Here is a 57,671-nt window from a genome sequence, read left to right as displayed (position 1 = left end):
ACAATCGCTAAAACAGAAAGTCCTCCAAGAACGGATCCTTCACCAATAATTTGGAAAGCGATCCACGCAACAATAACTGAAGCTCCAACTTTTCCGATAAGAAGGGCTCCTCCTCTTTTTAAGATTGTAGGAGTTGCTTTTACATCAATTGTTGATCCCACACAGACAAAAAAGATAGCAAGCATTGGTAGTACTCCATTAAAGAGTGCTCCTGTATAAGAACCAAAGAAATCTCCCATTGAAGGTATAAAGGTATGAAGAGTGACTCCTAACAAAAGCGGTACGAGCATCATGCCACCTGGTACTTTTTCTATAGTCTTTATAATTTGCATATTACTTCTCCCCTTTACGATTTATGGAATTAACATACTGTTCAATCCGGTTCATTCCTTCTTCTAATAATTTCATATCATTTGCAAAGGAGATTCGTATATATCCTTCACCAGCTTTTGAGAAAACGTCTCCCGGCACGACTGCTACTCCAGCATTTTCAAGTAGTTCTAAGGCAAATTCAGCTGACAATTTATTCGTGTGTTTTATTGATGGAAATATATAAAATGCTCCTTGTGGTTTACTAACTTCCATACCTATAGAAAGTAAACGTTTATAGACGAAATCTCTTCTTTTTAGGTATTCTTCTTTCATGGATATCGGATCATCTTTTCCATGGATAAGCGCCTCAATCGCTGCATATTGGCTAATGGAGCTTGCACATGTTGCATTATAAAGGTGAATTTTTAGCATTTCTTCGACAATATATGAGGGTGCAAAGACGAAACCGATTCTCCAACCTGTCATCGAATGGGATTTAGAAAGCCCATTTATAACAATAGTTTTGTTTCTCATTTCGGGAATAGAGGCCATAGACGTATGTTTTTTTTCATAGGTTAATTCACTGTAAATTTCATCAGAAACGATAAAAATTTCTTTATCTAACAGTAATTTAGAGATTTCATCTAGTTCTTTTTGATCTAACGTACTTCCTATTGGATTGGATGGATATGGTAGAATGATACACTTTGTTTTGTCAGACAACTTTTTATGAAGCAATTCAGTGCTTAACTTAAAATTATTTGTTGATGTATCTACATACACTGGAATAGCGCCACATAATTCTATAATCGGTGCATAACCAGGGTAAATAGGTGAGGGAAGGATCACTTCATCTCCTTCTTCTAGAATAGTTCTGAAAGTGATGTCAAGTGCTTCACTTGCACCCACCGTAACGATGACTTCGTCAACGGGCTGATAAAGTAGCTTATACTTTTGGAACATATAATCACATGCAGCTTCTCGAAGTTCTATTAATCCGGCGTTATGAGTATACGTTGTTCGATCCTCTTCAATCGCTGTTTTTCCAACAGTTTTTATATGATTAGGAGTTGAAAAATCCGGTTGACCAATTGTAAGGTTGATAACATTTGGATACTGAGCCACTATATTAGCAATTTTCCTTATCCCAGAAAATTGTATTTGCCTAACTCTCTTATTTAATAAGTACTTCATTGGTCGCTCCCTCCTTACGGGTAAAAAATAATTGAATATTCTGTTTTTTAAAGAGGTTGTAAGGGTATTTCAGCCACTTTCACCATAACTTTTATTACTCGTAAGATTCTACTTTAATAAATGGCTAATAACTTCATTTGTTAATGCTGGTACAATTTCTGTTGAAAATGCAAGCTCCATTCTCTCATATTTCTTATGTGCGTCATATCCATATGGTCCAATGTTAATAGCAGGTACATTAATATCTCGGATATCTTGATAATTAACAAAATGTTTCGTACCCCAGCCTGGATTGTTATTACACACTGCCTCTATTCCTTCTTCATCATCACTTAGTGCGACACAGCTCATATCACATACATAAGGAAAGAAGTTTCTCGTTACAATCGAATGAGGATAGGTTGGCTGAACTTGCTCAATCGCTTTCTGTAATGCATCCAGTAGGTGCTGTTCTTTCTCATTTTTTCCTGTAACATCTACGCGTGGTGAATAAAGAGACGAATAGAAAATAATAATGGCTGGGCTTTTATCTGTCATCCAGTTCCATTCTTCTTCAACAACACGAGCTGCAAACATCCGAGTGTCTAAGCTCTTATCTAGCATTAGTTGTTCCTTAAAGGCTTTCATATGTTGGATAAATCGGTCGCCATGTTCTTTTTCTAGTAATTGCTTCATTTCTTCGTAAATAATCACTCTTGTTTTCCATGGAAGTTCGTTATACGTTTCACCACTTCGAGCACAAAACGTTTGGTACCGTTCTGTTAGTGTTTGTAATGCTCTATCAAAAGCGATTTCTGCTTGTTCTTTCAGTTTAATCATGACATCTTTTGGAGACCATGACTGGATAAAGAAATTATAATAAACATACGCTGAAAGAGCCGTTTGGATGGTGTAAGTCGGTTTTAAATCTGTTTGCTTTAATGAGACTGGTGGTGCCGGAAATTCACCTAATGAGTCATCAACTAAATCTGGATTATAGCTGATTTGACGCGTTAACTCAGCAGCTATATAGTTCGGATCTAGCCCTTCAAAGGAAGAACCAGCGTGTGTTTCAGCTCCCGTAATGAAAAAAGAAGGGAGGAGTTTTCCGATGGAACCTTTGTAAATATAGCGATTTTCATCTCCTTCATAGCGAGGGGCAACGAAATCGGAGTTAATAAGCGCAACATAATCAAAATGATGTTCTTCACGTAATTTCTTTAAATCTTTTAATCCTGATAAAACGCCATGCGAGCTATCTTCTTCGTCACATTCAGCAAATAATAATAGATTTCCAGATAGTTCTTCAGGATGTTCAGAGTAGTATTTCAGTAAATAGAGATGACTTGCGACACCGCCTTTCATATCGACGGTACCTCTACCAAAATGCCAGTCACCCGATTCTAATTGATTCCTTACCAAGTCAGGCAATGGTTCATCGTGTAAGACTTTCATTAATTCTTCAGGGAAACATGCCTTATCTTTTAAATGACTGTAGTCATCGATACCAACCGTATCTGTATGACCCATTAGAATAACTGTTTTATCGCTTTTCGTTTTCGTTCCTTTTACAAAAGCCAATACATTATAACGTTCTACCTCATCATTTTCTGTTTGAGAAAGCATTAGATAGGAAGGATTTTGTTTGAAATAAGGAAAAGAAGCTATTTTGTTATATAAAAAGTTTGAAATAGCAATTTCCCCTGTGGTGTTAACAATACTTTCTACGGCTACTAATTCATTTGTAAACTTTAATACTTCTTCACGACATGTAAATGACGAAATCATTTCCCAGCACCCCTTTGAAAAAATTCATTCTCTTAAAAGTCTTTTGTTCTTCGATAAATAACGCCCAAACTACTAAGCTAGTTCTCCTCCATCAATTGGAATATGTTGACCCGTTATATAGGCTGCCTCTTGAGATGCGAGAAAGGCATATAAGTTAGCTACTTCTTCAGGCTGTGCATGCCGTTTTAATGGGATTTTTTCATCGGTTTGTTTCAGCATTTCAGGTGTATATTCCGCCATTTGCATAGGTGTAAGTACATAACCTGGACAAATGGTGTTCACGCGAATCGTTGGAGCAAGTTCAAGTGCCATTGTTCGAGCTAATAGATTAACTCCAGCTTTAGAGGCGTTGTAGTCAGCATAATAGGGATGACCTACTAGCCCATTGGTTGACGCTGTCATAAGAATGACGCCTTCTCCTTGGGCTAGCATACGCTTCGCAGCTTCTTGAGCTGTATAAAAAATACCATCTAGATTAATACCAAGTACCTTTCTCCATTGCTCTGGGGTAATATCGATAAAATTAGCTCTGACACTGATGCCAGCGTTAGCAATCAAAATATCTACTCCATTGGTCAATGAATCAATCTCTTCAAATGCTTGTTTAACTTCAATCGGGTTACTCACATCGACGATGACACCATGTGCGATAGATGGAAATTCTTGTAGCGAGTTATAAAGTTGCTCTTCATTCCGGTCTAAAATGGTAACGATAGATCCCTCTTGAGCAAATCGTTTGGCAGTAGCTAATCCAATACCACTTGCTCCGCCAGTAATGACTACTCGTTTTTCGCGTAGACTGTCTGAATATCTCCCATTATTCAACACATTACCCCCCTTATCTATATCATTTTGGAATCAAAACGTAGAATGAATCTCTCATTAGAAAGTAAGAGAAGGAGGCAATCAAACCGAAGCTTGCTTGCCCTACTCACTTTCTAAATAATTCAGATACCATAGATTTTTTGATATAGGATCGCCATGTAATACACCATTCTTCTGGATTATCTAGATAATCTTGTTCATCTAATTTGTGAATGGTGCTGTTATATGGAGCATTTTGAACGATTTCAGGATTTTCATATGCTTCATTTGAAATTTGTTCAAGTGCCGCAATATACTCATCTAAATCTGCCTTTGAATAAGATTCAGTTGGCTCAAGTGTAAATGGCTGCGGTACAATGTATGGGTGGTGGCTGGTCCAATAATGAAGACCAAAGTCTGTCATTCGTCTTTGGACGTCTTCTGTTGTGACTCCTGTTTCTTTTGTCATCTGTTCCCAACTATAGCGAACCTGTTCAAGGCGCTGACCTTTTACATATGGTGCACTCGCACCACGAATCTTTTGAATCTTGTGGTACAGATAGTTATTATTAAGCACTGCTGTTTGAGCTACTTCTTTTAAGCCTTCTGAACCTAATGCACGAATCCAAGCATAGGAGCGTAGAATCGTTTGAGCTACACCATGAAATGCACGTACTTTTCCAATCGAGTGAGTCAGATTATCATTCAAATGATATTGCTCTCCATCAAACTCAACAATTGGTCCAGGCAAGAATTCTTTGAGTTCATCCACGACTCCAAGTGCACCCGTTGCAGGGCCACCGCACATATGTGGAGCAGCGAAGGTTTTGTGGAGATTAAAGAAGCACATATCGAATCCGGCTTCTTTAGCTCGAGTAATACCTAGTAGACCATTGGCATTTGCTTGATCGTAATAACAAACACCACCTGCTTCATGAACAATTTTGGTAAATTCTTTAATTTTAGGATTGAAGATGCCTGTGTCTTCTGGATTTGCAACAACAAAACCAGCTGTTCTTTCAGATACGACAGCTTTTAATTTTTCGATATCAGGGAATCCATCTTCACCGGGATGTAGTGTAATAATCTTATAGCCTTTTACGGCTGCTGTGGCAGCTTGTGAAGGATGGGAGAATATAGTTGTGATGATTTCATCACGTTGCTGATCTTCTCCTCTAGATTCATGATATTTTCTAACAATGGAAGCCATTGCAAACAAGGCTTGAGTTCCAGAGCTTGGCTGAAAAGAGAAGTAGTCCATTCCAGATATTTCTCTCATACAAACATCCAATTTATAAATGATTTCTAGCATACCCTGAGCCGTGCTTTCATTTTGAAGAGGATGTAATGCCATCATTTTAGGATTTCGTATTAATAGCTCATTAATTTTCGGGATATATTTCATCGTACAAGTACCTTGACCAATTTCTACATTGAAATCTGAACCTAACGTTTCTTGAGAAAGCCGAACATAATGTCTTAATACACGTGCTTGACTTATTTCTGGAAGATTAGGTTTTTCCGGTCTACACATTGTAGCTGGAATTGCAGAAACACCATCTCCAACTTCCGAAACAATCGTTTGATTAGCTGATGGAACTTCAACACCTACTTCTCCTGGTTGATGAAGCTCGAAAATAATTGGTTCATTCCATTTCGCTTGATGAAAATCACGAACTTTATTGTTTCTCTGTATTTTTTTCATGTGATAGAATCCCCTCTCCTCAATATGCGTTTTAGTTTTTCACTATTTCTTCTAGAGAAGCAATTAGTTGATCAAGGTCTTCTTGACTATGAATTTCTGTTACACAGTAAAGTGCGGCTTGACCATACTCAGGAAACTCTTTAGAAAGATCCTTACCTCCGAAAATTTTTCTTTCTAGCAATCTTTCATTAATCGTTTCAACTGAAAGATTTGTTCCATTAAAATCAACGATAAATTCTTTAAAGAAAGGTGAATTTAATCTTGAACCTTTTATTCCAGGAATTTTATTCAGCTTTTTGACTGCATATTGGCTATTTTGCATAATGATTTGCCCTACCTCATACATGCCATTTGGGCCTAATAAAGATAAATAAACACCTGCTGTAATGCCCCATAAAGCTGTTTGTGTACCAACTGATTCTTTTCCTTTTTCCCTTAAAGCGAAAGATGTTCGGTCATATGCTACGTCACCGAATCCATACTCTCCTTCTTTCACTGTTGGCACGATGCCAAATAGACGAGAAGGAAATTCATTAACGAATTTTTCTTCGTTTCTTGTTGCGATGAATCCAGCCTGCCCCCCACTATAGTTCATGTGCATGCCAAGTGGTTGTAAATCACCACAAACTATATCTGCTCCATAACGACTTGGCGGAGTTAGTACCCCTAATGAAATAGGATCGACACCCACGACCATTAGTACGCCATGTTGTTTAGCAATCTCTGAGATTTCAATTCCTTGCGATTCAATAAAGCCTAAATAGGAAGGGTTTTCAAAATAGATGGCTGCAATGTCATTGGAAATATATTTCTTTAAATCATCTAATTGTAGAAGTCCCGTATCTTGGTCATGACCAATAAAATCAAATTCAAGTTCAGGAGTACCATAATTGATGATAATTTTCGCTCTTTCAGGAGAGATTGTTTTTGCTAAAAGAACTTTCTTTCTTCCTGTTATACGTCCCGCCATTCTTAGAGATGTAGCTGCAGCTTGCCCCCAGTCAAATGTAGGAACATTTACGACATCCATATCTACAAGTTCTGCTAATAAGCTTTGATATTCAAATAATGCTTGATATCGACCATGGTCTTCATATGGTTCTCCAGCATATGCCGTTAAAAATTCGGATCTTTGATTGATTTCATCACATACAGCAGGTACAAAATGCTGCCAGCAGCCAGCTCCTAAGAAGTTTAAATACTCATTAGCACTAACATTTTTATTTAATAATCCATCAATATGACGGCGAAGTTCATGTTCTGTTAAGGCTTTCGGTATATTCATTTCTCCTTGGAAGAGAAGTTCTTCAGGAATACATGAATACAATTCCATTGTCGATTCAACGCTAATCTCTTTTAACATTTCCTCTTTTACCTCTGGCACCATATTAGGTATGTAAGGATGGACCTTCTTTGTCATAACAATACCTCCTAATAAATTTAAATAATTAAGCTAAACCGCCACCATCAATAACTAGCTCTGTACCTGTCATCCAACTGGATAAATCGCTCGCCAAGAACAAGACGCCTTTTGCAATATCACGCGGAGTTCCTAGTCTTGCAAGTGGGCGATCTATTGCAGAATCTTTTAGAAATACGCTTTCCTCTACTTGTAATTGTTTTGCCTCATCTCGTAATAATGGTGTATCTGTATCTCCTGGGCATATGCAATTGACACGAATATTTTGTGGACCATGGTCGATTGCCATTGCTTTTGTCAGATTAACTACACCAGCTTTTGCAGCACAATATGCTGCGGCTTTATCTCCACCTTTTAATCCCCAACCTGAACCTGTATTGATAATACTTCCACCATCATGAGAAGCCATAATAGGAATAATGTATTTAGATAAGAGGTACACACCTTTTAATGAAACATTTAGAACTGCATCCCATTCATTTTCTTCTAAATCAACTACGGTTTTGCGTTTTATGATGCCAGCATTATTAAAAAGCACGTTAACGTTCCCGTATTTACGATTAATTTGTTCACTTACATGCTGGCAATCTCGAGCGTTTGTTACATCACATTTTAAGAAGTTCACGTTAAAGCCTTTGTCTCTCAGATTTTGTGCAGCTAGGTTTCCCTTCTCTTTATCAATATCTAAAAGAATAACGTTAGATCCTACTTCTGCTAAAAGCTCTGCTGTGGCATAGCCTATCCCAGATGCTGCCCCAGTAATTACTGAGACTTTATCTTTTAATTGAATATAGTCTTTTTCCATACAATAACCTCCTAAGGTGTGTTGATACTTTGTAATGCAATTAATATGCCAACTTAATAGAGCTGATAAATCAACAAACTTTAGTAAATGAAAGTATTTGATTTGACATTTTTGTCAAAAATTTAGAAAATTGACAAAAAATAATTTATTTACTTATACTTGTATAAATACAAGTAGCTATCAGGTAATTTCTTTTTTTATAACTTGAACTTTAGGAAACTACTATATTTTTTATAAAAGGGAGGATTTTCTATTGTCTTCAATCACTGTGGTTAGTAAAACGATACAAACTTTTGCAGACCTTTTACAAATTGAAATCGCTTACTTTGATCCAAAAGGTGTATTAACGGTATCAACAGAAGAGTATAAGCTTAAAAAAGGAAAACGTGTTCATTTACCTTTTTTTCAAAAACAATATGAGTATCCCGTTAACTTTGTAAAAAAACCAGGCCATATGAGTATTTGTCATGGTTGTCATTTTCAGAAAAAGTGCCCTTCAACAGCTGAAATTGTGATTAGCATATTGCAGCATGGCAAGCATTACGGCTATCTATCTTTTGTGAGCTTTTCTCAAGATGGTCAAGAGAAACTGATAGATCGACAAAAGGAGTATAGCTATTGGATGTCACAATTAAGCGATATTATTGTGGGGATTCTACAAGACATAGATTATTTCGAGAGCATATTCCCGCCAAAAAAAGAAAAAACAGAGTACATACTTGGTAATAGCTATATGTTGGAAAAATTAAAGGAAAATATTAAAAATATCAAAAATAGTTCTTCTTCCATTTTTATAACAGGGGAAACGGGAACAGGAAAAAGCTTATTAGCAAAGCTTATTCATGAACAGAGTATGTTTCGAAAAGGTTATTTTGTTGAAATAAATTGTTCTAGCATTCCTGAAACATTATTTGAAAGTGAATTGTTTGGTTATGAAGAAGGAGCGTTTACAGGGGCAAGAAAAAAAGGCAAGCCAGGATTTTTTGAGTTGGCTGATAGAGGCACTCTTTTTTTAGACGAAATTGGAGACCTTCCAATTCATCTGCAACCAAAGCTTTTAAATGTGCTGCAAGATGGAATGGTACGTAGAATTGGTGGAACTCATTCGAAGAAAGTCAATGTACGAATCATTGCAGCAACGAATCAGCCGTTAGATAAATTAATAGATTCTAAACAGTTCCGTTCAGATCTTTATTATAGGCTCAATGTTATTCCATTCCATATACCACCATTACGGGAACGAAAAGAGGATTTAGAGGATTTACTTAAAATCTTAATGGACAAATTACAAATGCGAACTGGGAAATTCATTCAAACGTACAATAAGGACTTTTTGAAGAGACTAAAACAATATCATTGGCCTGGAAATATACGCGAGTTAGAAAACGTTATTGAATATAGCATGAATATGGAGAGGAGCATGGAACTGACTGCATCATCATTGCCTGATTTTTTATGTGATTTAAATGAAAATATTCAACCTATTCAAAGAGAACAAGCTGTTTTAAAGGAATCAGAAAAAGATGTTATTATGCAAAAGCTAGCTCAATATGGTTATGATTATGTAGGGAAGATGCAAGTAGCTAAAGATTTAGGGCTTAGTGTTAGAACCTTATATCGAAAAATAGAAAAATTAGAAATAGCTATTCCGGCTAAATAAGGCCTACAAAGAATCAAAAGTTCTCTTTGCGGATGAACCAACTGCAAGTTTAGATTCAAAAAGGTCTAAAGATGTTATGATGTTAATCCGAAATTTAACTAAAACGCTAAACATTACTACCTTAATGGTTACACATGATGAAGAAATGCTTTCTTATGTTGACTCTATCATTAAAATGAGCGATGGACAGGTTCTGCAAAATGTAGTTTAAATTTTATCAGTCATATCAGCAATTTTTTACGAAAAGATTCAATCATTACAGCAGAAAAAATTGGCTTTGAACAATTGCCAATGTACCCTGGTCATTTCATTCCATTTGAAGAATTTTAAATAATAAAAGAAGGACGTTTTAAGACCTATTGTCTTATGAACGTCCTTTTTTCGGCAATATACTATCGAATGATGTCCCTTTAGAAGGTTCACTCTCAAATACGTTGCATGAATTTATGATCAAGTTCAACGTTTATAACAGGCGTCTCCGTTTTAAAGTGCAGTTTATTGACCAACCCCAGTCACTTGCTTGTAGCTGAGGGTTTAAGTAAGCAGAGTTACTTTCTTTGCACTTTCCGCATCAGAGATTCGAGTATAATAATAAGAAAAACTAAAGAAGTCTGCCGTGTACTCAATATCCATTATTTCTAATTTCATCAATTAGACTATCATAGAATTTAAGACCTTCTTCATTCGGTTCCGTTTCATCACCCTTAGGGAAAATTCTCGCCCAGGGTTCCTGGGGTTTTCTTTAATACTCCCCGTCGAATGGGGTAAATGGAATCTGTAATCGGTTTTCCACTGCACGAAGCCGCTGATTTACTCGTTGGAGACGGCGTTGAAGTTGGTTAATTTCTCTTTCTTGCCGCTCATTTTGCCTTTCAAGCTGATTAACTCTGCGTACAAGCTGTTGCCATTGGGGTAGTTGCAGGAATTGCGATAGTTGTCTGTTGGGGTCATATTGATTTTGCTGTACATATGGAGTGTAGTCGAACTGAATTTGTGGAATTTGATAATTTTCATACGGATACATCTGGGCATCTCTCCTTTTGGATTAATATCTATAGATTATGTAGGTATTTTTGGTATGAAACGGCGAATGCCCAGAGACTGCCCTTTAAAAAAATGTCCAGATGTTTGAATGCCCATAAAAAAGCAGGGACCTTAGGTGGTCCCCGCATCACCATAATAAACTATTTTAACAACCGCCTCACAGTGGCTTGAGTGGTGATCGCAGAGATAAAGGTGTAGTAGTGTTTACCTTAATAGTCCTAATAGCTGTTCACATAAGTAATTACATATACTCTTCAACAATCGCTCCCGATTGTTGAAGAGCCACCGATTCTTGCTTGTCAGCAACCTTCGAATGATGTATGGAGCTCTCGTTGCAGTTAGTGTAGTTACATTACACTACAAGCGATGCTAACACCTGACATATTTGCGTTTGAAACCAAGCTTCCCTCTATCTATTTCCTTTTGGATATTTTCGGAAGCAAACAGAATACTGCTTTTTTTCTTGTCCCGCCTGATTTCGACTGGTCCTACTGCCTTTGCGGTTTCAACCGCCTTATCATGGAGCGGCAAATAGGAAATCCCGACTGTGTAAATAAAATTATTCATAGCGGATTTTGTTCGAACAGGAGAATCGTGTATCGTATTTTCTACCTGATCAAGCATACTGGCAATCTTGCTTGCACTAAATTCGCTGTCCGGGCGATTACCCAAAAGCCAGCAGTAACAGCTCCAGCCTGCCGACATTCTAAGTTCTTCCCCGCTTGCGATCCATTTATCGGCAACAGCTTGCGCAATAGTGGTTTCAGCCAAAGTTACTGCAACCACATAATCAGACAGCATATAAAAATACGCCGCATCTATCCAACGCTCAAAATCCGCCTCCGTCATTGTCATTGGGTCCGCAATGATGCCGGCAAAATACATGGCATCATAGTTCCCGGTGGCGTAAAGCTGCTCGGCTAAAGGCTGATTTTTCTTGATTTTCTTTGCGAGTGGCTTCATTGCGCCTGTAGCCACCCCAAAAAGCGGCTCGTGTGCACCATTGCTTAAGTAAGTCTTTTTAATTCGTTCCTTGCCTAGCGCTTCTAGTTCCTGCATAACCATTTCGAAATCCATCGTTTTGCACTTCCTTCCTTTATTATCATACCCACTCCATTGTAACCATCTAGCTTTTATTCTTTATTAAGCAAAGCTTTAACTTGATGGAAAAGATCAAAGATCAAAAGTAGCTTGCCATTCCATAGAAGCTAAATCAAATACTTTCTCCCTACGTACTCTTGGTACAATTAAACCTGAACATAATAAGACTTCTTGAGTTCTTTGAACGAATAAACAATATTCATTACTGAGAACGACTCTTTGTTCTGTATCTATTCCCGGAAAACAGAAAGGTCAACCCATATTTTTACTCCATCTTTTCAGCATTCCATCTTCATAAATTCTTGAACTTAATTCCGTTATCCTGCCCGTTTATTAAAAAAAAGAGCTTTATAAACAGCTCGGCGATCTTCAACAAAAGCCCTGTTACTTTAAGTGAATTGATTCACAATCTTACTGGGAATTTACCTAAAAAAGCTGAATTAGCTTAAAAAAAAAGGACTCCCTTTTTGGGAATCCATTTCATTCAGTGCCACTTTGGTTAAAGTTTAATCTTCTCGGTTCGTAACACTGTCATTAGCCTCATTGGCGCCTTCGCCGACTTTGTTACCCATCGCTCCTCCTGCAACAGCTCCTGCAACGGTACCAAGTGGACCAAGAACAGAACCCAAAGCAGCTCCAGCGACAGCACCGACACCAGTTCCTACCGCTTCGCCAGCATCATTATCGACACGGTTACGTTCGTTTTTATCAGCCACTCATCTCACTCCTTATTTAGAATAGGCAAGTGCTTGCCAACACAATACCGTTACATATTTTGCCCTATAAGAACAGATTTACGCGAATTTTAAATTTGTCCTTAAAACTTTGCAATTTTCACTATCCTTCACGTTGTACAATAAGAAGCTGCCATAATGACAGCTAGATCTTAAACTATTGCCCCCGTTAGCTCAAGAAGCAAATCCACAAGGATTTATCCAGTAGTTAACTAAAATACCACTCATCTAATGCTTTAATGAATCGGAATTCCTTATATCCTTGTGACAAACTTTCTTGATGAAGGAATGTTAAATACAAAGGTTTTTTTACAAAGATGGCAACTTCGTAGCAATCTATTATGACAAACATTAGAATGCATTTACTTTCTAAAAACTCTTGAAGATTTGTAACTGGATTATTACGTATTTCTTGTATGGTTAGTTCATTAGGATATGCTCGGAGATTTAAAAATATTGGGTATAAATCCTTACCCTGTAACTCTTCTTTTAGCTTAGGACCTGAAACAAACTCCTCATCTTCCAAAAAAGTATGATTCCATTCATCGTTTCTTACCATTACATCATTTGTGGTAATGTGCCATTTGTAATCTTCAATGTTGATAAACTTTAATAAGGATTCTATCTTTAAATTGTAATAATCCTGTGGAATTTCAAAAAAGACACCAATTCTATCCATATTAAAACTCCCTTTGCTTTTAGTCATATTTTACAATAAAAATCCATTTGGTTCTTCAACTATCCTGCCAGTTAGTGAAACAAGAAAAGCCGCTAATGGCAGCTGGATCTTGATCTCTTGCAATCGTTAGAAGAGTTTTTATTGTTGATATGGATTTTTAAGTACCTTTTGCATAAATAGTTCTGGATTAACAATCTGTTCAAAACCGTATTGGTTATATAATGAATGTGCATCATTAGTAGCTAACATAAATCTACGAACTCCCTGTAATTCGGAATGGTTTGTGATAATACCCATTAACCATTTTGATAACCCTAATTTCCGATAATCTGGCAATATAAACACATCACATAGATAGGCATAAGTTGCTAAATCAGAAATTACCCTTGCAAAACCAACTTGTTCAATAACGTCTTTACCTACTTCACCTTTATAAACTCCAAAACATAACGGAGAATTTTCAATTGCCTTTTTTACTATTTGCTTGGGTATCCCCTTTGACCAGTAGGCTTCTTGACTCAAGAAGGTATGTATTAATGTTAAATCTAAATACTCTTTATTTGTAGAAATTGAAAATCCTTTATTAATCCACATTTCCAAATTAAGTCCCCCCTATTTTTTTGAATGTTCTGCAATAAATTAAACAACAGATTTAAATTTTGTTCAACTAAACTGACCGTTAGTCGAATAATAAAAAAAGATCGCTGCAGCGATTCCATCTTGAACATAAGCACCCGTTACTTTAAGTGTATAACTTCACAATCTAGCTTTTATCATTATTTAGATATCATATTGACTTTTAAATTCGAAAATATCATCAACAGCTTGGTAATACCCACCCGATTTTTGAAAGGATTCCCTAATATTTGCAACAGCTTTATGGAAAGATGGGTCGTTTAGCACATGATCTACGGCTTCACGTAGTTGATTTGCAGTCAAGCTTTGCATATGTAATTTAATGCCGGCTCCAATATTGGTAACTTGCCCGGCAATTATCGGCTGATCCGCGCTTTGTGGGATTACAATTAGCGGAACCCCGTAATAGAGACCTTCATGGGTACTGTTCATTCCTCCATGTGTAATAAATAATTTAGTGTATTTCAGCACCTCAGTTTGTGGAACATAATTTTTTACAATGAAGTTTTTAGGAATCTCCCCTAAATCAGATATTTGAGCTTTTTCCCCAATAGACATAACAACGGTATGATCAGTGTTCCCAAATGCCTTAAAACAAAGCTTATAGAAATCAATTGCTTGGTTAAAGACAGTACCCAGTGAAATGTAAATGGGGCTTTTCCCCTTGATTGAAGTAAGGTCGAAGTGTTCTTGCGTTAATCGTGAAAAGATGGATGGACCTACAAATTTGTAAGTTTGGTCAAATGCTTCTCCAAAAGGTTGAAACTCGCTAGTTGTATAAACAATTGTAAGTGGTGCAGGATTACAAAAAACTTCGTAAGGAGAATGAATCTCCACATCATATTTTTCCTTCACCATTACCGTCAGGCTTTGAAATTCATCGTTTATAGGTTTAACTATTTCTGGAGGAATGTTTTTAGAAAGCTGTTCGACCATTTTATCGAATGATTCTTTTGTCTGCGCAAAAGAAGTACAAGAATTAATTGCTGGAAGTTTAAGTATTTGTGCAAGTATATACCCACAACCAAACATAGAATCGTGGATGATATAATCAAAATGTTCTCCTTCGATTTGCTCCAGAACACTAGGTATCACGATATCTGCAGTACGCAAAAGACCGTTGATTCTTTCGAGTAAATAATTTCTTCCACCTGAGATAAAGGCTTTTACAAATTTTTGAACATCAAAGGTTCTTACAATTGCCCCCGTCTTCTCAATACGCTCTCGAAAATCTTCTATCGTAAAGTACACTACCTCTTCTCCACGCGAAATAAGCTCTTGCACAACTCCAATAGTTGGATTGACATGTCCTTCTGATCCACCATTAATAAATAAAACCCGTGCCACTACAACCACTCCTTAGTTAAAATGTTCTCTAGAATGTGTAAGAGTATGGGTCACTGTCCCATACCATTGCTCGACTCAAGTAATTGAAATTAATTCATCATAGTACAATACTTGAAAATCTCAAATTTTTAATCACTCATTTTTGAGCTAACCTGACCCTTTAGTTTAAATACATTCTTTCACAATTTTATCTATTTTTTAACATTAATATCCAATTTACTTTAAAATTGTTGTTCCACAATCTGGCCCTATAATGAAAAAAAGCACTGTTCCTTATTACAGGAAAGCGACCGATTGCTGAAGATAGTATTGTTTATTAATCTCAATATTAATTAGGAAATTTACACATGAAAATATCATTAGCATACTCACATTATGAGAATCTTTTAATGTCGTTTTGATTTACATTATGTTTTTAAGAAGTGATTAATTTAATGCTAATAACTTATATTTGTATTCGATACCTACATTGAATTATCATATAGGAAAATATTTTTTAAAACTGAAAGGGAATCATAAATGACACATTTAAACAATCTGGAGCCCGGTATTCGAAAATTGGTTGCACAGTTTATAGAAGCTGGGCGTCCATCAGCAAGACAGCAAAGCATTCAGGAGCGTCGACAAGGATATTTGAACACAATCGACCTTGCCGGAGATGCTGTCCCTGTATTGGATATATTTGACCAAACGATTGATGGCTTACCACTCCGTATTTACAAATCGTCGGATCAAATTAACCTTCCTATTTTAATTTATTATCATGGAGGCTGCTTTGTAAGCGGTGATTTCGACACTCACGATCGTCAATTGAGAATGTTGGCTAATTTGGGCTGCTGTCTGGTAATTGCCGTTGATTACCGATTGGCACCGGAGCATGTTTATCCTGCTGCACATGATGATGCAGTCAAATCTGCACATATCGTCCGAGAACACGCCACGTTGTGGGGCGGAAATCCTGATGACATTACAATTGCGGGCGACAGCGCAGGCGGACATCTTGCTTTAGTTACATGTCTACGACTCAAAAACCAAGGACAATGGATGCCTAAGCGCCAAGTTCTCATTTATCCGATGCTCGATGCGACTGCTTCAAGCGATAGTTATAAAAAATTCGGTGATGATTATGTTATTACACGAGACGCACTTTTAAGTGGCTTTGAGGCTTATTTATCTAATGTATCTCCTGATCACCCAGAAGCGAGTCCTTTATACAGGGATGATCTCGCTGGCCTTCCGGAAACCCATATTTTAACTGCTGAATATGATGCTCTCGTCGATGAGGGAGAGGCATTATACCGTCGTTTATTGGAATTAGGTGTAGAAGTACAATGCCGACGGTACCTTGGGGTGAACCACGGATTCTTTCAGCTTGCAGGTATCAGTTCAGCAGCCAGAAAGGCGATCGAGGATGTCGCCTCCATCCTATCTAATGTATAGGGATTATTTATGGGTCAAGATAAACCTGATTACAGAATTAAAAGGATCGATTGTAAAAAATAAATCGGTCCTTTTAATTTTTGGGGAGCAGATTGCTTTTCCCCTTCCGATCAGGTTCTAGCCCAAGTAATGAGAGAAGAATTCAATCGAGTTTTAAAACTTTTTACTCAATTAAATGGCCCTATAATGAAAAAAAGCACTTTTCCTTATTACAGAAAAGCGCCCGATTGTTGAAGAAACGAGGAATCCCCTATTGGCTATCATTAAGTCTTTAAACAAACTTATACATTAATTAAATTTTTATTTACACATTGATTGGTTATGGTTTACAATTCAGTTAATAAATATTAACCGGTTAAAAAGGTGGTTATCTAGTGGAACAAAAATCTGTAACAATTATTGAAACATATGAACAATTAAAGGCTATAAGTGATCCTCTCCGAACTAAGATGCTAATCTATTTGGTCGAACAGCCATATACAGTTCACATGCTTGCTAACGAGCTTAACCTATCGAGGGCCAAAATCCTTTATCACATTCGCGAATTAGAGAAGCATGGGATCATAAAGCTTGTTAGAAAAGAAGAAAGAGGAGGGAATATATTAAAGTATTATCAAGCAGTGGCAAGAGGGTTCATCCCAGCAGATCATTTGCTTAATTATGTAGAATCTAAAGATGCCACAAGACAATCGTTCTTAGAAGTGTTAGATCGTGCTAAAACGAGAGTGTTAACAGCCCCTGAAGAAACATTCGAATTACACTCTTCAAATGTAGAAGAATGGACCAATCTTTCCCTTCAAACGGAATTCGCAGTGAGTAAAGAAAAATTCTTAGAGTTCACACAAAAATATAGAGAGCTTCTAGAAACATTAAAAAATATGGATACGGAAGAAGAAAAGCAACATTACTATTTAATGACGACTGCTTTTCAAATTGAAGAACCTATTTTTAAGAAAAAGAATTAGAGTGAGAGCGATTAATGTAATGGGGGGATTATATTGAGTAATCAGCAAACACTTACGTCACCCAATGTAAATAGAGAGGCATCAAGTCTTTTAAAAAATCGGGCTTTTATATTTCTATGGCTATCAAGTACAACTTCTTTTCTGGGATTATCAACTTATTTATTCGCTGAACAGTGGTATATTATTACCGTGCTGAAAAAGGAAGCTGCTCTGGGGGTTGTTATGATGGTGACTATGATCCCCCGTGTCCTATTTATGACTATTGGCGGAGTATGGGCAGATCGATTTAGAAGGTCACGAATCATGCTTGTTTCAAGCTTTATCAGATGCTTATTAGTTATGGCTATGATTCTATTTCTTCAAATGAACCTACTTGAATTATTGCCACTCATTGGTTTCGCATTACTTTTCGGGATTCTAGATGCTTTCTTTTCACCCGCTAACACCTCATTACTTCCATCGCTAGTTTCAAATGATGTACTAACAAGAGCAAATTCATTTATTCAAAGTTCAAATCAAATTGCGATGTTTTCAGGGCCTGTTATAGGTGGATGGATTCTCCTTGTAGGATCTTTTAGTCTTTTGTTTTCAATTGTCGTTGCCTTTTTATTGATGACATTCATTTTTTCTTTTTTAATCGGAGAAGAAAAAAGTGCAAGACCACAAAAAAAGAGTTCTACAAAAGTGGAATTAAAAGAAGGGTTAAATTATGTATGGCAGATGTCATTTCTGAAAAACATGCTCATAATTCTTATTATAGTAAATTTTTTCTTTTTTGGTCCTCTTCAAATGGGCATTCCTCTTATCACCGATAACGTGATTCGTGGAGAAGCTTTAGATTTAAGCTTTCTTCAAAGTTCTTATCAAGGAGGGATGCTTGCCGGAGCTTTGATTATCGGAATATTAAACTTCAAGAAAAAAAGAGGCATAACCATCCTAGTAATGATTACTGCCCTAGGGATTTGTTTATCAATACTTGGACAAATCAATTACCTTTGGCAAGGAATTGTTTTATTAGCGTTGATGGGGATACTTTCATCTGTCATCAACGTTTCTCTCATATCAACAATTCAAGAAAAAAGTCAGAAAGATAAAATAGGTCGGGTTATGAGCCTTGTTAACGCATCCTCTAACGGACTTGTTCCACTTTCCTATGCTTTTGTTTCATTAGCTCTTGTTATGAATATAACAATATCAAATATTATGTTGTTTTGTGGAAGTCTTATCATGGTTATATCATTGATATACATCTTGAAATCAAAAGACATTAAAGAAGTGAAATAAAAAAATTATTTAGAGGGCAATATCTATTCTTGAATTGCGGCCTATTCACAAAGAAAGAGCGCATATCTTATTTAGGAAAAGCGCCCTATAACGTAATAAGCACCATACTTTTAGATTTCTTTAATTGAGGGGAGAATAAACTCCTCCACATCTTCGCCAAGTGCATTGGAAAACCTACTGTCCTCACCACTTCCATAAACAATTTTAAGTTATATACAAAAACCATGCTTTGACATCGTCTAAAGCATGGGAATTATTTAAACTAATATTAAACTGCTAAGTTGATTTTTTAGCTCATCTATTTATTGAACTCATTAACTCGAAGAAGTATTCAGGTTTATGAGTCTTATTTAGGTTATACCATGAATGCAATGTATCTGGTGCAAATACATCTAATTTTTTTAGTACTTCCATCGCAAATTCCAGAGGAGCTACTCCTGATGCAGTAACCAAATTCTCACCAGATACTGCAGGTCCCATCTCATGAAATTTTTCTCCTTTATAATTAGGACAGACCATTTTAATATACTCTAAGTTATTGCTTGTATGCTTTCTAGAATCTAGGTATCCAATATTCGCTAGTCCCTCAGTTGCACCACAAATTGCAGCAACAATAGTGCCAAGCTTTAAAGCTTCGCCAATTTTTTTCAAGATAGGTTGATGAATATCTTCTCCCCAAGTATTCCCTCCAGGTAAAACTAAAAGATCTTTACTCTCAAGAGTACACTCATCAAGGGAAATATCTGGTTTTATGCTCAGTCCTCCCATCGTAGTAATAATTTCTTTATTAGCTCCTACTGTAACTACTTTTAAAGGTGCTAAATCTTTTTTGAAATATCTTCCTGAGTTTAGTTCAGCAATTAAATATCCATATTCCCAGTCTGACATTGTATTAAATACATAAAGATAAACTTTTTTTGATTGCATCCAATAACACCCCAATCACAATTGATATAAACTATTATAATAAAACTTCCCTGACAGCTAACGTCAGGGAAGTTATCATACTTGATGAAATTTTATTAATTCCGACAGAACTTCAATAAGTCTTTTCTTAAGACTTATTGGCTCAAACTACGGATATCATTGCCTAATTAAGTGGAATCCTTAAAAGAGAATTTTATAGAAAATACTTTTAGAAAAGTGTCAAAAAAAAAGCAACGAAAGATTCGTTGTTTTTACGTTCTTGCACCCGCTAGTTTAAGTGCAATTCTTCACAATTAAACTTAATCATTGTTTTAATCCGTTTTTTCTACCATAATTTAAACTTAAAATGTAAAAAGCTGACCCTTTGAAAAAGAGCATCTTAAGCATTCCTTATACCGCTTTTTATTCAACCTGATCCTTTACTTTAATAAGAGCATGCTAAAAAATCGAATCCGTTAGTCATCCATGCAGCAGAACTAAACCACAGAGAATGGAAGCTGTTCTTTGGATTTTTACTATCTTTAAAGTGCTGGAAATGTAACCCCATATTTCTCAAGGATTTTATTTATTCTGTCACGCTCTTTTTCTGATATTTGAAAATAAGTGCCTGTTTTTTCATCTTTAAACATTGGACATGTATCACGAGCTATTGAATAGATAATGTCCCCATCATTAAACTGAAATGAAATGTCTTTACTAAAACCACATGATGGATTATCAGAAAAAAGACTACGATTATTCAAGATTTTCTTTATTTCTTCGCTATCTGATTTTGAAAGTCTTTCATCTATGTTTTTCTGTAAAAAATCATACTTTATACTGACGTTTTTATATCTGAGTGTTTGGGTTTTATCAGACACAATATTTCTTATCAAAATCACTCCAGTTATTATAACGATGAAAACTAATAGATACAAAAATTTTTTCACTTCTATCACCTTCAAGATTGAACTCTTAGCAACAGGATTACCCCAGAAAACGTTGCATTTGGTAATAAAACAGAGGTATGAATATCAACATTGTTCTTTAGCAGAGACATCTTTTTTAAAACAAATGTTCATTTCTAAAGAATGTGACTTAAAAAAGGAAACTCGTCATTTTATAAGGTTCCCTTTCTGAAATCAAATCATATTCCCGATGATAAATCCCGTAACGTAGGCTTTTTTGGTATTACCAATATTATGTTTATAAATGGCGAGCTCGCTTGTAAACATCAAAGGATTTTTTAAAGCTTCATTGATAGCCTTATCTACTATTTCAGGAATATCCTCCACACTGATAGACGACGGTATAAAAAATTGATTGGATAGAACATCTGGACTTGGTAGTTCCGTTGTGAATTTCTGTAAACCCATTTTAACAAAAACCCCTTCTGAAATATCAAAAAAGGACAAATCAATTTCAGTACCCGCGTATTCATGCACTAAACGAAAAGATTGTCCTCTTTCCGTAATAAAATTGTCCTCCTGAAAAAAACCTAATGTTTCAGTGGCTTTTAGAATCTGGCTACTTGAAGGAGGTAAAAGAACGGTAATCTCGTTACGATTAGAAGCATTCTTTCCTAAGTCTATATCCAGTTTAGTAGAAAGGTGATATTCTACCTTATCAGTACTTACGGGAATATTTCTTGGCAATATCAACTCGAAAGGAACTTCCCTGTAGCTTTTGGATTGAATGAATAAACATCGGTCTTCTTCTAAAGAATACTTAATCAGAGGTGTGATTTTGGGAATCTTGTCCTTAATTACTTTGACATGCAAAATGCTTTCTAAGCTGTATATATTTTTATCACGGGATCCTCCTTTGATTAAAAGTTTGCCCGTCATGGTTTCGCCTGGAATATACTCTTTCTTATCTAATTTCAAGTCTACTTTTGCTGATTCTAATCCGAACATTGAATATTCACCTCTTTTTTATTTTCAATTTAAAGACTGAGAGCTTATGTATTCAAACTGTTTGTAAAATTATTAGGAATTCGATTTTATATTCATATTACCTTATTTAAGAGCCCCTCTACAAAGGAGAATTTTATTTAAAATCATATATCATTCATTCCATCTCATATTTAGCTTCTTTTCCTAATTGTTATTTCTATTTTTCTAATCCAAGTTGCTTCTTAGAGTAAATGCCCCTTTAGCATTCCTGTAGATCGTTATTTTTCAACTTTTTAAAAAATAGAGCTCCTCAGTAAGATATGAGTATAGACACCACTCTAACTCAAAAGCTTAAGGAGGAACCCCTACTGTGAAGTTTAAAATGCAAGACAAACAAAATCAACTAATAGAAAGAATTTCTGATAAGCACCTGGTTGTCCGTGTGGACATTGCTCAACAATTAAGTAGTAAAAGAAGGGAAATGATTTTTGATATATGTTGGAAAAGGAGGAAAATCCTATCGATCAATAGGGAGGAAATTTTGCAAAATAATTTTGTAGACAAGGAAGAACAAATCAAGTACCTTTTAAGGAATCAATTGACAGAATCAAATTGCATGCAGATGGAGTCCGAGAATCTTTTTTAGGTTCTCGAACCCTCTGCCAATTATCTAATCAATTCTATCAACGAACAGCACTCCACCTGTCCAGAGTGTATGTGGCAACACATGGGATGTTGCTGGATATTTATATTTAGAATTACAAAGCTTGAAATATATATGTTTTGCAAAAAATAATTATCTTTTTTCTACATGGTCTTTCACTATAAGTATCACTTCAAAAATTGCCATCCTTAATGTAATACTCTAGCAGCACTAGTAAAAGCAGATGGATTATACGGAGCAATTTTCACAACATCACCCGTTTGTGGGGCATGTATATATTGCCCACCTCCAATATAAATACCAACATGATAGGCAGGGGAACCCCTGAATACTAAATCTCCTGGCTGTACTTGACTCGGAGAAATTCTAGTTCCAAGATTTTGCTGGTCTCGTGACACTCTCGGTAGATTAATACCAACAGAACGATAAACGTATGAAGTGAATCCCGAACAATCAAATCCACTTGGCGTAGTTCCACCCCAAACGTAAGGAACGCCCAAATATTGTTTAGCAGTTGCAATGATGGTGCTTACCGCATCAGCGTTGGTTATACTAGGTACCTCAGCCGATGGTGTTGATTTTGAATCATTGTTTACTGAAGATTGTTGTTGAGATTGTTGTTGAGATCGTTGTTGGGATAATAGGATTTGTTGTTGAGCCTGCTGTCGGGCTAACTGAGCCTGCCGCTCTGCCTCTTGTTGAGCTAGTTGATCTTGTTGGCTTTGTAATTTGTTTTTTGCATCCGCTAATTCTTTTTCAACTTCATTTTTATCTTCTTCAATCTTTTTTTGTTCAGAAGCTAATTCATTCTGGCTCTTTTTTAATTTGTCGAATTCATTATGTAATTTTTGCTCTGCATCTTTTAACACTTGTTCTTTTTCATTTAAACCCTTCAGTAAGTCTGTGTCACTTTCCATAATTTGTGAAATAGCAGTAAAACGATTTAAAAACTCAGAAATGTCATTAGACGAAAGCAAAAGTTCTGCGTAGGTGACAATTGACGGTTTTCCCTCTAACTGAATGCTTTTTAGTCGTTCAGAATAGACCTTTTTGTGAGAGTCTAAGTCCTTTTGGGCTTTTTCAATTTCAACCTTGCTTTCTTTAATTTTTCCTTGTTGTATTTTTATTTGATCGTTTAGTGTTTGACTTTTCTCCATTGCTAAGCTGATTCGGTTATCTAATTGTTGGATTTTTGTTTCAAAGTCATTGATTTGTCCTTTTGTCGCATCGATTTGTCCTTTTGTCACTGATGATTCTACTGGACTTGCAAAAGTAGGTGTTGCTTGAATCATTGTGGCGAGGACGGCAGCCGATACCGAATATTTAAATAATTTTCTTATCATCACAAAATCTCCTTTTGTAACCTATCATTATTTCAGATTCCTAATATACTACCAGTTTATATTCCAAATGGACTAAAAACAATGAAACTGTCGGTAATGTAATATAATTGTAATTTAATGTAGAAAAATCTGACAAAGAATCGACTCTTGCTCTCTACTTGTAGAAAAATGATTGAGACTGGGTAGGAATTCATATAAATTTACTCCTTATTACTTAAACCTGTATTGTTAAGATAGACAAAAAAAAGAAACAGGACATCATCCCATTCCAAATTTAAACATATTAAATTACCTCTCCATGACTCCAAATGGTAAGTTTTCCTTAGCAAAAAGAAATTATTGAAATTCCTTCATTTACTGATTGACTCGGCTTTGAAAAACTTTCAAAGTCGAGTCATCATTTTTAATGAACTGAGATACGGATATCTTTTTGGGGCAACTATATGATCCTTCGGATTTACGTAATGTGAAAATCTATTTGGCGTTGACATCTGGTTGATGAATTCCAAATATATTTCCTTCGGTATCAATATAGTATCCCTGCCACGCCATTCCAGGCAAGGCGTACTTGGGCAATGCGACCTTGCCTCCATTCTCAATAATTTTAGTTTCAGTTGTATCGTAATCTTCCACTCCCATTGTACAAGCATATGCATTTAAACTCTGATTGGTTTCTGGCGGTGCACTTTGACGTTGCATCAAAGCACCATTGATGCCAGGTTCATCTTCATTGCCAGTCACTGCTCCAAAGTAAGGCATTCCTGCATAATCACTCCAATCTTGAAATGACCATCCGAATACCTCTCCATAAAACTTCTTTGCCCGATCCATGTCATCTACATGAATTTCGAAATGAACTAATCTTCCCATGCTTACCTCCAATTCCCTCTAGCAAAAGAAAAAGCACTTGCTAATTCTATGATGAAGGTTGCTTTTCTTCTTGAGCTATAGTCTCATAAATTACCTCTATATTATAGGATGTATATGGAAACATATTCAATTTCTATAAGAATTTATTATTTTTAGTTACGATTGCTCGCTTTGCACTCTATTTTGTCTTATGTTTTCTTTCGAGCAGAACTACTGTCTCTCCGTGTCCAGAGTTTATCAGTCAACACATGGGATGTTGGTGATTATTTTTTGCTAAGCAATCATTATAAAAGAATCCACCTATACAGTAATAAGGTCAACCAAAAGACATTTTTGGTTGACCTTATATGGAAGAGTAGTTTTATTTGGACATCAGAATGATCTGGTTTGCTAAGTAGCTTGGACTATATGGTGTCCCTTCTTGTAACCACCACGATAAGATGCCTAGTGTCGAGGAAGCAATTATTTCATTGGGCACCTGAAACGACCGTCCTCTCTCTTTTCTATCTTCAGCCCAAAAAGTGACGATATCTAACAATATACCGAAAACTCTTTTGCGAAAATCCTTGTTCTCCAGCATCACATTGTAGAGGCCGGCATTTCGATAAAAATGCTCTAGAAAAGAGATAAGCCGGGTCCGAGGTGTTGGGTATCCTTTATTAATTGACTGATTATCCTCGGATGGAGACTTCATAGTTTTATTTAACTCGTCAAGAACTTCATCAATCATTTGCTCCATTAGATCATCAATATCTTGATAATGTAAGTAGAAAGTCGCACGGTTTAATTCGGCTCGATCAGCAATATTTTGAACAGTCAATTTGCTTTTATCGTAGTTTTCCTGGATCAATGAAATGATTGCGTCTTTAAACATTCTCTTTGTACGTTTAATTCGAGGATCCACCTTCATCTTCTCGTTGTTAGACATCATATCCACCCTTCGTCTATAATTTATTATTTTTACGACACATATTCAATAAATCGTCAATTAGTATACATTTATCTAAAAAGTGTAAATGGCTATTTTCACTATTCTCATGTTAACATATACTTTATTGACACATTATCAATTAAACAACTTAATGTCAATTAAATAACCAACGAGAAAGGAACGTGTAATAGATCATGGATCAACCTAATAAACAAGTAAAAAAAGGGATTCTTCTATTCGTCTTACTCTTGGGCTCATTTCTTTCAGTCCTGAATCAGACGATATTAAATGTTGCTTTACCAGATTTGATGAAGCAATTTGAGGTTTCCGCTGCAACAGTTCAATGGCTGTCAACTGGCTTTATGCTGGTGAATGGTATTTTAATTCCGGTGACTGCCTTTTTAATGAAACGATTTTCCACTCGGCAACTTTTCATCAGCTCAATGGTTCTATTGTTAGTGGGGACTTTCATAAATGCCATTGCACCGAGCTTCGCTTTTTTATTAACAGGTCGACTGATTCAAGCTGCAGGAGCTGGTATAATTATGCCTCTATTAATGATGGTTGTCCTTGTGGTGTTTCCTGAGGAAAACCGTGGAACTGCCATGGGATTAATTGGGCTTGTGATGATCTTCGCACCAGCAATCGGCCCTACTTTGGCAGGAGTCATTATCGAACATTCCTCATGGCGTTGGATATTTATCGGCATGTTCCCACTTGTTGCCATCGTCATCGCTTTATCGATTAAATATCTAGTAAATGTATCAGAGACATCCAAACCAAAACTCGATATCATCGGTATCATTCTTTCAACCGTAGGGTTCGGCGGTATGCTTTATGGGTTTAGCAGTGCAGGCTCAGACGGATGGGGAAGCCCGGTGGTGTTATCTTGTTTAATCGGCGGTGTTCTCTTCATTATTCTCTTCAGTCGGCGCCAGCTTACTTCCATTGATCCTATGCTGGATCTACGTGTCTTCAAGGATAGGATGTTCACGATGACGGCGATCATTAATATTTTGGTAACGGTGGTGATGTATGCAGATTTGATTTTACTTCCTATCTATTTGCAGTCAAGTAGAGGATACACGGTGCTTGACACAGGCTTACTGTTGCTGCCGGGTGCATTATTAAATGCTTTGATGTCACCTGTAACTGGTCGCTTATTCGATAAAGTCGGTGCAAAACCACTAGCTCTGATAGGTCTTATCTTTATTATCCCTTCAATATGGGGAGTGACCAATTTAAGTGAAACGACAAGTTTTACCTATTTGATGATTAGGACTATAACCTTACGCATTGGTATGAGTTTCCTGACGATGCCTATCAATGCTGCCGGACTGAATGCACTTCCGAAACACCTAAATACTCACGGTTCAGCCGTAACTAACACAGTTCGCCAAGTAGCAGGTGCGATCGGAACTGCACTGGTTGTAACGATTATGACAACTAGCACAACTAATCATGCTGCTACGTTGATTCAATCTGGCGAAGTGCTAGCCAAAGCTCAACTTATGAAGGAATCTTCTATACTTGGTACAAGTGATGCTTACTTTTTTATCGCAATTTTATCTATCATAGCATTCATTGTGACTCTATTCATGCCCAAAAGAAAGGTAGTATCGAACCAAGAGAGAACAACAGCTGAGAAGCAAAACTATAAAAGTCCAGCTGAAGAACGTTGACAACAAAACAAAGATTTAGAAAAGCATCATACTATGTCTGTTTGTATTAAGGTGTTCTGTTAATGTATGTTTTACACCCACAAAACTTATAATAATAATTTACATTGATCATATTCTAAAATTGATGATGGATAATAAACAAATATTCAGTAAAATTAAAAAGACGCATTCAAATGGATGGAGGAATTTTTAATGAAACTTCAAAATAAAGTTGCAGTTGTAACTGGAGCAGCATCAGGCATGGGAAAAGCGATTGCAGAATTGTATGCTAAAGAAGGGGCAAAAGTCATTGTAGCTGACCTTAACATCGAAGGGGCAAAAACGGTTGCAGAAGGGATCACGAATAATGGTGGAATAGCTAAAGCCGTTCAAGTTAATGTGGCAAAATTAGAAGATATCGAAAATATGATTGATACAGCAGTAAATGATTATGGGACTTTAGATATATTAGTTAATAATGCTGGGATTATGGATGGATTTGAACCTGTTGGTGACATTAGTGATGAAAGATGGGATTTAATATTTGATATTAATACAAAAGGTGTAATGCGTGCAATGCGTAAAGCTATACCGATTTTCTTAGAAAAAGGAAAAGGAGTAATCCTTAATACTGCTTCTACTGGCGGATTAAATGGTGCTCATGCAGGTGCTGCATATGGGGCATCAAAACATGCAGTTGTGGGTCTTACCAAGAATACCGGTTTCATGTATGCAAATAAAGGTATTCGCTGTAATGCCATTGCCCCAGGCGGCGTTGTAACAAACATTGGTTCATCTATGAAAAACATCAATGAATTCGGCGCAAGTCGTCTACAGGCGGTACAGGCTGTAATGCCAAGAATTGGTCAATCAGAAGAAATTGCACAGGTTGCTCTATTTTTAGCTTCTGATGAATCTAGCTTTGTGAACGGAACAGTCATCGTAGCCGATGGTGGCTGGACTGCGGCATTTTAATCATAACTTTCATTGGCCAATGGGGATTTTAATTGAATAAATACAAAAATAAAACCAATGCTCAGAGTATTTCTCTGAGCATTTTTACTTGTTATTAGTATGCAGTTTAAGGTGCCTAAATCAAAATCAACTGCTATACAAACAATTTACTATTACTATTTATTAAAACTGATTAATTTAGCCATTTTAATAAGATCATCACTACTTTGTCCACCCGAAATATAATAGATAAATTCATTGCTGACCACGATTAACTGAGGACCCCCATCTGCTTCGACTAGTTTTGGAAGAATTGCTTGATGATTTCCAATGGTTAACAAAGATTTAAAACTGGAGTACCTCTTTACTAACGATTCGTATGCGAGCTTCGCAGAACCTTGTTTATTAATAGCAGTATTAATCGATAGGAATTTATCTCCTTTAACAGGGTAAGTTACACTCACTAGGACACGATTATTATCTTTAGTTGCGGTAATCTTTGGTTCTCCTATAATTGAAGGAATGATTACATTAGATGGGATGACTGCTTCTTCTGTTAAAAAGAGTACCTTATTGCCGTTTACTCTTTCGATCAAGTCTTGTTCTTCTCTAGAGACAGTAACGGATACATCTTTATCTTGAGTCTGTTGCTCGGATGTGTTGACTCTATTAGAATAAGAACCGTTTGACAAATGGCTAACATTGGAATCTTCCTGTTTTACAAGAACAAAGGCTATGACAAAAATGGCAGCCACTGCACACATCCTTACAGGAAAAACAAATATTTTATTTAGCTTTGCTTTTAAGGAAAGTTTATTTATATCCGTTAACAATTTATGTTTTAATTCATTATTTTGGGCGTTTTTCCATACTATATCTGCCTCTAAATTTGATAATTCAGTATCCAATAAACTTCTTGTATATTGTTCCTTCACGCAAATAACCCTCCTTTAACAATTGCGTTTCCAATACAGGGATAGCTCTATAAAGTGTTGACTTAACCTTACTTTCAGACCAACCTAAAACTTCGGCTGTTTCTTCAATAGAGAACTCTTTAATTTTCCGTAATATAATCACTTCCCTATATGAATCTTTAATTGCACCTAATGCTTTATAAAGTTCATATGAACTTTCCTTAATTTGAATCATTTCGTCAGGTAACGGATTGGTATCCTTCTTGAAGAAAAATGCTTCTTTAAAAAGCAAGATCGGCTTACGTTTTCGGATAAAATCAATTGTTAAATTATGAGCTATACTAAAAAGCCATGTTTTTGGATTGGATTTACGCCTATATGAATCATAATGAATATAGGCCTTTAAAAAAGTCTCGTGTCTTAAATCTTCTGCTTGTTGATAATCTTGTATCATCATAAAAATAAACTTAAAAATAGGTTCGTTAAAATCCTCGTACCATTTAATGATTTCTCTATTCCTAATATCCGACACATTCATCCCCCCCTTTTTAAGAACTTCGATGTTTAGACGTTTATCTCTAACAAAAGTTTTATTTAGTAATTCAAAAATTTAAAAAACCTTGTCCAACTAATCTGCTACCTTTAGTTTAAGTAAAATTGGATTGTCAACACTAAACTAGACAGTTTTTTTAAGGTGTCCAAGTTTGGATTCTATCGGGCTTAACTAGCCTAATGTTCCATAAATTCGAATTTCAACCACATCCTGTGGTATGTGGGGTTTATATGTAAGTTGATGATTTGAAGAATGAAAATTACTAAACTAAATCATTATTTAATCGCAATAGAAATGCTTCCTCCTACATTAGATAAAATAAAACAAAGGAGATTAGAAGAAGCCCAAAAGTACAAGATCCCCATGTACCACGGTGAAACGGTCTAATAGAAGAGCTCTATTGGACATTATCACCCAGTGGCACCGGGAAACGGTCTTATAGAAGATTCCTATAGGACAATATCACCCAGTGCCACCGGGAAACGGTCTTATAGAAGAGCTCTATTGGACAATATCACCCAGTGACACCGGGAAACGGTCTAATAGAAGAGCTCTATTGGACATTATCACCCAGTGCCACCGGGAAACGGTCTAATAGAAGAACTCTATTGGACAATATCACCAAATGTCACGGTGAAACGGTCTTATAGAAGAGCTCTATTGGACAATATTACCCAGTGGCACCGAGAAACGGTCTAATAGAAGAGCTCTATAGGACAATATTACCCAGTGCCACGGGGAAACGGTCTTATAGAAGAGCTCTTAAATATTGGGTAAGGACTTCGATTTTTTTTATAGGGTAGGGGCTAATATTGAATTCTATGTCATTAATTTCATTTAATAGATAGTCATCCTTCACTCCAATAATCTTCAAAAATCCTTCAAAACTGATCTAGATTTTAACATAAATATCCAGTTTCCTTTAAAGGGTCTTGTTCAATTATATGTAAGCGTCAAATAATCCCCACCTTTAATAAGATGGGGATTATTTGACGCTTACGGATAGAAAGCTGATAGTAATAAGCATTAATATGATTTTTGCATTAGTTTATTCTTGTACTTAAATATATATATTGGCAAATAGGCTGCTACTATCATTGGTATAATTAGCTTTATTGGGAATAGAATGATTAAAATAAATACAGCTGCTATTGGCTTTTTCATTATTCCACTTGTGAGTGAAGTAGTTACAATCGCAACTGATGTTACTGGATCTATCGGAAATAACAATGCCATTCCATATCCTAAACTTGCTCCTGCGAAAATAACAGGAAATATATGTCCTCCACGCCAACCAGTGGCTAAACAAAATTCTGTTATGAATAACTTTACAATAGCAGATATCAACAATAAATAAATCGACATACCTTTCCATTCTGCTGGTAATTCTGTTAGTTGATGCTCCCCTGAAAATAACATTGTAGGAAGAATAGTACCTATTAATCCTAATACTAATCCACCAATAACTGCTTTGATTATTTTATAATTTTCAAGTGGTTTAAATACCTTATGAAGAATTTCTCCAAAAAACTCAAATAATATGGCAAATAATAATCCTATAAGGATAAGTGGTATCATAGCTATAATTTCATTTTTACCTACTACTGCTGAACCAAAATCAACTAAAGAAATTTTTCTGTAATCTATTTTTGATAAAAAAATAAATACACCAAAACCCGCAACAGTAGTGATTGAATAAACAATTATTTTTATCAGCTTTATACGTCTTGAATCTTTTTTATCCTCAAAGAAGGTAGTAGCCCCAAATAGTGGTGCTCTAAAAATCATGCCAATTGTAGCCTCAATACTATACTCAATTATTATTTCTCCATATTTATTTAAAACTGATTTTTTCTTAACTAAAGATTTAATAGTGTCTCCTGCCCACGTAGAAAGACCTCCTATTATACCAACTAAAGCCGCCTCAGGACCAAGGCTGGCTCCAAAAGAAAGAACACAAAGTGCAGTCAATGTACTCTTATGTACTGACCTATAATCAACTCTTTTGGTTTCCTTGAATTCTGCTAATACATCCTCCATATTACGCGGGTAATTACCAAAGTACTTTTGACATAAACCTACAAGAACACCTCCAACTAAACACAGTAATAGGGTCCAATTTTTAAAATGAAGGGTCTTTGGTAAGGTATCCCATAAAAAGTGAGTTGTAAAAGAAGTAACAGCTAAAAAACCCCATGTCAAAAACCCTACAATTCCTCCTATAATTATGCAAAATAGCACTATAATACCTAACTTTGAAAATTTCATCCTCTTGTATTGATCCTCCTTATTCATATGGAGTCGAAAAAGTTTTTTTATGATTAGTTATTTTTCTCGCTTTTTTTTCGCCTTTTTCTCCTTGTAATGTAAAAAAAAAATAGACATTACCGTGAAAACTTTTTTTACTATCTTAAGGGCATTTCCGATGAACGGATTAGAATTAATAATGAAAGGATGGCTACTCACATAACCTTTATAGTCCTTTATAAATCGGACTTTTATTTCGACTTTTTTCTCATTCTACAGAAAAAAACCGAAGGTCTCAAGAGCGTATCTCCCGTTGATCTTCGGTCAAGATTTCGTTTGATTCGGTTTGGTTCCGAAATTTTATGATGGAAACAGAAAAACCCGAATAACATTTTATTCGGGTTTTGGATAGATTTTTTTATGTTTTGGGTCCACGAAATACATACATTTAATCAATAGAATAGGATGATATTTAAAATGAAACTGTGATTCACGCAGCTGCCTTTACATTTTTCATTGCATCACGGTCATTTTTGTATCTAAAGCTTACCACAAAAATGACTGCGAGAATGATGGTATACGCTGCAAAAACTAACCAGATATTTTGCCAGTCTTTCACCCCATCAACTGTGAAATAATCCACTATTTTTCCACTAATAACAGCCCCTAAATAGGTCCCGATTCCGTTGACCATTGTCATGAATAAGCCTTGTGCACTCGCACGAATTCGATGATCCACTTCTTTTTCTACAAACATAGATCCGGAAATATTAAAGAAGTCAAATGCAGCACCATACACAATCATTGATAATAGCAATAAGAAGAACCCGCCGCTAGATGGGTTACCATAAGCGAAGAAAACAAAGCGTAATGTCCATGCCACCATACTCAGCAGCATTACCTTCTTAATCCCAAGTTTCCGTAAGAAAAATGGTATGGCAAGAATAAAGAATACTTCTGAAATTTGTCCCATTGATAATAATATCGCTGGATATTTAACAACAAGACTATCTTTATAGTTAGGGTTTAGAGCAAAGTCATGTAAGAATGGGTCGCCAAATGTAATGTTTATCTGCAGTGCTGCACCTAACAGCATAGCAAACACGAAAAATATCGCCATTCTCTTTTGCTTAAATAATACGAAAGCATCTAGTCCCAAAAGACTTACTAATGACTTGTCCTTTTTGACATTTGATGTTGGACAGTCAGGTAACATTAGTGAATACAGTGCAAGTAAGATCGAAGCTCCAGCAGCAATGTATAGCTGGATGTTGCTTAACTCCAGTTTCCCTAGACTAATTGTCCACATGGCAAGAATAAAACTAATTGTGCCAAAAACACGAACAGATGGGAAATTTTTCGTTACATCAAGTCCTTCTTTTTCCAGGCTTGAATATGAAATAGTATTAGATAAAGCAATCGTCGGCATGTAAACCATTGCATTAAAAAGCATCACCCAAAACATAAGGTCAGGATCTGAAATCCGTGCAGCTGTAAATAAGGCAATCGCACCAAGGAAATGGCAAATTCCATATAATCTATTTGCCTTTATCCAACGATCTGCAATAATTCCAACTAGACTTGGCATAAGAAGTGAAGCAAGCCCTGTTGAACTATAAACAAGTCCAACTTGCATACCCGTAAAATGTAAATGATTGATCATATACGAGCCAAGAGTAACAAGCCAACATCCCCAAATGAAAAACTGAAGAAACATCATAATTTTAAGTCGTGATTTAACAGTCATTTCTTCCTCCCGATGAGCTTTGGTGCTGAACCAAGATTTTTTATCGATATTAAAATAAAACTGAATATTCAATTAATTATTTTTATTCTGATTTTAAAAAAGCTGATAAGGATATTCTTTAACAACTTACTATTAAACTATGACTGCCTTTTCGAAACCAAATCCGACAGCCAACTGCAAAAGTTTCTGCATATATGCGTCGTCTGGAGAGGGAGTATTTTGTAAACGCCCCTTTACCCCATAATGCCTAAACTTAATAAGTTTTAATCTCACGCTGCAGGCTTTTTCACCAATTGTCTGCGCAATTCCACTGATGACGACTTCCGCGTCAACCTCACCCGGCAGGCATACAATTCGTAATTCCTCTAATTTGTTACAATCTGCAAGATAGTGAAGATTCTTCTTAACGATAGAATTAGTAGCGCCCGCAGTTAGTTTTTTGTAAATTTGTTCATCCCAAGCCTTCACATCCAGCATGACACCATTGCAAAGCTGCATCAATTCGGGAAAGCGGCTGAAATCTGTCGTACCATTGCTGTCAATTAAGCATGTAAGTCCATTTTCATTAGCTAGGGCAAACAGTTCCTTCAAAAAATTAGGGTAAAGGGTACATTCCCCTCCCGATACAGTGATCCCTCGTATAAATGGAATATTCTTTTCAATCTCCTGAAAGACCTCTTCTGGACTCAAATTTCTCACACGCGGTGAGGCGAAAGTCGGACAAACTTTAATACATTGGTCACAGAGCCTACATATTTCAGGGTCCCATTTTACACGGCTGTTAAAGATCGTCAATGCACCCGAAGGACAACCGCTTACACAAATGCCACAGTGATTGCATACAGCTTGTGTTTCAGGATTATGGCAATAGGCACAGGATACGTTGCATCCTTGCAAAAATATAGATGTACGATTACCCGGCCCATCTACAAGGCTTAAGGGGATTATCTTGTTTACAGGAGCCCTGGTCATACTCCCCTTACCTTTCTATTTTCAAGGCGGTTATGATCGTAATTGGGGGCACCAAGATGTGTAGTACCTTGCAGAACTATCTGCTCATTTCGGTATTTTTCCATCTCACTACGTTTTACTAAATAACCGGTAATACGTACCAAGTCGCTATTCTCCTCGTAAAAACTAATGTATTTTGCACCTAATGAAAATGCACCTTTTACAATATCAAGAATAGCACCAGGATTATTTCGACCAGTGGTTTCAAATGGGAAAATATCTCCGCAGCCAGTCGTAATGAGCCTATGGAATCGTGCGCTATGACGCAGATGATCGTAAACATTCTCCAGTTCATCACCTACTGGGATCCGCACACCTGAAGTGATTCCTAGATCGTAATCCATACCAACCTGCGCATGAAGCATTAAACGACCATTAGAAATTTTAGAATACTTTGCTGGAAACTGTGCGGCAAAATCTGAAATAATAGTCATTATTGTATCAGCAAGGTTGTCAGCCTCGACATCGTGCCCATAGCGTTTACCATTATCCCCCATCAGAAGATTTACACACTCAGCCAGACCGGTAATTCCCAACATACCAATAAAATTGTCCGGATGGATTAAACCTTCCTTAACAAGGAAAGAAGTCGCAAAGAACCCAGATTTTTCAACCAAAAAACTCACACGTTCATTCATGTAATTTCCCAATTCCAGTAGACAATCTGGAAGCAGCTGATTTAAGAATTGATCTATACTTGTGGCAACCTTTGCAAGTCCAGGCAGAGTTATACGGGAAAGCGTATAGGCACCACCGCCGATTGGCAGAATGTTGTAACAGCTAGAAATACCGTAATCAGAGGAATAGGTTTCCTTATGCACCTTATGATTACATATGGCAGGATTGGCACAGAATAAGCTGGTATAAATTCCTAGTTCTGCATAGTCATCTGGAGTAATATCCGGATCATATTTCAGCGTAAAGTTAGGAACTGCATTCTGCAAATCCTTTTCCAACTCCAGTATTAGCTTCCCGGCCCGAGTTGGCTCCGGACCAATATTAGCATGACAGAAAGAATCGGTAATAGTGCGATCTAGGAAATTTAAAAATAAACGAAGCTTTTTCTTTGCCTCCTCATCACTAACACCTTCCAAAAATGGTTCAATGAGCTTATCAATGTTGCCGAGATAAACCGGGAATCCCGTGATAGACGGAACATGCCTATAAAGAATCATTAAGGAGTTCAATAATTCATCCAAATCCTCCGGTGGACTAATCCGTAAAAACTCGCTGCCATTTTTAATAAACCTCTCATAATCAGGCATAATATAGCGTGGACGGTAAGGTGCATGACCCTCATACAGATCATCTATTGCCTTAATATCAAAATAATATCTGGCTTTCTCTGGAATACTCATAATGGACAGAGTATCCTCTGCAGCATGTGCAAGTGACATTACCTTTTGCTCGTACGTCAGTTTTCTTGATGTGACAATTTCTAAAACGTTAGTCATACTTCACACTCCCTCTTTTACTTTGACTGAATTAATGACTTATCTTTTTATCAATCAATTCTAAAAGTTGGTCGTATTGTTTTTCGGATATGATGATTTTCCTTCCATCTATTGTAACTAATCCGTTGTCTGAAAGCTTTCTGATCGATCGGTTAACTGTTTTTGTGCTGAAACCCGTTTCCTCTGCAATCTGTTGTCTTTTGATTTGCATAATGCATGTTTTGTTTTTTGCATGCTTTCTATAATATTGTGTCATATAAAGCATTAGGCGATCGAATCCGTCAAGAAACAAATACGTATGATTGTTTTTTGTCTCTTCCAGAGTGCGGCCCATAAGAGTACGTACTCGTAAAAACAACGCCTCCGAATCATTCCTTATCCAGTTTAAGAAGCTGTTCATTGGCATGACAATAAATTTACAGTCCGTGATAGTCACTAAAGTTACTCTGTAATAAGAGATTCCTGCAAATCCCTCCATTTCGCCGAACAACTCTGGCGCCTGGAACTCAGTAAAAACATAGACATCACCTGAAATTTGCTCTTCCGCTGCTCTTACACGCCCCTCAATTAACACCCAAATTGCATTGCAGGGTTCGTTTGCCGATAAAAACTTTGTATTCGCTTTCAACTCAACAATACGACAGGAACGACTAGATATGGGGATGTGTTTAAACAATTGCTGCAAATAGGCCTTTTGAGGCTTTGGCGCCATATCAATTGCTGCTATCAAATCCTCCATACTATATCTCCTCCTTTAATCAAATTATATCTCGAGAATTATACACCCAAAAGGACACCTGTCCTCTATTTTTATCTATTATATATATGTTCAGAAATTGTTCATACTTTCACTAAGGTCAAGGGTCGATTACCCTTTCGTCTGTTTATGGAGTTTTATGTTTAAGAAGGTTTATTTCAATTAATCTAGAATATATTCCTACATAAATAGTGAAAAGATTTTATTACAAAAAAATTTATCAATGAAAGTAGTCTATCAACCTGACGCACAAGTCCGACCGCAGCGCTCGCTTAGGAAACAGCGTATCTTTCTCCTACTATGGACAAGCGGGCTTCTGTGGTCCTTCGGCTTTCTGGCAGGTATTCACCCAAACAAAGCCTAGCCACATTTTTATTAAGCTTACTAAGAGTTATTGTAGTTTTTTTCCTATTTTTGCACAAACTATTTATCAATAATTACCATGAAGGAGCGCGGATGATGGGATCCCAAGCTATTATTGCCTTATCTATTTTTTTGATCACTTATGCAATCATCATTTCTGAAAAAATCCATCGAACGATTGTTGCAATGATCGGTGGTTTATTAATGGTTGCTTTTGGCGTTCTTGACCAGAACGAAGCCGTTCACCACATCGATTTTAATACAATTGGTTTATTGATCGGGATGATGATCATTGTTAGTATCACAGCGCAGACAGGAGTCTTTGAATTTATCGCCGTCTGGTCAGCACAAAAAGTGAAAGGGGAACCAATAAAAATTCTTGTCGTATTAAGCCTGTTTACAGCATTCGCTTCCGCTTTCCTTGATAATGTAACAACCGTTCTCCTTGTCGTGCCGGTAACATTAAGCATAACAAATCAATTGAAAGTTCCTCCGATACCCTATTTGCTTTCAGAGGTTTTAGCTTCTAATATTGGCGGGACAGCCACAATGATTGGTGATCCTCCTAATATCATGATTGGCAGCGCAGTAAAAGAATTAACATTCATGGCATTTATAAATAATTTAACCCCTGTAATTTTGATTATTTTGATAGTTACAGTCTTCCTGCTCACACTGATTTACAAGAAACAGTTAAAGTCATCGCATGAATTAAAAAATCATCTTTTAAGTAAAGATTCGAAACAGGAAATAAAGGATAAAGGTTTATTAGCCAAATGTCTATTTGTCATCATCATGACAATTGGCGGTTTTTTTGCCCATCAATTCATACATTTCGAAACGGCCACCATTGCCTTGATAGGAGCATTTATCTTACTCTTGCTAACTGGGGAGAAAGTTTTGCATGTTGCTTTGGAAAAGATAGAATGGACAACCTTGTTCTTTTTTATTGGGTTATTTGTTATTGTAGGCGGCCTTGTGGAAACAGGTTTAATTGAAGCATTAGCCAAGAAAGCCATGTCATGGACCGGGGGAGAATTAAAACCTACCACTTTTCTCGTTTTATGGATGAGTGCGATTATTTCTGCATTTGTTGATAATATTCCTTTTGTTGCGACGATGATTCCCCTAATCAATGAAATGGGTCAATTAGGAATTTCCCATTCAGAGCCTCTTTGGTGGAGTCTTTCACTTGGTGCTTGTCTTGGTGGGAACGGTACATTAGTTGGTGCGAGTGCGAATCTAGTTGTAGCCGGAATAGCAGCTAAGGAAGGTCATCAAATTTCTTTCATTAAGTTTTTAGCCGTAGGCTTTCCACTAATGATCGTGTCCATTATCATTTCTAGCGTTTATATTTACATTAGGTATTTCATGTAATTGAAAAAAATTAAATTATGTCTGGAGGATAAACGTTGGGGAAAAAATTTTACTTGGACCCACCTAAAGGGAATCTGCTCCTGAAATCCTTCATCGTTTAATAGATCGTATTGAAATTAAGGCAGTTGGAAATCCGAGAATCTTTTATAGATTCTCGAATCTAACTGCTTTTTCTTTAAGTAATTCTATCAACGCACATAATATACAATATTTACTTTGACAACCCTTTAATATTATAGGTATCTGCTTCTGCAGCAACTCCTACAATCCACTCTTCGTTTATTGAAAAAAATCATGAAACTGATTTACTTATGATACGCACCTTGTCTAATAAAGTTCTTAATGAAAAACTAATACAATCAACGGTTAATCTGTTGAATTCTGTCTAAAATGCTTGATAGAGTTTGGTTTAAATTCTCCAACTCCCTTAAGTCCATAGACAGATTTTCCAGCAATTTAGAGGGAATACATTGAGCTTTGCCATTTAGGTCTTTGCCTTTTGTTGTCAATGAAATGATTACCGTTCTTTCATCCTCTAATGATCTCCGGCGTTCAATCAGACCATTTCCTTCCATTCGCTTTAGCATAGGTGATAATGTTCCCGAATCTAAAAATAACTTTTGCCCAAGCTCTTTTACAGTCACCGATTCTTTTTCCCAAAGGACCAATAATACTAAATATTGAGGATAAGTTACGTCTAACTCTTCTAATAAATTTCTGTATAATTTAGTGATTTCCCGTTCGGCTGAGTAAATCTTAAAACAAATTTGGTTCTCAAGCTTTAATTCATTATTTTCCATTTCCTTGTCCTTTCTTGATTCATTAGTACCATTATAATACAATCTTTTAACTCATAATTAAATTTCACACAATTTAATTGTTGACTTCAAAATATTTAAAGGTTAATATAGTTTTGTAAATATCGATTGTACGCAATTTAATTTTATAAAATTATATTACGGAGTGATTTAATATGGAATTATTGTACACCGCAAGTGCTACAGCAGAAGGTGGTAGAGTAGGAAAAGTAACAAGCAGTGATGGAACGTTAAATTTAGCACTTTCAATGCCGAAATCTTTAGGTGGTCAAGGAAAAGAAAATGCAACGAATCCTGAGCAATTATTCGCTGCCGGCTATGCAGCCTGCTTCGATAGTGCGCTAAATTTGGTCGCACGACAAGCGAGAAAACGAATTGACTCTAAAGTTACGGCGGAAGTTTCAATTGGAAAAGATCAAGATGGCGGATTCAAATTAGCTGCGGTCTTAAACGTGTTTATACAAGGGGTAACATTGGCAGAGGCCGAGGAATTAGTTGAGAAAGCTCATGGTGTTTGTCCTTACTCTAAAGCAACAAAAGGGAATATCGATGTTTTATTGACAACGAATGTAATTTAAAATCTTTTAAAATAAACGTCCAAAAGCAGAATTTATTGTTAAATAGAAAAGAGGCAAGCTCACATAAAAAGAATGAGTAAGCCTCTTTCTTTTTGCCAATTACTATCAGCTTCCATTTTTTTTCGAGGTTTACACCGATTTTATCGACCCCATTTGGATTATTTTTATAATAACCTCCTTTACTTATGGTACGGTTCCCCACACCACAAGTAAAAACATGTTTTATATCTGCTCTATCTTCACAACCGTTTCTACATGTCCAGAGTGTATTTGGCAACACAAAGGGTGTTAGTGATATTCCTTCCCGTAATGATTACCTGGTATTAATAAAAAAGGTACCTCTCAAAATCTTTGTGTAAGGGAAAGGTACCATTCTCATTTTATTACTATTTATAACTGTAATGGGCTGCTAAACAGTCATTTTCCAACCTGATAAAGTTAACCAGTTTTCCTTTTCCTTATAATCAGGCATTATTTTTCCAACAAGACGCCAGAAGGATCGGTCGTGGTTAAGATGAACCATATGGCACATTTCGTGAACGACTACATAGTCGATTACCTCCCGTGGTGCCATTGCCAGTCTCCAATTGAATGTTAACTGTAGTTTTGAATCACAGGTTCCCCAAGTAGTTTTGCTATCCGAGATACGAAAAGAACGTGGCTTTGTTTTGAAGTTGCTTTGATAGGAGGATATGCTCTTCTCCACTAAAGCCTTACACTGCTGGTAATAAAATCGTTTTAAAGCTTGTTTTATTTTTTCAGTGTCAGGCTGCTTTACATATATTTGTAGCGTTTCTTCTTTAAACACTACATGTTCTTGCGTTATATTTATATCTTGAAAGATTTGTATGGGATAGGTGTTTCCTAAATAAAGAAAACTCTCACCATACTCATACACCTTTTTCTGAGGCCCCAGCAGCCTACCCTTTATTTCTTTTAAATTTTGCTGAATAAGATCCCATTTTTCCTCTAATAACTGAAGCACTCTATCATCAGGTGTCCCTTTCGGAGCCTGAACTTCAACATCCCCATAACTATCTATCTTAATTCCTATAGAGGTACGATTTTTGTACTTGATCTCCAAACGTATTGTCTCACCTAAGTAGGTATGTATCATGTCATCACCTGTAAAATAAATTATCCCCTATACTTGACAGCCAACCCTTTTAAGAAATTCCTGGCGTATTTATCTCCGCACTCTTTATAATTCTTATGCCCTTCTTTTCTTAAGAAAGCGCCGAGTTCTCCTTTTGAAACCGTGATTCCTGCTTTTTCGAATATATCCAGCATATCCTCAGTAGTTAATGCTAAGGCAATTTTTACTTTCTTTAATAGGAGATTATTAACGTTTGCACTTTTCTTTATAGACGGTTCTGGCATATCAGGCTGTCCTGGTTTGGGCTCTTGTTTTCCTCTTTTAAAAATAATAAAACCATTTAAGAATGAATCTAACATATTGTTATTACATTTTATTTGATCGTCACTTTCAGCCTCATACTCGTCTGATTTTGTGAGAATCTTTATTACATCTGGTACTGTTACATTCACGCCGCCAAGTTTAAATATCTCTGCCAATTCTTTATTTTTTATTTCCATTGCATATCTCAATCGAATTAATATATCGTTATTATCCACAATAAACCTCCAATTTTTTTAAATTAGTACCTGTACTTTAAAGCAACAGGGACTAATCATACCAATCTATCTTATTTCAATCTTTGCTTCTTCCTCGACCTGTGCCTTAGTAATAAAGCGATAGTAATTCGCAGATGTAATTAGAGTTTCCTTGCTTTGACTTTTATAACCCTAAATACTCAAACGACAAAAATATGCTATATTATTGCTGCTTGCACCATTGATGCAGATAATCCTAATTCAGTCCCAACAAAACCACCGGTACATTCAATTTTATACTACTTCGTGGTTAATCGGATAGCAAAAAAGTAAATAGGCAACTCCCTAAAGGGTTAGTTGCCTTCTTTTAATATAATTTTCGCAACAACTTCGACATGCGTTGACTGTATGTGGCAATACAAGAGATGGCTGAAGAGTTTACACGAATTTTGTTTTAATTATTAAACATTAGCACGCGTTCGTATTAAGTTAGCCAGATATTCTGGTTGACCATTTAATGTTAGCTAACACTACAAGACAACGCAGAATACATCTAGATAAGCTACTTCATTAAGCTGATCGTTAATACAATCCATATACATATTCAATGCCTGCAGCTTATCATTAAAACATCATCCACAGCTTCCTGTTATTTGTTTGGCGGTATGTTCCGGGGAACACCTCTTAATAATGGCGAAAGCTCGCATATTGGTGGTATTCTTCAACAAAAGTACCCTTTGTTACAATGAACTATTTATTGAATAAAAGTTTTTGTTAATCCGTCTGACATATTTAACTGTTAATTTCCCCTTCCAAAAGAGAACCCGGTATTAACATCCTTTTTTCTGTTAAACACTCTTCTTCGGGCTTCATGTTCACCTGTATCCACTTATCATTGCTTAGTTTTCGATATTGATTAATTTCTACATCAGTTCCATTCGTCAATGTAACAAAAATAAAACAATAATCAGCTCCATCCGTACCATGAAAATAAATATTTTTAAAGTATCCATTTTTCACAGTTGGGTACATTTGTTGAATCAATTTGCACCAACTTCCATATTACACTTCTACAACAGCTTCTCCGTCATGGTCCCAACCATGATATGGTGCACATAAAAAATCCTCTTCAAACTTACTCAAATCTGAAATTCGATAACCTTCTTTTTCATGAATAAGCTGAATAAATCCGTATGAATAACCAAAATACTCCGCTCGCTTACCTTTAAACCCCTCAATCGTTTCAATTTCATAAAAAAACTTTATTCCTCTTTTTCCATCAGGTACTCGACAAAGCTTTATTAAACTCGTATGCCCTATCCCAGCAAACGAATTAAAATATTCATCATAGCTTAATTTATTTTGATACTCTTTAGACAGAAAATTATAGGCAATTGGAAATGGAGTACGTACCTGACCAACTGTACCGCAACTCCTCCCACCCATATTTTCAGCTTCACGCAGGACGCTAAAATAGTTAAGAAGGGTATCTTCGGAGGTTCTAGTCAATTCAGGAGGTAATTTGATTTGGTCATGAGTTTTTTCAGAAAAAAGTGAATAGAACTCCCAACTGTCAAATCTTAAATTTAAAGCTTTAAAGCAAGATGGACGAAAATATTTTTGATGATAAGAAGTTATGTCCATTTTATTCCGTTTTTGCATATTCATCACCCACTCTTAGTTTATGGGCGAACTATGGATAGGTGAAATATATGTATTTCCTTCTCAACTATTTACTGCTATTTCGTATTAGTGAGGCAGTAATAAACCTAATACAGGGGTAAGACATAATTTAACAACCAAGCATACCTTATCAAATAATGGTATCCATAGTTCTTTTTTATCTCATAACATAGAAGTCCCTCTTATTGAGCTAACCTGCCAGTTACTTGAATAAGGAAAAAGCGACCCTTCTCTATAGAAGAATCGCACCCTTTAGTCTATTTGACAAAGGGCAGATTAACTTAACCTACCCTTTGTTCCGTACAATTTAGTAGCCGCTCATAAAAGAAGCTCCTACAATGATAAGGAGAACGAACAACACAACGACTAAAGCAAAAGGGTTTCTTTCTCTATGTTCGTGTCTAAATTCTTCCATGTATATCACCTCCATAATAGGATTTTACTCACCCTAATTCATACCGGTTAGTTTATTAAACATTAACGGACACTAGCTAGTACGATAATCAACAGAATGAACAATACAACGATTAAAACAAAAGTTGAACCGCCGCCATAACCACCGCCGTAGCCGTAACCGCCGCTATATCCACATGATCCCCACATATTTTTCACCACCTTTTGGATTTATGCGAAGAGAGAATACTTCTTCTATGTATATATATTTTTGGGGGATAAGGGTGGCTTGGACAATCATCATATAGTAGGAAAAAATCAGCGATTTTCATAAAAATTTTTCTTAAAAAGAAAAAGAACGTCTGCAATACATGCTAACGTTCCATTGGAGGTGTTACTATATGTCTGGTAGCATCGGTGGTAATAATAACATATGCATTTAGAATAAAAGTGAATGGACAAGTGTTGATTAAAAATTAAATAGGCACGAAATGTACAATATCAACCATTCTTGACCCCATACTCTTACTATTCTTGTAAGGTTATTATAAATGGATATGTAGATTAGAGAAAAAAGCATCAGATATGTATAAGTAATGAATGCAATAAATTAATTCACTACTATGAAAGAACGTAATTTTCTTATATTTTTTGTGGTTAGGCTCTACTTCATGTTTGGCTAAAGGGGCGATACTCCAAGTCGCGCTTTTTTATTAAGCTAACGAACGCCGTTAGTTGCATAATAAAAAGCCGCCAATTAAGGCAGCCTGATCTTAAAGCAAAGCCCCCTTTACTTAAAGTACAATCCTTCACAAAATTTTTTGTTAACTGAAACCATATTAGACGATTCCAGATTTTTATATCTTTGCACCTGCAGTTGAAAAATGGTTATTGTGGCTTTTATGACCGTTCAACACCCGCTGATTTGGATATTTACAGAATATTTCCTTATTAAACGCAAGTAAACGATTGAATTTGTCTTAGACTTATTCCGTATTTGACCCATCTAGCACCAGTCCAGCGATACCCTGAGACAGAGTGTCGACCAATAAATGTTGGATAAAACCAGAATTGTTCACGGCCTCTAAGCCATACATACGTATATCTGTGTAAACAACCTATCATACTGCCTGGGTCTACCGCATACGCTCCTGCTTGATGCGTCTGTTGAGGAACAGTAGATGGCGGTGGTGATGTTGGTGGTCCAGGCTCCAGTTCTTGACCAGGAGGTGCAGACGGAGGTTGCTGCCCACCAAATTGTCTTCCCTCAAGTGTTGAATAGGAATAATCCATTTCTTGGTATGGTAACGAATATACATAAGCTTCCTGACTAAATGGATTGTTAGAATATAGAGGTACATGGCTAGGATACATAAAATTCACTCCTTTTATTTTTAATCTCACATCATCATATTCATTAGTCATAGACCAATTAACTTGTTCTCTCATAAATGTGTATTTACCTATAAAACAGTAATTTCTTAGCACTAAGTGTACTTGGCGTATCAATCAGACCTCCCCAGGTAAGCCTACAGTCTTTCCCTCCATCTATCTGCTTCATTTACTCTGTACTACCTTCTGCAGTAAGGACTTCATTTTGATTTGCAAACTCATCCAATGTACCTAGCCTCTTATGAAGTTCGTGTTCCTCAGACCGGAGGTTTGCCGCTCGCTTCCTTCAGATTCCACGTTCACCATGGACACCCTTGCGTTAAGCTAGCCATTACTACTGCCTGCATGGTTCGGGACTTTCACCCTAGAGACTGCACCCATGCCGGGCGCACAAATAAAACTAGAGGAAAGTCTCCTCTAGTTTTATTTAATGTACGCCAATACACCTCAACTATTAGTTTTTTCTAACCAACAGTGAGCAACACTCCACGTGTCCAGAGTGTATGTGGCAACACATGGGATGCTGGTGAGCTTTTAAGCTCATTTACTCTTACCTTATAGAACCAAGAATTTTTGGGACATAGATGTAAGCGATAAATGTTATTCCAACGAAATCTTCACAATATTATCCAAATATTTCGTTGTATTATATCCATTAATCTCCAGCCTTTTAGGAATCACTTTCTCTCCAGCGTTGTTACTTTGTAACCCTATGCTTAGAACTGTAAAGAAATGACGGGGCTGCTCGATTTCTTCATATGCGACAGGGGTAGTCGCATCATATTCCACCCCATTTTTATCAACAAGCACCCCTTCAGAATTCATATCCATTGAAATTATTTCATATTCATTTTCGCCCTTAATTTGGAATTGAAGCCACTCAAATGCTCGATTTTTTATTTCATGGCTGCTTATGACAACTTGGGTCGGCTGTCTAACTTCCACCTTATCGATGGAGATTGTACTGCCTGCATATTCAAAGGTTTGAGGATATCCTCTAGAAGCATCCAGTTCGATGGTTTTTTGGTCTTGAATCGTTAATTGAACAGATGCTAATTGAATTTTGACCTCTTTTGGCTTTTCTATTTGAAGAGGATCAAAGTGTGCTCGAAAAGCAACCCAATTCATGCCTTGTTGTGAATCTACCAATGTGCTGCCATACATATCAGCTTTCACTTTTTTATTGTTCACTTCTAGATTGTCAAAATTAAGGTCATCTATCCGCTTCTCCCACTGATCAACATTAAAAGCATATTGCAGAATCGTCGCTGTTGGAGCAATGATTAGTTTATCAAATCGAACCGGGACACCCTCGACTTCTTTTTCTTCATTCAGAGCATATTCAATAGAGGGCTTTTTTGTAACAGGGATCTCCAAGCTCCACTCCCCTGTTTTATCCTCCATGTTGTAATAAGCAGAAAAACTATTCTGTTCAGAGGAATCACGAATCAATTTCTGAAGCATTGTGATCTTGAGTTTGATTGTCCCGCTTTCAGTTGTAAGTGGCGGCAGACTAATCTTCCCTCGATACACGTTCTTTTTTTCGTTATTTACATCCGATTTAAAGTCAGGAGGATAGTATCTTGGATTTGTTACACGGCTCATGATTTCATATTCGTTCTCCACAGAAACCCCATTTTGATAATTCATCATATATTGATTGTCTTTCTCAATATCTTCTATTTCATAAAAAACAAGTGTCTGAACATCATCAGCAATCGCGCTCTTGATCTTAATTTTCACCCCATCGCTTTCCGCTTCCAGGTTCAACCTTTCACCCAGGCCCTGTTGCAGAAAGGCACGCAATTGCTGATCATCTTCTGTCCATGTATAGTAGAGGTTGGTAAAAGCCCCTGTAAAAAAACCTATACCCATTAATAATGCAAAAACACTTGCGAAAACAATCCCCATTCTTTTACGTTTCTTGTTCTTCAGTTGTCTGTGCTTTTCCTTTTCTGCCAGCCTAGCTTTGATGTTCTCCATGAAATCAGATTGCACATGGAAATCCTTCATCCTTTCAGTAAAATTTAACATGGTTAACATAACATCCTGGAATGTTGCCAGATCGTCCTGACAGTCTTGACAATGATAAATATGTACCTCGAAATCAATCTTTTTCGACCGATCCATGGCTTTTTCTAAGTAATCGATGTAATCCTTATGATATTCCTTACAGCCATTAAAGTTTGATCCGTACCCCATTTCTTTTTGAAGTGACTGGATTCCGGAAAACAAATGCTCTTTCATCTTTTCCACTGAAACTTGGAGAAGATGTGCCGCTTCCTCCTGGGAGAATCCTTTTACATATGTAAGGACCACCGCTTCTTTCTCGTACTCTTGCAATTGATCAAGTGCTTTAAATAAATCTTGACGTGTTTCACTTTCCTCTGAAGCTTGTAAACTTCTATCATCAGAAAGTTCCCGGCAGATATGTATGAAAATGGATGTAACCCACGTTTCGAATGATGTTTCACTTTTAAATCGAGGCAATTCCTTGTGGATTTTTATAATGGACCTGTAAAAAAGCTCTTCCATTTGCTGTTGATTACTAAGATAGGACCAACCAAGTATATAGAACGATTGTTTATGCTGATCGAACCAATCGACGATGGATTCCACGCCTTTTTCTTTTATTGTAGTGATTGACATGGTATCTATTTTTGCTGGGATCATAAATGTGTTCCCCCCTTTTAACATTCTCTTTATACCTAATGATATAAGGAGAGCAAGTTGTTGACAATATCTGTAGCTTAGACAAGAATTTCTCAGCTTTTTAAACCTCGATGAATTAACTACTTAAATTTTGCATAAATCCCAGCATCATTAACTAAGCTATCAACATCAAAATGTTTTGTCTCTATATATGAAAAAAGTTAGAAACCTCTTCATACTCGCTAGCATCTAATTGATATGTATGTAGAAAGCTTTCATCATCCTTGACCGGTGCTGGGGAAGTATTTTGACGGGCGTTCGCATACGGCTACTACCTGAGCTGTTGGCGCCTTAATTGAGTTGCAAAAACGCATGACATTTTTTCGTGTCATGCGTTTTTTGATAAGACGTGATGTATTATTTCCGCCAAAAATTCGTATATTCTGCTTTATCCTGAATATTAAATTCAATCATTTTCTCAAGCAATTCGTAATTTACCGGCTCATTCCATGGAATTCGAAACAAGCCTTTGGTAGCGCTGTAGCCAGCTTGTGCAATGTCATCGGCAAAGTGCGCAATGCCTACTTCTTCGGGTGAAACGCTCAAATGATTCTTCGCTGTGGAAAACCCAATGATAAATGTGCCGTGATCGGAAAACATTGGCGTATTCCACTTGATTTGTGGTTCCAAATTTGGGAATTTATTAGCAACCCACGCCAAAATTTCCTCTGTTCGGTCGCGGTAGTCGGAGTTATCGATACCTGCTAAATATTTTGAAAAAACTTCCATGTCTTCCTCCTTCGATATTAGCTATTGCCGCCAAAAATTCGAATTCTCAGCCTTATCTTTGATATTAAATTCAATTATCTTCTCTAGCAATTCGTAATTAATTGGTTCAGTCCATTGAATTCGGAACAAGCGTGAAGAAGCGCTGTGGCCAGCTTGGGCACTAATTACTTTACTATTCTTTTTTTACTGGATATTTTAAAGCATTCTTCTCCATTTTTTTAAATGCTTCCTCTTCTAAATCTACATTCATTTTTTCCGCTAACTGCAAAAGATATATAAATACATCCGCCATCTCTTCTTTAATGTTCTGTAAAGATTCAGCAACCGCTTCTTCACTACTTCTCCATTGAAAATTTTCTAAGAGTTCATTCGCTTCTAGAGATATAGAAATAGCTAAATCTTTTTCATTGTGATAACGGGCCCATCCCCGCTCATCTCTAAACTCAATAATTTTTTGCATAATATCTTTCATGTATAGCCCACCTAGTTTGAATTCTAATTTTGTAAATATATTCTATTTTATCATTTGTTTTAATATAAATGTAAGTTCTAAAATCATAGTGGCAAATAGTTAATAATACAGAAAAGGGAGTCAATCCATGGTAGCTTAACTCCCTAAAAATATATTTTGTCGGAACATCTTATATACCTCTGCAATTAACATCCCGTATGTATTTTGGCCATAATCTATTCTAGTACCCAGGTATTGGATGGATCATTTAGCGTGAGCTTGAAGATCTTCCCGATGAACCCATCTTTCATGTGTCCTATTTAGACGGGAAAAAGGGATTGCTCAGCAACCCCTTTTTAAACTTTTGCACCGGTTAAGGTAATAGTAATTATTCACTACCTCTTTAGGTTCCAATCTATCAGACATTCTTATACGAAATATTAAAATGCATCAAAATCAAACTGTTTCCAATACTTCTTCTTCCCTTTTGTGTGTAACAATAGATTCAAGGACATATGCCTTTTCAAAGCCGTCCCGGGTAGCCTCACTAAGGGATCCATAGCCCGCTGCATCTCCTAATACAAACACATTTTCCATCTGGTCCCTTAATGTTTTCTCTAATGGGTTATACGCCTCTACACCCATTGCAACAATGATATACTCTGATTCAATTTCTGAGTGTTTCCCAGAAGCTAAGTCCTCCACGATAATACTGTCCGAAAGAATTTTTACCAATTTGTGATCCGTAACAATGTCCACATTTTCTTGTTTAAGCTTACCAAGAAGTCTTAATCTCGTTTCAGGTCCAATTCTTTTACTTGCTTTTGTAGGAATTTCTACATAAGTGACATCATTACCAGCTTCTGCAAGTCGGCGAACAGTTCCATGGCAGGTCATACCACTACCTACAACTGTAACTCTATTATTAGTAAATACTTTTTCCTGTAATTTTACGTCTTCATAAGTATAAACATGATCTAAATCATTGCCTTCCACCTGTGGGAGCTTTGGTATTCCGCCGGTTGCCAATAAAACAGCATATGGATTGTAAGTTATGATCTCTTCAACAGTAGCCTCTGTATTCAAACGGACATCAATATTTAAACGTTTCATTTCATTGCTGAGGTAATTAATGTGCCATGTCATTTTCTTTCTATAAATTGGGTCAGTTACAAGATGCAATTGACCACCAAGCTTATTATCCTTTTCAAAAAGAGTTACATTATATCCTTTTAATGTTAGAATTCGTGCCGCTTCCATTCCACCTGGGCCACCACCAACGATCACAACATGGCGATTTTCATTAGAAGGAAGGCGCTGCAGCTCCTTAAACTCTAGTTCTCTGCCGGCTCTAGCATTGAGGGAACAGCGAATATGTGAGTTACCCATAGCAGCATGTATACAATGGAGACAGTTAATACATTTTCTAATTTCAGCTTCGCGTCCTTCCTTCGCTTTGTTTACCCACTCGGGATCAGCAATTAATCCCCTGCCTATGGCCACAAAGTCTGCTCTTCCCTCGGATAAAATATTTTCTACAAATTGTGGTTCACGAATTGACCCAACAGTGATCACGGGAATATTTACTTCTTTTTTTATCTCCTCTGCTAGGTAGACTCTCCAGCCTTGTTCAAATAACGGGGATTCAATTATTTTGTCCATAGAGTCATAAGTTCCACAACTAATATGCAGTCCATCTACTCCTAGTTTTTCTAAGTATCGACAAATATCCTTACCTAACTCTAAATCGATACCCCCTTCTATAAATTCATCCACACTGAGACGAACGGTAACAGGGTAGTCCTCACCACACTTTTCTCTGATTCCATCAATGATTTCCTTGATAAATCTCATCCGATTCTCAAAGCTTCCCCCGTATTCATCAGTTCGTAAATTTGCCTCAGGGCTTAAGAACTGGTTAATTAAATAGCCATGGGCACCGTGAACTTCAACGCCATCAATCCCAGCCTGCTTACATCTTACGGCAGTCTGAACAAATTTATTTACTAGCTCTTTTACTTCTATTGTTGTTAATTCCCGAGGTTCTTCACCTACCGCAGCACAAGCAACGTTACTAGGAGCAACGATTTGTTTACCATGTATTAACGACGAATTTGACTGTCGGCCTGCATGATGGATTTGTACAAAAACCTTCGACCCATATTTATGTATCGCATTGGCTAAACGATGTATCCCTGGGATAAAGCGATCATCGTCCAACCTTAATTGTCTAACAAATCCTTTCCCGTATTCATAATCGATACAGGTAAATTCAACAATAATTAACCCAGTTCCTCCCTTTGCCCTTTCTTCATAATAGGCAATTAGATGATCAGTGACTTCACCTTCAATACCAGCTAGATTCGTTCCCATGGGTGGCATGACAATTCTGTTTTTCAGTGTTAGATTACCTATTTTACCTTCATTGAACAAGTTTTGATAATTCATCTTAACTCCTCCATTTTTTCAACCTTATGTGAAATACTTCACAAATACTACAAAAAAATTTATCCCATATTTATTTTAAAAGTAATTAACATGCATTTTCGCACAATATTTGATAGATTAGTGACATTTTTTTGTAAAATTTATGAAAAATTTGGGAGGTAAGTCATTTTACGATGAAATTAATTTTAGGAATTAGGATTTTTATTTTTTAAAATTGTTTTTATTGAATTAATAATAAATAAAAACCAACAAGCTCCGCCTCGGAATAGTATAGAAACTCATTTGCATTTTATTATTGCAAATGAGTTTTCTTTTACAGGCTGATGTAGTTGGCTTTAAAATACGTCTTGTTTTATAAATTCTTATCTAATTATTTTGCTCAAGATATTGGTACACTTCCATCAATCATACACCTCAAGAGCATCTTGTCCAGGGAATTTGATCAATCATTCGTTATGATTTTTCACGATTTACGCGGAAACCTTTCACTATCCCCGTCCCATCAACATTCTTCCCCAAAGTTATCAAGCAATGCACGCACTTCATCTGTTGATTTCGTGTTCATCAATTGATTTCTTAATTGCCCAGCTCCAGGGAATCCTTTGACATAAATTTTGAAAAAGCGATGAAGCCCTGTGATTGAACGTGGCAGTGCTTCCGCATATTGATCTTGAAGATCAAGCTGCAGTCTTAAGAGATCAAGGTATTCTTTACTGCTATGCTCTTTTGGCTCTTTTTCAAAAGCAAAAGGATTTTTAAAAATTCCTCGCCCGATCATAACGCCATCAATACCATATTGTTCAGCAAGTTGCAGCCCAGTTTGACGGTCAGGAATGTCTCCATTGATTGTTAGTAGCGTATTTGGTGCGATACGGTCACGTAATTTTTTGATTTCCGGAATTAGTTCCCAATGCGCATCTACTTCGCTCATTTCCTTTCTTGTTCGTAAATGAATAGAAAGGTTCGCAATATCCTGTTTTAAAATATGCGTTAGCCACTCCTCCCACTCATTTACATCGTTATAGCCAAGTCGTGTTTTCACGCTGACAGGCAGATCGCCCGCTTTTGCTGCTTGAATAAGTTCTGCCGCAACGTCTGGACGCAGAATAAGGCCACTACCTTTCCCTCTCGATGCCACATTCGGTACAGGGCAGCCCATATTAATATCGATGCCTTTAAATCCCAGCTCTGCCATGCCGATACTCATTTGACGGAAATATTCGGGATTATCCCCCCAAATATGTGCCACCATTGGCTGTTCATCTTCCGTAAAAAGCAAACGGCCACGCACACTTTTCATGCCCTCTGGATGACAATAGCTATCCGAATTTGTAAACTCTGTGAAAAATACATCCGGTCGACCGGCTTCACTTACTACGTGACGAAAAACAACATCTGTCACATCTTCCATTGGTGCAAGTACAAAAAATGGTCGTGGTAAATCACGCCAAAAATTATCTATCATTTCAAACTCAAATCCTCTCACTATGGATACAACTTCAAACTCTCGGTCAAAAAATATAAAGCCAAATGTTCCACTTCTTTTACACTTATATCATGCTTCATAACTTATTATCAAACACAAGTACATTTGGACATTTATAATTTGTGAAAAACTATTGTGAAAATCGGCAATGTTTATTTTAACGAAAATCGGTCCTGTATGCTATTTTTATAAACAAAAAAGCAGATGGTATAGATTTTTTCTATATCAACTGCTTTTCTATTATTCCAACTCCAATCACGCGACCGCTTCACAGTGTGTGAAAAGATAACTTTTATACTATTTGACAATATATTACCATAAAATGAACGATTCAGGAAAATTCACCTCATTGGGTGGTCTTTGGGTGTACTCTGTATCAGCACATCAAGTGAACATATTGTCAAAACCTATCAACGTTGGATAATTGTGGGGGGGGTGAACATGTTCATTTTCTCATTTAATCATTAGTTCCTTAGGAAGAGGTTCATTTTTCATCAGATGCCACAAACTGTCTATGTAGGAAAGCGTGTAAAAATTCTCATAATAATGATAGTAATATGATCCTTTTGTTGTCATAACATATTGATTGTTTTCCTTTTTAACAAAGCCTAATATTCTAGCAAGCCATATTTCAAACCCATAATAATATTCCAAACTCTCTCCGAAAAACAATTGGAAATCCATTGGATCAATTCTCATTGAATACGCAGTCCAAAAAAGGTAATAAACCATTCTTTGTCTGCGCGAAAAATTCAGCGTCAAAGCTGTAGGTAACCTACCACTATTGATTCTTTTCTGATACTCCTGCAAATCAAAAGTATTTATTTTAAATTGGTCTTCTAACAAGGTTGTTGCAGAGCAGCCAAATCCAAGAAAATTTTCCCTGGTCATTGAGGAATATTTTGATGTTCCGTGCTTTGAAAACGTCCAGATTGAATCACGTACATATCCTTTTTCATTACAATAGTCCACGATTTCATACAATAGCTTTTTCTTTTCCCCTGTGGTCATTTTTATAAACTTTCGGTCTGTAAAGGTGAAATCGATAAATGGATAAATTGCAACATGATTCGCACCACTATTGAACGCGGTTTCGATGTCCTTTTTTACAATTTCAATTGTCTGGTTGGGTAATGCAAAAATAAAATCCATTGAAACAGTTTCGAAATGAACCTTTGCTAATGCCTTGAACATGCTGCTGTAATTAAATTCATCTCTTCCGAGAAGTTTTAAATATTCAGTCTGAAATGATTGAATCCCAATGCTGATTTTTGTAACACCAGCGGCTTTAAACAATGTCAGCTTTTCTTCTGTCACGTCACGGGGGTGCAGTTCCAGTCCTATTCCTTCTGTGATAATAAAGTATCTATTAATCCGCTGGATGATCTGTTTTATGTCATGTACAACCAGCGCAGGGGTGCCACCACCAAAGTAAAGGCTTGTCACTTGCTTTTTATCCACACCTGCAGTACTGCCCACCATATCAATTTCTTTCAGCAACGCTTCAATATATGTATCTTTCAGACTTTTATTGTATATCACCTTGCAATAAGGACAAAAATCGCAAAGTGATCTACAAAAAGGAATATGTACATATAATCCCAGCTTTTTTGTATTCTGATATTCCAGCGTGCTTTTATTTGTATTGGTAAAATGGAATGGTTTAAACGATCTTGTCAACCATGCTCTTGTTGCTTTTGTTAATACACTCATTTTCTTCCTTCCTTTAAATATATTTTAAGTATGTATTCAACATATCTATAGCTACTTTGATTTTTCCGCTAAATAAAAGAGTGTACTCTGCGGCAAAAAAATATCCACATTTTTCACAGAGTCCCGGTACATCAATACACCGTCCGCAGGTAGAAAGCTTTCCGTTTTCCATCACAACACACTGGTAACATGGAGTTGGAAAATTATTGTGTATGATAAAAGGAAATGCGGACTTCAGGTTAAAAATAGGATATCCCATATTTATTAGTTCGCTTATTTTATCACAGCAATGCTGTTTTTCATCCACACTTAATGCCAAATCAACCGTGTCGGGATATGGCGTATGAAAATTAAAAGATACAGCTCTGACCAAAGTCTTGTTTTTTGCAACATCACAAACATGCTGGATGCAGCCTTTGTTTATTTTGTTGATTGCCATATATAAGCAAATATTATCAGACGTAGCTTCATCAATATTTCTCATTATGGTATCGTACGTATTGCCACGAATGATATTATGATGCTCTCTGTCGCCGTCAAGACTCAGTAGAATTAAGTCCGCTTCGGGTAAGTCCAGTTTATGAGTTCCGTTGGTCACAACATTCACAATATAAAATCCCATTTCTTTTGCTTCTATTACTAAATCACGCAACGTTTTATTTTCATCGCTCCACAAAAAGGTTTCGCCACCGCAAAAGAAAAGAATGCGTATTCCTTTATTATACAAAAATACCATTTCTTGTTTTATCTTTTTGTATGGATGCACCACTTTCGTAAGATTATTCACGGAGCAATGCTTACAATGCAAATTACATTTGTCTGTAATAATGATGGTTCCCAGAATAGGTTTTTTTCTATGAAACAGAATAGTGCTTACTCCAAATGACCCAAGTTTTACCAAGTTCTTTATTTTCATATTCAACCTCGCAAAAAATTTGTTATCTCATCTCTATTAATAAATTATGCAACTAGATTTATTTTCCTTGTGAACATTTTTAGACATTTCTAAAAAAAATCATTTGCAAATTATTTTTGCAAATGATTTTTCTTTACCGACTAACATGAAGTTATTGCTATTTAGGGTTTCCATTTTCTGAAATCCTTTTCCGAAAGTGACTTTAAAAGGTCTGAAGTGGAAATTGCAAGTCCTTTCTACAAATAACAATATGTTATTTTTGACATTGCCATAGCATGTCTATATGTTTATCTTTTGCCGAACCGTTCTCCCTTTTGCCAAACGATTAAATCCCTCAGCAAAACTTCACCACTTTTTCTACTTCTCCATCACTCTCAAAGCCATCAAAGCCATCATACCCAAAACCCCCTAAAATTTCGCCCACATCTCGATTCCTAACATAAAAACAACCCTTGAAAATGCCGTAAATAAGCCATTTACAAGGGTTTCTGTTCTTATCTTCTCTCCAGCAGTGCGACTGTCTCAACATGGCTTGTGTGGTGATCGTAGAGATACAGGTGTAGTAGTGTTTACCTTAATAGTTCTATTAGAAGTAAACATACGTAATTACATATACTCTTCCACAATTGCGCCCTTTAATTGAGTAAGAAACCTGTTTTATTCTACAAGTATTGAAATTGCACTATACACCAATAACAAAGCCATAATTACATTAAACTGACTTCTATACCTTGATAAGAACGTTTGAAAAATCGAACCAAACATACTCCAACAGAAAGTACTCATAAAACCAACAAAAGCCAGAAATAATGAATAAAATAGTAAGCTGAAATTTGAAGTGTGATATGGAAGGATGAAGGTTGATATTGCAGTTATGCCATACAATATACCTTTCGGATTTATGAATTGTAAAAGCATTCCTGTTAAAAAACTGTTATTCTTGTCCCCATTATTGTCCTTATCATTATTTTTACTAGTAATAATTTTTATAGCAAGATACAACATATAGACTGCACCTAGGATCGTCATAATAAATTCAATTTTCGGAATGAAATTTCCAAGCAAAAGATTAAAATAACTGCACAATAACATTATTACAAAGAAACCTGCACCTACCCCTAAACAAAATCTAATTGTCTTTTTTAACCCGTATTTGTTAGCAAATAACATTGCCATAATATTATTGGGACCTGGTGTAAAACTTGTAACAAAAACATATAGCAAAAACGATAATAAGTGCATATTGGACTCCCCCTTTGTAATGTATGTTATAATGACTAAAATAGACATTATAACGTTTTACTTTTTATTGTACAATGCGGACGTTATATTGTAAATACGAGGTGTATTTATGGAGGAAATAAATCTTATCATTGCAAAAAATTTAAAAGCCTTTAGAGAAAGCAAGAAATTAAGTCTTGAAAAGGTTGCAGAATTAACTGGAGTAAGTAAAACGATGATAGGTCAAATTGAAAGGGGGGAATCAAGCCCTACGATTACAACTATTTGGAAAATAGCACATGGATTAAAGATTACTTTTACTTCACTAATAAATAGTCCGCAGCCAGATACAAAAGTGGTTTTAAGAAGTGAAATTCAAACATTATCTGAAGACAATGGGAAATATCGAGTCTATCCCTCCTTTCCCTTCGAAGATGATAAGCGCTTTGAAGTTTATTCAGTCGAGATAGAACAAGGTGGATTCCTAAGTGCTGATTCGCACGGAGAGGGAACTGAAGAGTTCTTAACTGTTTTTGATGGAGAATTAACTGTCCGTGTAAATAACATTGAATATACAATAAGAAGTGGTGATTCTATCAGATTCAAAGCTGACAGACCCCATAACTATCATAATTCAGGGAAAACATTAACTCGATTAAGTATGGTCATATATTATCCAGTTTAAAAAACCCGTTCTAAAAGAACGGGCCTCATCTAATACAGCGGTCTTTATTTGAATATGTAATATCAAAAAGCATATCAACTAGTATTAACTTAAAGCAGACAATTCTTTTATCTCTACTATTAAGCTTATGGAATAGCAGAAATTATAAGAAAAATAACAATTAAGTCTACGATAAGTGTACAAAGTAAAAATGGTCCAATGCCTATGAAATGTCCATTCTTCGAAAGACTATTATTGACTTCTCCCCATGGATAAATCCAGGGGATTCTTTTTTAAACCTTCATCAAA

Annotated in this window: 52 protein-coding genes and 3 pseudogenes (1 of these 55 running past the window's edge); 11 read left to right on the top strand and 44 right to left on the bottom strand. The window is 36.3% G+C overall.

Features of this window, described 5'->3' with window-relative positions; translation table 11 throughout:
• From RTR43_RS10295 to RTR43_RS10265, 7 genes are all read right to left on the bottom strand, one after another.
• Positions 1-332 carry the start of a 2-keto-3-deoxygluconate permease gene (locus RTR43_RS10295; protein WP_312471608.1) on the bottom strand. Its footprint begins 625 nt before the window's first position, so 332 of the gene's 957 nt are visible here — the first part of the coding sequence; the start codon lies at positions 330-332; its stop codon lies beyond the left edge, outside the window.
• Position 333: 1 nt separating this feature from the next.
• On the bottom strand, positions 334-1,506 hold the full coding sequence (locus RTR43_RS10290; RefSeq protein WP_312471606.1) for an aminotransferase A: 1,173 nt from the start codon (positions 1,504-1,506) through the stop codon (positions 334-336).
• Between the two features lie 108 nt (positions 1,507-1,614).
• Positions 1,615-3,273: a M20/M25/M40 family metallo-hydrolase gene (locus RTR43_RS10285; protein ID WP_312471604.1), complete on the bottom strand. Its 1,659-nt coding sequence runs from the start codon at positions 3,271-3,273 to the stop codon at positions 1,615-1,617.
• A gap of 72 nt (positions 3,274-3,345) precedes the next feature.
• A complete protein-coding gene (locus RTR43_RS10280) occupies positions 3,346-4,098 on the bottom strand; it encodes an SDR family NAD(P)-dependent oxidoreductase (RefSeq protein WP_312471603.1) in 753 nt (250 codons plus the stop codon).
• A gap of 106 nt (positions 4,099-4,204) precedes the next feature.
• The gene (gene gcvPB, locus RTR43_RS10275; protein ID WP_312471602.1) at positions 4,205-5,782 is read right to left on the bottom strand and encodes an aminomethyl-transferring glycine dehydrogenase subunit GcvPB; all 1,578 of its coding nucleotides are present in this window, start codon (positions 5,780-5,782) and stop codon (positions 4,205-4,207) included.
• Between the two features lie 31 nt (positions 5,783-5,813).
• Positions 5,814-7,202 carry an aminomethyl-transferring glycine dehydrogenase subunit GcvPA gene (gene gcvPA, locus RTR43_RS10270; protein ID WP_312471600.1) on the bottom strand — a complete coding sequence of 463 codons (1,389 nt, stop codon included), beginning with the start codon at positions 7,200-7,202 and terminating at the stop codon, positions 5,814-5,816.
• Positions 7,203-7,230: 28 nt separating this feature from the next.
• Entirely contained in the window at positions 7,231-8,007 is a 777-nt protein-coding gene (locus RTR43_RS10265) for an SDR family NAD(P)-dependent oxidoreductase (RefSeq protein ID WP_312471598.1), read from the bottom strand.
• A gap of 253 nt (positions 8,008-8,260) precedes the next feature.
• Here RTR43_RS10265 and RTR43_RS10260 point away from each other — a divergent pair, with 253 nt between their 5' ends.
• On the top strand, positions 8,261-9,667 hold the full coding sequence (locus RTR43_RS10260; protein WP_312471596.1) for a sigma-54 interaction domain-containing protein: 1,407 nt from the start codon (positions 8,261-8,263) through the stop codon (positions 9,665-9,667).
• A 16-nt stretch (positions 9,668-9,683) separates the two neighbouring features.
• Positions 9,684-9,878: pseudogene (locus RTR43_RS10255) on the top strand (hemin ABC transporter ATP-binding protein); the annotation flags it as partial.
• A gap of 417 nt (positions 9,879-10,295) precedes the next feature.
• On the opposite strand, the pseudogene RTR43_RS10250 reads toward RTR43_RS10255, so the two are convergent.
• The 7 genes and pseudogenes from RTR43_RS10250 to RTR43_RS10220 form a co-directional block, all read right to left on the bottom strand.
• Positions 10,296-10,382: pseudogene (locus tag RTR43_RS10250) on the bottom strand (family 1 glycosylhydrolase); the annotation flags it as partial.
• Positions 10,383-10,409: 27 nt separating this feature from the next.
• Positions 10,410-10,691, bottom strand: a complete 282-nt coding sequence (locus tag RTR43_RS10245; RefSeq protein WP_312471595.1) for a hypothetical protein — start codon at positions 10,689-10,691, stop codon at positions 10,410-10,412.
• A 389-nt stretch (positions 10,692-11,080) separates the two neighbouring features.
• On the bottom strand, positions 11,081-11,788 hold the full coding sequence (locus RTR43_RS10240) for a DNA alkylation repair protein (RefSeq protein WP_312471593.1): 708 nt from the start codon (positions 11,786-11,788) through the stop codon (positions 11,081-11,083).
• Between the two features lie 530 nt (positions 11,789-12,318).
• Positions 12,319-12,528 carry a glycine zipper domain-containing protein gene (locus RTR43_RS10235; protein ID WP_312471591.1) on the bottom strand — a complete coding sequence of 70 codons (210 nt, stop codon included), beginning with the start codon at positions 12,526-12,528 and terminating at the stop codon, positions 12,319-12,321.
• A 226-nt stretch (positions 12,529-12,754) separates the two neighbouring features.
• Entirely contained in the window at positions 12,755-13,225 is a 471-nt protein-coding gene (locus RTR43_RS10230; RefSeq protein WP_312471590.1) for a DUF2691 family protein, read from the bottom strand.
• A 138-nt stretch (positions 13,226-13,363) separates the two neighbouring features.
• Entirely contained in the window at positions 13,364-13,819 is a 456-nt protein-coding gene (locus RTR43_RS10225; protein WP_312471699.1) for a GNAT family N-acetyltransferase, read from the bottom strand.
• Positions 13,820-14,005: 186 nt separating this feature from the next.
• Positions 14,006-15,208: a macrolide family glycosyltransferase gene (locus RTR43_RS10220; protein WP_312471589.1), complete on the bottom strand. Its 1,203-nt coding sequence runs from the start codon at positions 15,206-15,208 to the stop codon at positions 14,006-14,008.
• A gap of 633 nt (positions 15,209-15,841) precedes the next feature.
• Here RTR43_RS10220 and RTR43_RS10215 point away from each other — a divergent pair.
• The 3 genes from RTR43_RS10215 (at position 15,842) to RTR43_RS10205 (ending at position 18,897) form a co-directional block, all read left to right on the top strand.
• Positions 15,842-16,648, top strand: a complete 807-nt coding sequence (locus tag RTR43_RS10215; protein WP_312471588.1) for an alpha/beta hydrolase — start codon at positions 15,842-15,844, stop codon at positions 16,646-16,648.
• Between the two features lie 374 nt (positions 16,649-17,022).
• Entirely contained in the window at positions 17,023-17,613 is a 591-nt protein-coding gene (locus tag RTR43_RS10210) for an ArsR/SmtB family transcription factor (RefSeq protein ID WP_312471587.1), read from the top strand.
• A 33-nt stretch (positions 17,614-17,646) separates the two neighbouring features.
• Positions 17,647-18,897 carry an MFS transporter gene (locus RTR43_RS10205; protein WP_312471586.1) on the top strand — a complete coding sequence of 417 codons (1,251 nt, stop codon included), beginning with the start codon at positions 17,647-17,649 and terminating at the stop codon, positions 18,895-18,897.
• 294 nt (positions 18,898-19,191) lie between these two features.
• On the opposite strand, the gene RTR43_RS10200 is transcribed toward RTR43_RS10205, so the two are convergent.
• From RTR43_RS10200 to RTR43_RS10185, 4 genes and pseudogenes are all read right to left on the bottom strand, one after another.
• Positions 19,192-19,824 (bottom strand): type 1 glutamine amidotransferase family protein, encoded by a 633-nt coding sequence (locus tag RTR43_RS10200; RefSeq protein WP_312471585.1) that lies wholly within the window; start codon positions 19,822-19,824, stop codon positions 19,192-19,194.
• 75 nt (positions 19,825-19,899) lie between these two features.
• Positions 19,900-19,968: pseudogene (locus tag RTR43_RS10195) on the bottom strand (WYL domain-containing protein); the annotation flags it as partial.
• Between the two features lie 377 nt (positions 19,969-20,345).
• Positions 20,346-20,768 (bottom strand): hypothetical protein, encoded by a 423-nt coding sequence (locus tag RTR43_RS10190; protein WP_312471583.1) that lies wholly within the window; start codon positions 20,766-20,768, stop codon positions 20,346-20,348.
• A 177-nt stretch (positions 20,769-20,945) separates the two neighbouring features.
• Positions 20,946-21,719: a sporulation protein gene (locus RTR43_RS10185; RefSeq protein ID WP_312471581.1), complete on the bottom strand. Its 774-nt coding sequence runs from the start codon at positions 21,717-21,719 to the stop codon at positions 20,946-20,948.
• 349 nt (positions 21,720-22,068) lie between these two features.
• Between RTR43_RS10185 and RTR43_RS10180 the strand changes: the two genes are divergently transcribed.
• A complete protein-coding gene (locus RTR43_RS10180) occupies positions 22,069-22,344 on the top strand; it encodes a hypothetical protein (protein WP_312471706.1) in 276 nt (91 codons plus the stop codon).
• A 206-nt stretch (positions 22,345-22,550) separates the two neighbouring features.
• On the opposite strand, the gene RTR43_RS10175 is transcribed toward RTR43_RS10180, so the two are convergent.
• The 3 genes from RTR43_RS10175 to RTR43_RS10165 all read right to left on the bottom strand — a co-directional run bounded on the left by RTR43_RS10175 (position 22,551) and on the right by RTR43_RS10165 (position 25,506).
• Positions 22,551-23,705, bottom strand: a complete 1,155-nt coding sequence (locus tag RTR43_RS10175; RefSeq protein WP_312471579.1) for a C40 family peptidase — start codon at positions 23,703-23,705, stop codon at positions 22,551-22,553.
• A gap of 474 nt (positions 23,706-24,179) precedes the next feature.
• Positions 24,180-24,575, bottom strand: coding sequence for a VOC family protein (locus RTR43_RS10170; protein ID WP_312471577.1), 396 nt, complete (start codon positions 24,573-24,575; stop codon positions 24,180-24,182).
• A gap of 361 nt (positions 24,576-24,936) precedes the next feature.
• On the bottom strand, positions 24,937-25,506 hold the full coding sequence (locus RTR43_RS10165; protein WP_312471575.1) for a TetR/AcrR family transcriptional regulator: 570 nt from the start codon (positions 25,504-25,506) through the stop codon (positions 24,937-24,939).
• A 194-nt stretch (positions 25,507-25,700) separates the two neighbouring features.
• On the opposite strand from RTR43_RS10165, the gene RTR43_RS10160 reads away from it, so the two are divergent.
• Both RTR43_RS10160 and RTR43_RS10155 read left to right on the top strand, forming a co-directional pair.
• Positions 25,701-27,188 carry a DHA2 family efflux MFS transporter permease subunit gene (locus RTR43_RS10160; RefSeq protein ID WP_312471573.1) on the top strand — a complete coding sequence of 496 codons (1,488 nt, stop codon included), beginning with the start codon at positions 25,701-25,703 and terminating at the stop codon, positions 27,186-27,188.
• A 192-nt stretch (positions 27,189-27,380) separates the two neighbouring features.
• Positions 27,381-28,142: an SDR family oxidoreductase gene (locus RTR43_RS10155; RefSeq protein ID WP_312471572.1), complete on the top strand. Its 762-nt coding sequence runs from the start codon at positions 27,381-27,383 to the stop codon at positions 28,140-28,142.
• A 155-nt stretch (positions 28,143-28,297) separates the two neighbouring features.
• Here RTR43_RS10155 and RTR43_RS10150 read toward each other — a convergent pair whose 3' ends face one another.
• From RTR43_RS10150 to RTR43_RS10120, 7 genes are all read right to left on the bottom strand, one after another.
• A complete protein-coding gene (locus RTR43_RS10150) occupies positions 28,298-29,056 on the bottom strand; it encodes a hypothetical protein (RefSeq protein WP_312471571.1) in 759 nt (252 codons plus the stop codon).
• Positions 29,019-29,567 carry an RNA polymerase sigma factor gene (locus tag RTR43_RS10145; RefSeq protein WP_396954559.1) on the bottom strand — a complete coding sequence of 183 codons (549 nt, stop codon included), beginning with the start codon at positions 29,565-29,567 and terminating at the stop codon, positions 29,019-29,021. Before RTR43_RS10145 ends, RTR43_RS10150 begins: the two co-directional genes overlap by 38 nt.
• A 1,047-nt stretch (positions 29,568-30,614) precedes the next feature.
• Complete coding sequence (locus tag RTR43_RS10140; protein WP_312471569.1) at positions 30,615-31,856, bottom strand: chloride channel protein; 1,242 nt, start codon at positions 31,854-31,856, stop codon at positions 30,615-30,617.
• Positions 31,857-32,325: 469 nt separating this feature from the next.
• The gene (locus RTR43_RS10135) at positions 32,326-33,582 is read right to left on the bottom strand and encodes a nucleoside permease (RefSeq protein WP_312471567.1); all 1,257 of its coding nucleotides are present in this window, start codon (positions 33,580-33,582) and stop codon (positions 32,326-32,328) included.
• A gap of 132 nt (positions 33,583-33,714) precedes the next feature.
• Positions 33,715-34,554 carry a YjjW family glycine radical enzyme activase gene (locus tag RTR43_RS10130; protein WP_312471564.1) on the bottom strand — a complete coding sequence of 280 codons (840 nt, stop codon included), beginning with the start codon at positions 34,552-34,554 and terminating at the stop codon, positions 33,715-33,717.
• Positions 34,551-36,047: a YjjI family glycine radical enzyme gene (locus tag RTR43_RS10125; protein ID WP_312471563.1), complete on the bottom strand. Its 1,497-nt coding sequence runs from the start codon at positions 36,045-36,047 to the stop codon at positions 34,551-34,553. The genes RTR43_RS10130 and RTR43_RS10125 overlap by 4 nt, the downstream gene beginning before the upstream one ends.
• Before the next feature lie 31 nt (positions 36,048-36,078).
• Complete coding sequence (locus RTR43_RS10120) at positions 36,079-36,786, bottom strand: Crp/Fnr family transcriptional regulator (RefSeq protein WP_312471560.1); 708 nt, start codon at positions 36,784-36,786, stop codon at positions 36,079-36,081.
• 477 nt (positions 36,787-37,263) lie between these two features.
• Between RTR43_RS10120 and RTR43_RS10115 the strand changes: the two genes are divergently transcribed.
• Positions 37,264-38,544, top strand: a complete 1,281-nt coding sequence (locus tag RTR43_RS10115) for an ArsB/NhaD family transporter (protein ID WP_312471698.1) — start codon at positions 37,264-37,266, stop codon at positions 38,542-38,544.
• Positions 38,545-38,903: 359 nt separating this feature from the next.
• Here the strand turns inward: RTR43_RS10115 and RTR43_RS10110 are convergent, their stop codons facing one another.
• Positions 38,904-39,344, bottom strand: coding sequence for a MarR family winged helix-turn-helix transcriptional regulator (locus RTR43_RS10110; protein WP_312471557.1), 441 nt, complete (start codon positions 39,342-39,344; stop codon positions 38,904-38,906).
• A 173-nt stretch (positions 39,345-39,517) separates the two neighbouring features.
• Here RTR43_RS10110 and RTR43_RS10105 point away from each other — a divergent pair, with 173 nt between their 5' ends.
• Positions 39,518-39,940, top strand: a complete 423-nt coding sequence (locus RTR43_RS10105; RefSeq protein ID WP_312471556.1) for an organic hydroperoxide resistance protein — start codon at positions 39,518-39,520, stop codon at positions 39,938-39,940.
• Positions 39,941-40,349: 409 nt separating this feature from the next.
• On the opposite strand, the gene RTR43_RS10100 is transcribed toward RTR43_RS10105, so the two are convergent.
• The 15 genes from RTR43_RS10100 to RTR43_RS10030 all read right to left on the bottom strand — a co-directional run bounded on the left by RTR43_RS10100 (position 40,350) and on the right by RTR43_RS10030 (position 56,719).
• Complete coding sequence (locus RTR43_RS10100) at positions 40,350-41,057, bottom strand: M48 family metallopeptidase (protein ID WP_312471554.1); 708 nt, start codon at positions 41,055-41,057, stop codon at positions 40,350-40,352.
• 20 nt (positions 41,058-41,077) lie between these two features.
• Positions 41,078-41,575: a YehS family protein gene (locus RTR43_RS10095; protein ID WP_312471553.1), complete on the bottom strand. Its 498-nt coding sequence runs from the start codon at positions 41,573-41,575 to the stop codon at positions 41,078-41,080.
• 771 nt (positions 41,576-42,346) lie between these two features.
• Positions 42,347-42,598, bottom strand: coding sequence for a hypothetical protein (locus RTR43_RS10090; RefSeq protein WP_312471552.1), 252 nt, complete (start codon positions 42,596-42,598; stop codon positions 42,347-42,349).
• An 18-nt stretch (positions 42,599-42,616) separates the two neighbouring features.
• The gene (locus tag RTR43_RS10085; protein WP_312471551.1) at positions 42,617-43,216 is read right to left on the bottom strand and encodes a hypothetical protein; all 600 of its coding nucleotides are present in this window, start codon (positions 43,214-43,216) and stop codon (positions 42,617-42,619) included.
• Between the two features lie 328 nt (positions 43,217-43,544).
• On the bottom strand, positions 43,545-43,652 hold the full coding sequence (locus RTR43_RS10080) for a YjcZ family sporulation protein (RefSeq protein ID WP_312471550.1): 108 nt from the start codon (positions 43,650-43,652) through the stop codon (positions 43,545-43,547).
• 62 nt (positions 43,653-43,714) lie between these two features.
• Positions 43,715-43,840, bottom strand: a complete 126-nt coding sequence (gene yjcZ / locus RTR43_RS10075; protein WP_312471549.1) for a sporulation protein YjcZ — start codon at positions 43,838-43,840, stop codon at positions 43,715-43,717.
• Positions 43,841-44,581: 741 nt separating this feature from the next.
• The gene (locus tag RTR43_RS10070) at positions 44,582-45,004 is read right to left on the bottom strand and encodes a hypothetical protein (protein WP_312471548.1); all 423 of its coding nucleotides are present in this window, start codon (positions 45,002-45,004) and stop codon (positions 44,582-44,584) included.
• A 618-nt stretch (positions 45,005-45,622) separates the two neighbouring features.
• Positions 45,623-47,695, bottom strand: a complete 2,073-nt coding sequence (locus tag RTR43_RS10065; RefSeq protein WP_312471547.1) for a sigma-70 family RNA polymerase sigma factor — start codon at positions 47,693-47,695, stop codon at positions 45,623-45,625.
• Between the two features lie 396 nt (positions 47,696-48,091).
• On the bottom strand, positions 48,092-48,463 hold the full coding sequence (locus RTR43_RS10060; protein ID WP_312471545.1) for an iron chaperone: 372 nt from the start codon (positions 48,461-48,463) through the stop codon (positions 48,092-48,094).
• Positions 48,464-48,635: 172 nt separating this feature from the next.
• A complete protein-coding gene (locus RTR43_RS10055) occupies positions 48,636-48,935 on the bottom strand; it encodes a nucleotide pyrophosphohydrolase (protein WP_312471543.1) in 300 nt (99 codons plus the stop codon).
• Positions 48,936-49,370: 435 nt separating this feature from the next.
• On the bottom strand, positions 49,371-51,362 hold the full coding sequence (locus tag RTR43_RS10050; RefSeq protein WP_312471542.1) for an oxidoreductase: 1,992 nt from the start codon (positions 51,360-51,362) through the stop codon (positions 49,371-49,373).
• Positions 51,363-51,864: 502 nt separating this feature from the next.
• Positions 51,865-52,848 (bottom strand): tRNA dihydrouridine synthase, encoded by a 984-nt coding sequence (locus tag RTR43_RS10045; protein WP_312471541.1) that lies wholly within the window; start codon positions 52,846-52,848, stop codon positions 51,865-51,867.
• Between the two features lie 453 nt (positions 52,849-53,301).
• Positions 53,302-54,561, bottom strand: a complete 1,260-nt coding sequence (locus tag RTR43_RS10040) for a coproporphyrinogen-III oxidase family protein (protein WP_312471540.1) — start codon at positions 54,559-54,561, stop codon at positions 53,302-53,304.
• A gap of 13 nt (positions 54,562-54,574) precedes the next feature.
• Positions 54,575-55,477 (bottom strand): radical SAM protein, encoded by a 903-nt coding sequence (locus tag RTR43_RS10035; RefSeq protein WP_312471539.1) that lies wholly within the window; start codon positions 55,475-55,477, stop codon positions 54,575-54,577.
• A 657-nt stretch (positions 55,478-56,134) separates the two neighbouring features.
• Complete coding sequence (locus RTR43_RS10030) at positions 56,135-56,719, bottom strand: LysE family transporter (RefSeq protein ID WP_312471538.1); 585 nt, start codon at positions 56,717-56,719, stop codon at positions 56,135-56,137.
• Between the two features lie 109 nt (positions 56,720-56,828).
• Here RTR43_RS10030 and RTR43_RS10025 point away from each other — a divergent pair, with 109 nt between their 5' ends.
• Positions 56,829-57,383, top strand: coding sequence for a helix-turn-helix domain-containing protein (locus RTR43_RS10025; RefSeq protein ID WP_312471537.1), 555 nt, complete (start codon positions 56,829-56,831; stop codon positions 57,381-57,383).
• Positions 57,384-57,671: the final 288 nt, after the last annotated feature.

Source organism: Neobacillus sp., from assembly GCF_031988165.1.
Classification (GTDB): domain Bacteria; phylum Bacillota; class Bacilli; order Bacillales; family Cytobacillaceae; genus Neobacillus; species Neobacillus rhizosphaerae.
Note: the sequence above shows the minus strand (reverse complement) of the source record. Positions and strands in the feature narration are given on the sequence as shown.

Coding starts and splice junctions, on each gene's coding strand:
- RTR43_RS10290 (WP_312471606.1), bottom strand. CDS start 1,506: ATGAAGTACTTATTAAATAAGAGAGTTAGGCAAATACAATTTTCTGGG.
- RTR43_RS10285 (WP_312471604.1), bottom strand. CDS start 3,273: ATGATTTCGTCATTTACATGTCGTGAAGAAGTATTAAAGTTTACAAAT.
- gcvPB (WP_312471602.1), bottom strand. CDS start 5,782: ATGAAAAAAATACAGAGAAACAATAAAGTTCGTGATTTTCATCAAGCG.
- gcvPA (WP_312471600.1), bottom strand. CDS start 7,202: ATGACAAAGAAGGTCCATCCTTACATACCTAATATGGTGCCAGAGGTA.
- RTR43_RS10265 (WP_312471598.1), bottom strand. CDS start 8,007: ATGGAAAAAGACTATATTCAATTAAAAGATAAAGTCTCAGTAATTACT.
- RTR43_RS10245 (WP_312471595.1), bottom strand. CDS start 10,691: ATGTATCCGTATGAAAATTATCAAATTCCACAAATTCAGTTCGACTAC.
- RTR43_RS10240 (WP_312471593.1), bottom strand. CDS start 11,788: ATGGATTTCGAAATGGTTATGCAGGAACTAGAAGCGCTAGGCAAGGAA.
- RTR43_RS10230 (WP_312471590.1), bottom strand. CDS start 13,225: ATGGATAGAATTGGTGTCTTTTTTGAAATTCCACAGGATTATTACAAT.
- RTR43_RS10225 (WP_312471699.1), bottom strand. CDS start 13,819: ATGTGGATTAATAAAGGATTTTCAATTTCTACAAATAAAGAGTATTTA.
- RTR43_RS10200 (WP_312471585.1), bottom strand. CDS start 19,824: ATGCAATCAAAAAAAGTTTATCTTTATGTATTTAATACAATGTCAGAC.
- RTR43_RS10185 (WP_312471581.1), bottom strand. CDS start 21,719: ATGTTCGGATTAGAATCAGCAAAAGTAGACTTGAAATTAGATAAGAAA.
- RTR43_RS10175 (WP_312471579.1), bottom strand. CDS start 23,705: ATGATAAGAAAATTATTTAAATATTCGGTATCGGCTGCCGTCCTCGCC.
- RTR43_RS10170 (WP_312471577.1), bottom strand. CDS start 24,575: ATGGGAAGATTAGTTCATTTCGAAATTCATGTAGATGACATGGATCGG.
- RTR43_RS10165 (WP_312471575.1), bottom strand. CDS start 25,506: ATGATGTCTAACAACGAGAAGATGAAGGTGGATCCTCGAATTAAACGT.
- RTR43_RS10160 (WP_312471573.1), top strand. CDS start 25,701: ATGGATCAACCTAATAAACAAGTAAAAAAAGGGATTCTTCTATTCGTC.
- RTR43_RS10155 (WP_312471572.1), top strand. CDS start 27,381: ATGAAACTTCAAAATAAAGTTGCAGTTGTAACTGGAGCAGCATCAGGC.
- RTR43_RS10140 (WP_312471569.1), bottom strand. CDS start 31,856: ATGAAATTTTCAAAGTTAGGTATTATAGTGCTATTTTGCATAATTATA.
- RTR43_RS10135 (WP_312471567.1), bottom strand. CDS start 33,582: ATGACTGTTAAATCACGACTTAAAATTATGATGTTTCTTCAGTTTTTC.
- RTR43_RS10130 (WP_312471564.1), bottom strand. CDS start 34,554: ATGACCAGGGCTCCTGTAAACAAGATAATCCCCTTAAGCCTTGTAGAT.
- RTR43_RS10125 (WP_312471563.1), bottom strand. CDS start 36,047: ATGACTAACGTTTTAGAAATTGTCACATCAAGAAAACTGACGTACGAG.
- RTR43_RS10120 (WP_312471560.1), bottom strand. CDS start 36,786: ATGGAGGATTTGATAGCAGCAATTGATATGGCGCCAAAGCCTCAAAAG.
- RTR43_RS10115 (WP_312471698.1), top strand. CDS start 37,264: ATGGGATCCCAAGCTATTATTGCCTTATCTATTTTTTTGATCACTTAT.
- RTR43_RS10110 (WP_312471557.1), bottom strand. CDS start 39,344: ATGGAAAATAATGAATTAAAGCTTGAGAACCAAATTTGTTTTAAGATT.
- RTR43_RS10105 (WP_312471556.1), top strand. CDS start 39,518: ATGGAATTATTGTACACCGCAAGTGCTACAGCAGAAGGTGGTAGAGTA.
- RTR43_RS10100 (WP_312471554.1), bottom strand. CDS start 41,057: ATGATACATACCTACTTAGGTGAGACAATACGTTTGGAGATCAAGTAC.
- RTR43_RS10085 (WP_312471551.1), bottom strand. CDS start 43,216: ATGCAAAAACGGAATAAAATGGACATAACTTCTTATCATCAAAAATAT.
- RTR43_RS10080 (WP_312471550.1), bottom strand. CDS start 43,652: ATGGAAGAATTTAGACACGAACATAGAGAAAGAAACCCTTTTGCTTTA.
- yjcZ (WP_312471549.1), bottom strand. CDS start 43,840: ATGTGGGGATCATGTGGATATAGCGGCGGTTACGGCTACGGCGGTGGT.
- RTR43_RS10070 (WP_312471548.1), bottom strand. CDS start 45,004: ATGTATCCTAGCCATGTACCTCTATATTCTAACAATCCATTTAGTCAG.
- RTR43_RS10065 (WP_312471547.1), bottom strand. CDS start 47,695: ATGATCCCAGCAAAAATAGATACCATGTCAATCACTACAATAAAAGAA.
- RTR43_RS10060 (WP_312471545.1), bottom strand. CDS start 48,463: ATGGAAGTTTTTTCAAAATATTTAGCAGGTATCGATAACTCCGACTAC.
- RTR43_RS10055 (WP_312471543.1), bottom strand. CDS start 48,935: ATGAAAGATATTATGCAAAAAATTATTGAGTTTAGAGATGAGCGGGGA.
- RTR43_RS10050 (WP_312471542.1), bottom strand. CDS start 51,362: ATGAATTATCAAAACTTGTTCAATGAAGGTAAAATAGGTAATCTAACA.
- RTR43_RS10040 (WP_312471540.1), bottom strand. CDS start 54,561: ATGAGTGTATTAACAAAAGCAACAAGAGCATGGTTGACAAGATCGTTT.
- RTR43_RS10035 (WP_312471539.1), bottom strand. CDS start 55,477: ATGAAAATAAAGAACTTGGTAAAACTTGGGTCATTTGGAGTAAGCACT.
- RTR43_RS10030 (WP_312471538.1), bottom strand. CDS start 56,719: ATGCACTTATTATCGTTTTTGCTATATGTTTTTGTTACAAGTTTTACA.
- RTR43_RS10025 (WP_312471537.1), top strand. CDS start 56,829: ATGGAGGAAATAAATCTTATCATTGCAAAAAATTTAAAAGCCTTTAGA.